The following is a 54,311-nucleotide window of genomic DNA, read 5'->3' as shown; positions in this document are numbered from 1 at the left end:
ACAGCACCTGGCCGCTTTCATCAAAGATCAGCAGGCCCGCCCATTGGCTGTCGAGGTTGTTCAGGCCGGTGTTGAAGGTCAGTTGAAAATGCTCGCCGCGAAACAGGTTGAGGATCAGCCGGTTTTCCACGGTCTGGCTCATCATCTTGACCATGCCCAGGGTGTGGGAGGGCGGCAGGTAGCTGTCGCTGGACACATCCAGCACCGCAATGATTTCGCGCTGGGCATCGAAGATCGGCGCCGCCGAGCCGGTCATGAAACGGTTGGCTTTAAGGAAGTGTTCGTCGTGCTCGATATGCACCGCCTGGGCACACGCCAGCGCAGTGCCGATGGCATTGGTGCCGCTGGAGCGCTCCCGCCAACTGGCGCCGGCATTGAACCCCCGCGCCAGTTTCGGCTCGATAAACCGCTGGGTGCCCCACGACGTCAGGACCTGGCCCTCGTTGTCGGCCAGCATGATCAGGCAGTTGGAATTGCTCAGGATGTTTTCGTAGTAGGGCAGCACTTCCTGATGGGTGGTTTGCACCAGGGAATGCTGGCTTTCCAGCAATTGGCTGATGCCTTCGGCAGGCAGTTGGTCGAAGCTCGGTGTGCTCTGGTGGTCCAGGCCAAATGCGCGGCAACGGCGCCAGGAATCCTGGATAAGGGTGTCGTGAGCCAGGGGTTCGGCCATGAGGGCGACCTTCTTTTTATTGTTATGGAGTCTTGCAAACGCTACCTGGAGGAACAGGTTCAAAAATTTAGATCTGTGTCGCCGATCAATTGTTGTTCAGAACTGTTCATTGTCAACCTCGCGCCTGTTCAGTTGTTCAGCCTCGGTTGTTCAGTTGTGTTCACGCCTGAACAGCGTATTGCGCCCATTTCCTTGCAGATCAACCACCTGCCGCTTCTGGCACGAAACTCGCTCTGCATCGTTGCCAGATTCATTCCAATAATAAAAAGGGCGTGTCATGTCATTGACCCTGGAACATGTCTCCCGCGTCGTCGAAGGCCAAACCTGGATCGACGACGCCAACCTGCGTTTTGAAGCCGGTTCCTTCAACGTATTGCTCGGCCGTACCCTGTCCGGCAAGACCAGCCTGATGCGCCTGATGGCTGGCCTGGACAAGCCCGACAGCGGGCGCATCCTGATGAATGGCGTGGATGTCACGCAAAAGCCGGTGCGCCTGCGCAACGTGTCGATGGTCTACCAGCAGTTCATCAATTACCCGACCATGACCGTGTTCGAAAACATCGCCTCGCCGTTGCGCCAGGCCGGTGTGTCCAACGAGCTGATCCAGAGCAAAGTGCTGGAAACCGCGAAGATGCTGCGCATCGAGAAATTCCTCCAGCGCCACCCACTCGAACTGTCCGGTGGCCAGCAGCAGCGCACGGCCATGGCCCGCGCGTTGGTGAAAGATGCCGAGTTGATCCTGTTCGATGAGCCGCTGGTGAACCTGGACTACAAGCTGCGTGAAGAACTGCGTCAGGAAATGCGCGAACTGTTCAAGGCCCGCCACACCATCGCGATCTATGCCACCACCGAGCCCAACGAGGCGCTGGCCCTGGGCGGCACCACCACCATCCTCCACGAAGGCCGGGTGATCCAAAGCGGCAAGGCCGCCGAGGTGTATCACCAGCCGCAGACCGTGCTGGCGGCCGAGCTGTTTTCCGAACCGCCGATCAACCTGATGCCCGGGCGTATCAGCGGCAATGAAGTGAGCTTCGCCGATGTCGTGCACTTCCCGCTGAACGTCGACCTGCGCCCCATCGGCGAAGGCGAGTTCCGCTTTGGCGTGCGCCCCAGCCATATCAGCCTTGTGCCGAGCAACGACGATGACCTGGAGCTGGCGGTGACCGTGGAGGTCGCGGAGATCAGCGGCTCGGAAACCTTCCTGCATGTGCGCAGCGAACACTTCCTGCTGGTGCTGCACCTGCCGGGGGTGCATGAGTACGACGTCGACGCACCGATCCGCGTGTATATCCCCACCCATAAACTGTTTGTGTTCGATGGTCAGGGCCGTTTGGTCCAGGCACCCGGGCGCCGTGTCGCGAGGGTTGCCTGATGGCCGAGATTCATTTGCAGAACCTCGCCCACAGCTACAGCCCTACACCCAGCGGTCCTGAGGACTACGCCATTCGGGAAATGAACCACGTGTGGGAGCAGGGCGGTGCCTACGCCTTGCTTGGCCCGTCTGGCTGCGGCAAGTCGACCCTGCTCAATATCATCTCGGGCCTGCTCAGCCCCTCGGAAGGCCAGGTGCTGTTCGACCACACAGTAGTCAACGAACTTACCCCGGAAAAACGCAACATCGCCCAGGTGTTCCAGTTCCCGGTGGTGTACGACACCATGACCGTGTTCGACAACCTCGCCTTTCCGCTGCGTAACCAAGGCATGGCCGAAGCGAAAGTTCACAGCAAGGTGCAGGAAATTGCTGAAGTCCTCGACCTGCAAAACCTGCTGAGCAAAAAGGCGCGCAACCTCACCGCCGATGAAAAACAAAAAGTCTCCATGGGCCGTGGCCTGGTGCGCGACGACGTGTCGGCGATCCTGTTCGATGAACCGCTGACGGTGATCGACCCGCACCTCAAATGGAAGCTGCGGCGCAAGCTCAAGCAGATCCACGAGCAGTTCAATATCACCATGGTCTACGTGACCCACGACCAGCTCGAAGCCTCGACCTTTGCCGACAAGATCGCGGTGATGTACGGCGGGCAGATCGTGCAGTTCGGCACGCCGCGCGAGTTGTTCGAGCGGCCAAGCCACACTTTTGTCGGCTATTTCATCGGCAGCCCTGGGATGAATCTGATCGAAGTGCAGGCCGAAGCCGGTGGGGTGCGTTTTGCCGGTACGCTGCTGCCTTTATCCGCGGCATTGCAGCAACGTATCCGTGAGACCGACTGCAAAAAATTGCAGGTCGGCATCCGCCCGGAATTTATTCACGTGTGGGACGAGTACAACCCCGACGCCCTGCAGGCCGACGTCATCCATGTGGAAGACCTGGGCACCTACAAAATCATCACCCTCAACCTCGACGGCGCGCCGTTGAAAGTGCGGCTGGCCGAAGACAAACCGGTGCCGGAAGGCAAAGCCTCGATCAGCTTCCCCACGCAGTGGTTGATGGTGTATGCCGACGATTACCTGCTGGAGGTGCTGCCATGAACAAGGTGCAGAACAACAAGGCCTGGTGGCTGGTGTTGCCGGTGTTCCTGCTGGTGGCGTTCAGTGCGGTGATCCCGATGATGACGGTGGTCAACTACTCGGTGCAGGACATTTTTGACCAGTCCAGCCGCTACTTTGTCGGTGCCGACTGGTACAAACAGGTGCTGCTCGACCCGCGCCTGCACGACTCGTTGCTGCGCCAGTTCATCTATTCGGCCTGCGTGCTGCTGATCGAAATTCCGCTGGGTATCGCCATCGCCCTGACCATGCCCACCAAGGGCCGCTGGTCATCGCTGGTGCTGATCATTCTGGCAATTCCGCTGCTGATTCCGTGGAACGTGGTGGGCACCATCTGGCAGATCTTCGGCCGCGCGGATATCGGTTTGCTCGGTTCAACCCTCAACGCCATGGGCATCAGCTACAACTATGCCGCCAACACCATGGACGCCTGGGTCACTGTGCTGGTGATGGATGTGTGGCACTGGACTTCTCTGGTGGCGCTGCTGTGTTACTCGGGGCTACGGGCGATTCCGGATGTGTACTACCAGGCCGCGCGGATTGATCGTGCATCCGCCTGGGCGGTGTTCCGACATATTCAGTTGCCCAAGATGAAAAGCGTGCTGCTGATCGCGGTGATGTTGCGCTTCATGGACAGCTTCATGATCTATACCGAGCCTTTTGTGCTCACCGGCGGCGGGCCGGGTAATGCCACCACGTTCTTAAGTCAGACCCTCACCCAGATGGCCGTAGGCCAATTCGACCTGGGCCCGGCGGCGGCGTTTTCCCTGGTGTACTTCCTGATCATCCTGTTGGTGTCCTGGCTGTTCTACACCGCCATGACCCATTCCGACGCCAACCGCTGAGGCCGCCAACATGAGCAAGCGCAAGGTCATACCGTTGCTGATCTACATCCTGTTCCTGCTGGTGCCGATCTACTGGCTGCTGAACATGTCTTTCAAGAGCAACACCGAAATCCTCGGCGGGCTGACGCTGTTTCCGCAGGACTTCACCCTGGCCAACTACAAGGTGATCTTCACTGACCCGAGCTGGTACACCGGCTACCTCAACTCACTGTATTACGTGAGCTTGAACACGGTGATTTCTCTGAGTGTGGCGCTGCCGGCGGCCTATGCGTTTTCGCGCTATCGCTTTCTGGGCGACAAACACTTGTTTTTCTGGCTGTTGACCAACCGCATGGCGCCTCCGGCGGTGTTCTTGCTGCCGTTTTTCCAGCTGTATTCGTCTATCGGCCTGTTCGATACGCATATCGCGGTGGCGTTGGCGCATTGCTTGTTCAACGTGCCGTTGGCGGTGTGGATTCTTGAAGGCTTTATGTCCGGCGTGCCTAAGGAAATCGACGAAACCGCCTACATCGACGGCTACAGCTTTCCCAAGTTTTTCGTGAAGATTTTTATCCCGCTGATCGGTTCCGGCATTGGCGTCACCGCGTTTTTCTGCTTCATGTTTTCCTGGGTCGAACTGCTGCTGGCGCGCACCCTGACCTCGGTTAACGCCAAGCCTATCGCCGCGGTGATGACCCGTACGGTGTCGGCATCGGGTATCGATTGGGGCGTGCTGGCGGCGGCGGGGGTGTTGACCATCCTGCCCGGCATGCTGGTGATCTGGTTTGTTCGCAACCACGTGGCCAAGGGCTTTGCCCTGGGCCGGGTCTAAAGGAGTCGATGATGGAATGGATGGCCTGGACCACCCCCACCGCGTTGTTCTTTGCGGCGATTGGCCTGTTGCTGGTGGGCATGACCACCTGGGAACTGCGCTCGCCGAGTATCCCGCGGCGCGGTTTGTTGCCGATCAGCACCACCCGTGGTGATCGCTTGTTTATCGGTCTTCTCGGCAGCGCCTACCTGCATCTGCTGGTGATCGGCGTAACCGGCTGGAGCATCTGGGTGGCGACCGCGCTGTCCCTGGTGTGGCTGTTGTGTGTGATGCGTTGGGGCTAGTGCTCCGTGAATAAACTACCAGGAGGTCTCTATGTTGAATAAAAACAATAAGCTGCGACATAGCATTTCATTGGCCGCCGTACTGGCCCTCAGCGGTTTGAGCGCTACGGCCTGGGCCGATGCGTATGAAGATGCCGCGAAAAAATGGATCGGCAGCGAATTCAAACCGTCCACGCTGACGGCCGATCAGCAGCTCGAAGAGTTGAAGTGGTTTATCAAGGCGTCGGAACCGTTCCGTGGGATGAAGATCAACGTGGTGTCGGAAACCCTCACCACCCACGAGTACGAATCCAAGGTGCTGGCCAAGGCCTTCAGCGAAATCACCGGCATCAAGCTGACCCACGACCTGCTGCAGGAAGGCGACGTGGTGGAGAAGCTGCAAACCCAGATGCAGTCCGACAAGAATATCTATGACGGCTGGGTCAACGATTCCGACTTGATCGGTACGCACTTTCGCTATGGCAAAACTGAATCCATCACCGACCTGATGGCCAATGAAGGCAAGGACTTCACCTCACCGACCCTGGATATCAAGGACTTTATTGGCCTCTCCTTCACCACGGCGCCGGACGGCAAGATCTATCAATTGCCCGACCAGCAATTTGCCAACCTCTATTGGTTCCGCGCTGACTGGTTCGAGCGCCCGGAGCTGAAAGCCAAGTTCAAGGAAAAATACGGTTACGACCTCGGCGTGCCGGTGAACTGGTCGGCCTATGAAGACATCGCCAAATTTTTCAGCGAGGACGTCAAGGAAATCGACGGCAAGCGTATCTATGGGCACATGGACTACGGCAAGAAAGACCCGTCCCTGGGCTGGCGCTTCACCGATGCCTGGTTCTCCATGGCCGGTGGCGGCGACAAAGGCCTGCCCAACGGTTTGCCGGTGGACGAGTGGGGCATTCGCGTGGAGGACTGCCACCCGGTGGGCTCCAGCGTAACGCGCGGCGGCGACACCAACGGCCCGGCGGCGGTGTTCGCCACGCAAAAATACGTGGACTGGATGAAAGCCTACGCACCACCGGAAGCGGCGGGCATGACCTTCTCCGAATCCGGCCCGGTGCCGTCCCAAGGCAACATCGCCCAACAAATTTTCTGGTACACCGCCTTCACCGCCGACATGACCAAGCCGGGTTTGCCGGTGGTGAACGCCGACGGTACGCCGAAATGGCGCATGGCCCCCTCGCCAGTCGGGCCTTATTGGGAAAAGGGCATGAAGAAGGGCTATCAGGACGTGGGCTCCTGGACCTTCCTCAAGTCGACACCTGAGAAGCAAAAACTCGCGGCCTGGCTCTACGCGCAGTTCGTCACCTCAAAAACCGTCTCGCTGAAGAAAACCATCGTCGGCCTGACGCCGATTCGTGAGTCCGACATCAACTCTCAGGCGATGACCGACCTGGCGCCGAAACTCGGTGGTTTGGTGGAGTTCTACCGCAGCCCGGCCCGGGTGGAGTGGACCCCGACCGGCACCAACGTGCCGGACTACCCACGCCTGGCGCAACTGTGGTGGAGCAACATCGCGGCCGCCGCCAGCGGCGAGAAAACCCCGCAACAGGCGCTGGACAACCTGGCCAAGGAGCAGGACGCGATCATGACGCGCCTGGAACGCTCCAAGGTGCAGCCGGTGTGTGGCCCGAAAATGAACCCCGAGCGTGATGCCCAATACTGGTTCGACCAGCCGGGCGCGCCGAAGCCGAAACTGGCCAACGAGAAACCGAAAGGGGAAACCGTGAGTTACAACGACTTGCTCAAACAGTGGGAGGCGGCGCGTCAGTAACTGATAGGCGACAACGCTGTACCTGTGGCGAGGGCGCTTGTTCCCGTTGGACTGCGCAGCAGACCCGTTTGTTGGGCCGCTGCGCTGCCCAACGCGGGGCAAGCCCCAATTCCGTTCAGTTAAGCGCAGATCCCACATTTGATCTTCGCTGCTTTTAGCATTGCGTTCGCTTAACTGAACGGCATTAGGGCGAGCCCGCTCGCCACAACGAGTGCCCGCTTTACCAGGGGCGCGGAAACGTTAAGTTACGCGCTCGCCTGCGGTTGGATGCGTAACTCCCCGTCCACATCCTTGACCAGTTCACTGGCCAGAAACAGCGGCGCCAGGCGCTTGTGCAACTGCGGCTCGACGAATTCCTTGACCGTGTCCAGCACCAATACGCCACTGAGCGGCAGCTCGGTCTTGGTGTACGACAACCAGGCTTTTTTCAGTGCCATCAACACATCGCTGCCCGCCGTTGAGGCGAAGCGGCGGTGGGTGGGTTTGCCGTCAAAGTGGAAGGTGTGCTGGAACGCATAGCCGGTCTCATCGCCGTTGGCCGCAGCGCAACGCACACAAGTGCAGGGGCCGTCGCCGAAGGCGCTGCGCAGGTAGGTGTTGAAGTCCACCACGGGCTTGAGTGACAGGCGCTTATCCACCTCGAACAGGTCCCCGGTCATTTTATCGTCAGTGTTCAACGTCCATTTCCTCGCAGGTTCGGCAGTCTTTCAAAGCGCGGCACAATACCAGCCGAGCAGCATCCATGGGGATTTTTTGCGCGAACGGTGCTCGCTTCAGTGTTGACGTCCATTCGCCAATGGCCTTGTTAGAGTTTCCCCAATCAACCCCACAGGAAACCGACATGAGCACTCAGACTTCTATCTATAACCACGGCGTTGCATGGGAAGAGGGCCACAGCGTCAGCCAGGGCTATAGCGTCAACGGCACGATTTTCATCGCCGGGCAGTTTTCCCACACGCTGGAAGGCGAATTCGTCGATGGCGACGCCGCTGCGCAAACCCGCAAGACCTTGGAGAACCTCGATCACGTGTTGGCCGGGTTCGGTGTCGGTCGTTCGAACATCGCCGCCGTGGATATTTTCCTGGTGCACGCCAAGCGCGATTTCGAGGCGGTGGTGGCCGTGTGGAAGGACTACATCGGCACGCATCGCCCGGCGGCAACGCTGGTGGGGGTGAACTACCTGGCGTCGGATGCGCAGATCGTCGAGATCAAGGCGGTGGCCCACGCCGATTGATCAGCCCGGCAGCTGTTCGGCAAGCAGGTCGATAAAGCGCCGAACCCGAGGCTCCAGGTAACGCTTGCTCGGGTACATGGCCATGATTTCGACGTCGCCGGCGTCGAGGTCGGGCAGCACCGGCAGTAGACGGCCGTTGGCCAGGTCGTCGGCGATCAGGAAGTCCGGCAGCAGGGCAATGCCCATGCCTGCCACGGCGGCGTCGCGCAATGCTTCGCCGCTGTCCAGGCGCAGGCGGCTGCGGCCGGGGGCCTTGAGCCATTCGCCGTGTTCGTCGCGAAAGCGCCAGCTTTGTTTGCGTGTGCGGCTGCTGAAATATAAACAGTCGTGGTGGGCGAGGGCGTCCGTGTCGCGGGGTGTGCCGTGTTCGGCGAGGTAGGTGGGCGATGCGCAAAGCAACGCTCGATAGCGTGCGACTACGCGAGATATCAACTGGCGGTCGGCATGTTCGCCACCAATGCGGATCGCCAGGTCGAAGCCGTCTTCGACGATATCGGCCATGCGGTCGGTGAAGCTGGCTTCTACTTGCACCTCGGGCCAGGCTTTCAAGTAGGTAGTGAGCAGCGGCAGGATGACGCGCCGCCCAAAGGCGTCGGGCAGTGTCAGTCGCAATAACCCGCGTGGCGTGCCACTGGGCTGGCCGATGCTGTTTTGCGCGGTGTCGACAGCGGCAAGAATCTGTAAACCCTGGTCGTAAAGCGCGCGGCCCTCATCGGTCAGGCTCAATGTGCGGGTGGTGCGGTTCAACAGACGCACCCCCAGGCTGTCTTCCAGGCGCATCACCGCCTTGCCGGCCGCCGAGCGCGTGAGCCCCATGGCCTGGCCGCCTGCGACAAAGCTGGCGCCATCGACCACGGCCATGAAGATCAGCATTTCATTGAGGTTGGTGCGCAGCATGGGGCGACTCACGGCGGCGAAAGCAGTGGCGCAATATAGCAGCTCGATGCTGTGGATTTATTGCATAAGAATAGATCCCGATATTCTTTTCCAGTCTTAAAAATCGCCGCTAGGCTTCATCACCTTCTCGAAAACGCGGCAAATTCCCCATGACCTTCAAGCGTTCCTCCTTGACCCTGCTGGCCGCGTCCCTGGCGGCCGCGAGTACCTTGCTCAGCCCTGGCGCCCAGGCCGAGGGCAAAATCAGCATCGCCCAACAATTCGGTATCGGTTACCTGATCCTTGATGTGGTGCGCGACCAGCACCTGATCGAAAAACACGGCAAGGCGCAGGGCCTGGATATCCAGGTGGAGTGGAACAGCATTTCCGGCGCCACCGCGATGAATGAATCGCTGCTGGCCGGCGCTCTGGACGTGGTGTCGGCCGGTGTACCGCCGATGCTCACCTTGTGGGACCGCACCAAGGGCAAGCAGAACGTCAAGGCCATCGCCTCCCTGGGCTCGATGCCCAATTACCTGTTGACCAACAACCCGAACGTGAAGAGCCTCCAGGACTTCACCGAGAAAGACCGCATTGCCGTACCTGCGGCGGGCGTGGGCTTCCAGTCACGCACGTTGCAGATTGAAACCGCCAAGCAGTTTGGCGATGCCAACTACAAGAAGTTTGACGACATCTCCATCAGCCTGGCTCACCCGGACGCCACGGCCGCGTTGATTGCCGGCGGTTCGGAGATCAATTCGCATTTTTCCAGCCCGCCGTTCCAGTACCAGGAATTGTTGAACCCCAACGTGCACAAGGTGCTCAGTTCCTACGACATTCTGGGCGGGCAGGCGTCGTTCAACGTGCTTTACACCACCGAGAAATTCCACGACGAAAACCCCAAGACTTACAAGGCGTTCTACGATGCCCTGGCCGAGGCCGAGCAGATCATCAAGGCCGACAAGCCTGCCGCCGCCAAAACGTATATCCGTGTAGAAGAATCCAAGTTGCCGTTGGACCTGGTGGAGAAAATCGTCCAGGACCCGGAAATCGACTTCACCATCGTGCCGCAGCGTACCTCTATCTATGCCGAGAAATTGCAGGCGCTGGGCGTATTGAAGAACAAGGCGGCGAGCTGGAAGGATTACTTCTTTGAAGAGGCCCATGGCGGGAATGGCAGCTAAGTCACCTGCTTGACTTGAAATACGCACAACTTGTGGGAGCTGGCTTTCCTGCGATAGCGGTGGGTCAGCCCAAAATATGTCAGCTGACACTCCGTCATCGCAGGCAAGCCAGCTCCCACATTTGGTTTTCGTCGTCTAAGAATCAGCGAAAGAATTCACCCGGTGTCGCATCAAACTGCTGGCGAAACGCATTGATAAACGCCGACGTCGACTCATACCCACACGCCAACGCCACATCCGTGACCCGCTCGCCTTGTTCCAGGGCGGGCAGGGCGCTCAGCAGGCGCAAGCGCTGGCGCCAGGCGCGAAAGGTCAACCCGGTGTCACTCAGGAACAACCGGCTGAGGGTCTTTTCGCTGACCCCCAGCTTCTGGCTCCACGCCCCCAGCGTCGTTTGCTGCTCCGGGTGCAGGTTCAGGCTGCGATAAATCTGCCGCAGCCGCGAGTCATGGGGCAACGGCAGCATCAAGTCCACCTGCGGCGCGGCGGCAAGTTGGTCCAACACCACTTGAGCCAGGCGCCCGTCCGGCCCATTCTCGGCATATTCCACCGGCAGTTCGCTGAAGCTGCGAATCAACTCGCGCAACAAACTGCTCACCTCCAGCACCTGGCAACGCTCAGCCGCCCAAGTGGTGACGCTGCAATCGAGGTACAGGCTGCGCATTTCCGTGTGCGGCGAACTGAACACCCGGTGCGGCATGCCTGCCGGAATCCACACCGCGCGCTGGGGCGGTGCGACGAAACGGCCGACGCTGGTCTGGATCTCCAGCACCCCGGAAATCGCGTAGGACAATTGCACCCACGGGTGACTGTGCCGGCGCGTCAGGGCCCGGTTGGGCAGTGATTCAGTGCGCCCATACACCGGCCGTGGCAGGCTGGAAAGCCCGGGCACACTGCGTCGAACCGTTTTGTCATGTCCTTTAGGCGGCATTTACTGGCTCATTGGCGTTAGTCGGTAACAAGCCGTTACGTTAGAGTCGCGACGATGCTCTTGGCAACCCCTGGAAGAATTGCTTATGACCCGCCCACGTTTTCTACCTGACAACTTCACCCTGACCCTGATCGGCACGGTGATCCTCGCGTCACTGCTGCCCGCCAGTGGCCAAACCGCCGTGGCCTTCGGCTGGGTGACCAACCTGGCCATCGCGCTGCTGTTTTTCCTGCACGGCGCCAAGCTGTCGCGCCAGGCCATCGTCGCCGGTGCTGGCCACTGGCGCCTGCACCTGCTGGTGTTCAGCCTGACCTTCGTGCTGTTCCCGTTGCTGGGCCTGGCGCTCAAGCCGGTACTGTCGCCGCTGATCGGCAAAGACCTGTACATGGGCATGCTTTACCTGTGTGCGCTGCCGGCCACCGTTCAATCGGCGATTGCCTTCACCTCCTTGGCGCGCGGCAATATCCCGGCGGCGATTTGCAGTGCGGCAGCCTCCAGCCTGTTCGGCATTTTTCTTACGCCGTTGTTGGTGACGCTGTTGCTCAATGTGCACGGTGACGCGGGCTCCACCGTCGACGCGATCCTGAAAATCAGCGTGCAGCTGTTGCTGCCCTTCGTCGCCGGGCAAATCGCCCGGCGCTGGATTGGCGAGTGGGTCGGCCGCAATAAATCCTGGCTGAAATTCGTCGACCAAGGCTCGATCCTGCTGGTGGTGTACGGAGCGTTCAGCGAAGCGGTCAACGAAGGCATTTGGCACCAGATCCCACTGTGGGAACTCGGCGGCCTGGTGGTGGCGTGCTGTGTGTTGCTGGCGTTGGTGCTGGTCGCGTCCACCGTGCTGGGCAAGGCCTTCGGCTTTAACCAGGAAGACCGCATCACCATCCTGTTCTGCGGCTCGAAGAAAAGCCTGGCGACGGGTGTGCCGATGGCCCAGGTGCTGTTTGCCGGGGCAACCATGGGCGTGTTGATTCTGCCGCTGATGTTGTTTCACCAGATCCAGTTGATGGTGTGTGCGGCGCTGGCCCAGCGCTATGCCCGGCGGCCGGAAAGCATTCCTGAGCTGATGGGGCAGGTGGATCCGTGATCTAGATCACACCCTTGACCGAATCACCTCAAGTTAAAGGCCGGCCAGACGACTTACTTATTGAGAGCCCAATAAGGAGAGTCGGCATGAACGTTAAAGGTATTTCGGTGTTTACCGGCCTGTTTTGCCTATGGGCGGGTGCCTGTGGTGCCGCGCAGACAGTGGGGCAAGGCACCATTCAGTTCAGAGGCGCCATCGTCGAGCCGGGGTGTGCGACAAATGCGCGCAGCGGTGCAGTGATGGAACTGACCGGCTGTGCCCAGTCCAATCGCGGCAGCCACCTCGATGTGCGCAATGTGACGCCGGTGGCCAGCGTCAATACGGCCCATGTGAAGCTGGTGTCGGACAGCGGCAACGGGCGTTATTACGACCAGCGCTATCAACTGGTGGACGACGCCGGCAAACCGATTCAGTCGGGCAACTACGTGATTACCATGACGTCGCCATAAGCTCCACGGCGACGATCCGCGCCAACAAAGGGCCGAGAAACCTATAGAATGCTCGGCGGCGGCGCTTGTTCTGCGTGGCCGTTTGATCACCGCCAGAGTACCTCGCCCGTCAATGAGCCTTTCAGCCGCAACGCCCCAAGCCAATTGGCAACCGGTCATCGCCCTCGCGTTGGCCGCCTTTGTGTTCAATACCACCGAATTCGTGCCCGTTGGCTTGCTCAGCGCCATCGGCGCCAGCTTCGACATGCCCATCGCCAGCGTCGGCCTGATGCTCACCATCTATGCCTGGATCGTGTCGCTGACCTCGCTGCCGGTGATGCTGCTGACGCGCAACGTTGAGCGGCGCAAGCTGCTGATCGTGCTGTTCGGCCTGTTTATCGCCAGCCACATTCTCTCCAGTGTCGCCACCAGTTTTGGCTTACTGATGGTCAGCCGCATCGGCATTGCCTTGTCCCATGCGTTGTTCTGGTCGATCACCGCGTCGCTGGCGGTGCGGCTGGCGCCACAAGGCAAACAGGTGCAAGCCCTTGGCCTGCTGGCCACCGGCACGTCGTTGGCGATGGTCCTGGGCATTCCGCTGGGTCGCCTGCTTGGTGAAGCCATGGGTTGGCGCACCACGTTCCTGGTGATTGCCGCGTTCGCCGCCGCCCTGGTGTTCTGGCTGGCGCGCACCTTGCCGCCGCTGCCAAGCCAGAACTCCGGCTCGCTGCGCAGCCTGCCGTTGTTGTTCAAACGCCCTGCACTGGTGGCGCTCTATGTGCTTACCGCCATGACTGTCACCGCGCAATTCACCGCCTACAGCTACATCGAACCCTTCGTCGAAGGCGTCGCCGGCATGAGCGGCAACGCGGTGACCCTGATCCTGCTGGTATTCGGCGGTGCAGGCATCATCGGCTCGCTGTTGTTCAGCCTGGTGCACCGCTTCAACCCGCACCTGTTCGTGGTCAGCGCAGTGTTCCTGCTCGCCGCGTGCCTGGCGCTGATGCTGCCATTGAGCGGCGCCGAGTCGTACCTCGTCGGCCTGAGCATAGTCTGGGGCATGGCGATCATGGGTTTCGGCCTGGCCATGCAGTCCAAGGTGCTGGTGCTGGCACCGGACGCCACCGACGTGGCCATGGCCATGTTTTCCGGCATCTACAACATCGGCATCGGCGGCGGCGCGCTGATGGGCAGTTGGGTTGGCAGCCACTTCGGCTTCGCCTGGATCGGCGCGGCAGGCGGGTTGTTGGCGGCACTGGCGTTAATTGGGTATTGCCTGGCGATTCATCGGTTCGGGCAGGGTGTGGTGCGTCACTGAGGAGCAAACGTCTGATGATCAAAACCCTTGCTGTTGCAGTTCTTACGGGTGTTTGCGGGCTGCTGCTCAGCCCCGTAGCGTCGGCCGCCAGTTTCGACTGTGCCAAGGCCAGGGCGCCAGACGAAATCGCTGTCTGCAAGCACGTCGGCCTGAATGACCAGGACGTGACAATGGCGTTGCTCTACGACTTGAACAAACACTTCATGGCCATGGGCGCGCGGGGCTCGTTAATGGACGGGCAAGGCGCGTGGCTCAAGCAGCGTCGTGCGTGCGGCGCGCAGGTGAGTTGCTTGAGTGATGCCTATACGCAGCGGATCGGGATGTTGCGCCGGTTTATTGATGAGCAGGTGATGACGAAAGGGCCGTTCTAAGACCCTTTTCGTCATTCTACTTCCGGCTTTTGATAAACAGCCTGTGATCCATAGGCAGGATTATCACAAGGCAGCCAGCACGGCCTCGAGTTTTTCCTGATCCCGCGCAAACTGCCGAATCCCTTCCGCCAGCTTCTCAGTCGCCATCGCATCTTCATTCGACGCCCAGCGGAACTGCGCTTCGGTCAACTGCTGACGCGCTTCGCCCTCGGCGCCCGGCACCAATTTGCGCGCCAGCGGGTCGGTATCCTCAGCAAGTTTTTGCAGCAAGTCCGGGCTGATGGTCAGACGATCGCAACCGGCCAGCTGTTCGATCTGGCTGAGGGTGCGGAAGCTGGCGCCCATGACCACCGTGTTGATCTGGTTGGCCTTGTAGTAGTTATAAATGCGCGTCACGGACTGCACGCCCGGGTCTTCGGCGCCGGTGTAGTCCAGGCCGGTATTTTTGCGGTACCAGTCGTAGATGCGGCCCACGAAGGGCGAGATCAGAAACACGCCCGCATCGGCGCAGGCCACGGCCTGGGCGAACGAGAACAGCAGCGTGAGGTTGGTCTGGATGCCGGCTTTTTCCAGGCGTTCGGCGGTGCGGATGCCTTCCCAGGTGGAGGCCAGTTTGATCAGCACGCGGTCGCGGCCGATGCCGGCCTGGTCGTACAGCGCGATCAATTGGTTGGCCTTGGCCCATAGCGCGTCTTCGTCAAAGGACAAACGCGCGTCGACTTCGGTGGAGATGCGTCCCGGGATCACTTTGAGAATGCCCGCGCCCACCGACACCGCAAAGTGGTCACACGCCAGGCCTACATCCCCTTTGGACAGGTTCACCGCGTTACGCAGCAGCTCGGCGTATTCCGGGATGGCGGCGGCCTTGAGCAGCAGCGACGGGTTGGTGGTGGCATCGACCGGACGCAGGCGGCTGATGGCTTCCAGGTCGCCGGTGTCACAGACCACGGTGGTGAATTGCTTGAGTTGTTCGAGTTTGGACGTCATGGGCGTCGGTCTCCAGAGGCGGCAGGGGACACCCGTTGTACCATTTCCCGAGCCGCTTGTTTACCCGCTCGCCCATCCGTCAGGCCTCAGAAAAGCCGGAGTTCTGCGGCCAACGGTGCTGGAACAGCTGCACGTCTACCTGGTGGAACAAGCCGTTGCGAGTAAACGGCGCTGTCGCGAGCCACTTCTGCACGTGGGCTTGATCATCAAAGTCCACCACCATCAGCGAACTCACCGGTTCGCCCTCGGCGCCCAGTAACGGCCCGGCAAACGCATTGGCCAAATGAAACCTTTCCCCTTCTTTGGCCGTTCACGCCCACAGGCTGCCTACCCATTCAATAGACTTGCTTAGCCGGCACGCATGTCGGTACGAGGCGAGGTTTCGGTATCAATGTAACGCCTCGCGTCGGCTAACGTCGGTTTGGTCATGCTCCTGCTCCCATCCGGCTTGAGAACGCTGTAGGCGTTGGCCTGACCGACCAGGTTGTTATAGCTGTCGTAATGACCGCCCGTTGGCCCCATTTCAATTCGATAACCCTTGTACTCTTCGACGAATCCCATGGTCACGCTCCTTGCAGGGTGGGTTGACCACGTCAGACTAAAAAGCATCGCAGGGAGCGTCTACTGTGATAATTGACAGGTTCTCAGAACAAACGGCGATAGGTTTTATATCAAGGCGCGCTCGAAGCATGAAGCGTGACGACAGGCCTCACGGCGTCCACGTCTGCACCGCCTGCGCATCCACCGCCTGGGGTAACAGCCCCGCCTTGAAGAACGCATCGGCAATCTTCTGTTGTTCACCCAGCGAGTCCAGAGTTACTGGCTGCACCTCATAGCTGCGGTGCGCATTGGCGGCTTCGACCGTGGCCACATCCAGATTGCCCCACAGCGGGCCCAGCACTTTCGCCGCGTCCTGCGGGTTGGTTTTTACCCATTTACCCGCGTTTTCCAACTGCTCATACACCAACTTCAACACCTCGGGATGCGCCTTGGCGTAAGGCGTGCCGGTCAGGTAATAGCGCTTGTAACTGGCCAGCCCGGCGCCATCGGCCAGGGTGCGCGTCGGTAGCTGGCGTTGCACGCTGGTGAGGAAGGGTTCCCAGGTGACCCAGGCGTCGACCTTGTTGTTCTCGAACGCTGCGCGACCATCGGCCGGTGACAGATAGGCCGGCTCGATATCCGAGAAGGCCAGGCCCGCCTTGGCCAGCGCGGCGATCAATAAGTAGTGGGTGCCGGCCGCTTTGGTTACCGCGATTTTCTTGCCTTTCAGATCCGCCAACTGCTGGATCGGCGAGTCCTTGCGCACCACGATGGCCTGGGCTGACGGTGAGGGCGCTTCCTGGGCGAAGTAGGTGAGCTTGGCCTGGGCCGCCTGCGCGAAGATCGGCACGGTGTCAGCCACGTCAGCGCTGATATCGACGTTGCCCACATTCAGTGCTTCGAGCAACGGCAGGCCGCTGGGAAACTCGTGCCAGCTCACGTCGATATTGTCGGCCTTGAGGGCTTTTTCCAGGGTGCCTTGGGTTTTCAGCAGGGTGATCAGGGTCGAAGACTTCTGGTAACCGATGCGCACGGTTTCCTGAGCCTCGGCGCTCACGGCGACGGAAAAGGCCAGCAGCCCGATAACAATGGCGAGGGGACGACGGATAGACATGGCGCGCTCGATTTTCAGCGAAATATCTTCAAGCTTAAAGTTCTAAAAAGCATTCGATAAATACTCTTTCGATCTGAGCTTAGGGGGCTTTTTCAAGGTTTCGATGAATCGGGCATAACCATAGAATTATATCGTTCTTTCATAATAGGTGATTATTAATATAAGTTTTAGGCCTGAATATTTTACGTCTCGCTGCTAAGGCTCCCCATGACAAAACGCCGCCAAATCCACTTATCGGCCTTCCTGTTGAGCGGTCCCGTGGTGCACAGCCACGCCGTGTGGCGCCACCCCGAAACCGTCGGCAATTACCTCGACCCGCAATACTATTCACGCATCGCCAAAGTGGTAGAAGAAGGCCTGTTCGACTTCCTGTTTTTCGCTGATCGCCTGGCCGTGGGCGACCAGATGGGCGGCTCGCGCGAATTCGCCTTGCGCTACGGCGCCCAGGACGCTACGCGCCTCGACCCATTGCCGATCCTCTCCTACCTGGTAGGCCAGACCACCAAACTGGGCCTGGGCGCGACCCGCTCCACGACCTATTACGAACCCGCGCATATCGCCCGCGAATTCGCCACGCTCGACCACCTGTCCAAGGGTCGCGCGGCGTGGAATATCGTGACCTCGATGAACGACAGTGAAGGGCGCCTGTTCGGCAAGGACAAGCACCTGGAACACGACCTGCGCTATGACCGCGCCGATGAATTTGTCGAGGTCGCGCTGAAACTCTGGAACAGCTGGGGCAAGGGCGCGCTCAAGCTGGACCGCGAAAGTGGCGTGCTCGCCGACCCTGCGCTGATCCAGTCGGTGCAGCATCAAGGCGACTGGTTCAAGGTGGAAGGCCCGCTGAATATTCCACGCACGCCCCAGGGTCGACCGGTGCTGATCCAGGCGGGTTCTTCCGGGCGCGGTCGGCGGTTTGGCGCGCGCTGGGCCGAGGCAATTTTCACCATTCACCCGCACCTGGCGGCCATGCGCGCCTTCCGCGATGACGTGCGCGCCCACGTGGTGCAACAAGGCCGCGACGCCGACAGTTGCAAAGTGCTGACGGCGGTGATGCCGTTTATTGGCGGCAGCGAAGCCGAAGCCCGGGCCAAACGCGACAAGCACAACGCCCTGGCGCGGCCTGAGTTGGGCCTGGTGACACTGGCTTCGCAGCTGAATGTGGACCTGTCGCCATTCCCGCTGAACGCCACGCTGGCCGAAGTGGCCCGGTCGCCATTGATCCCTGCGGCGGCCGCCGAAAAGCTGCTGATGCAGGGGCCCGAAATCACCCTGGAACAACTCGGCCGCATCTTTGCCAGCAGTGTGCGCGTGCCGCAACTGGTGGGCACCGGGGCGCAGATCGCCGACCAATTGGCCGAGCTGTTCGAGCAGGGAGGCTGCGACGGGTTTGTGATTTCACCGGGTTACTTGCCGGGCTCGTTCAGCGAGTTTGTCGAGAGTGTGATTCCGCATTTGCAGCGCAAGGGGGTGTTCCGCACGGCGTACGAAGGCTCGACGCTGCGCGACCATTTGGGGCTGGCCGATCTCAACAACTGAATTTTTTAAAGGGATATTTCGCATGGCTGCTTTTGATCACTTAACCCGCCGCCGGCTCCTGGGCCTTGCCGGCATCACCCTGGCCAGTCCCTTGCTGCTGTCGCTGCCACGCCTGGGCTTGGCAGCCGACGAACATGCGGGGCACAACACCCCACAGGAGCCCGCCGGTACTGGCGACTTTATCCGTCTTGACGCGCCGCGCTCACTCAAGCTGGCGGTCAACCTCAATGCTGTATGCCTGGCCCCGGTGGTGATTGCCCACGGCCAGGGGTTCTTCAAGAAGCACAACCTCGACGTTGAACTCGTCAACTTCGGCAACTCCACCGAAGTGCTGCTCGAAGCCATCGCCACCGGCAAGGCCGATGCGGGCGTGGGCATGGCACTGCGTTGGCTCAAGGCCCTGGAGCAGGGCTTTGATGTGAAACTCACCGCCGGCACCCACGGCGGTTGCCTGCGGCTGCTCAGTGCGGTGAACGGCGGCGTGACCAAGCTGGAAGACCTCAAGGGCAAGGCCATCGGCGTGACCGACATGGCCAGCCCGGATCGTAATTTCTTCTCGATCCTGCTGAAAAAACACGGTGTCGACCCGGTGCGCGATGTCGAGTGGCGCCTGTACCCGGCTGACCTGTTGGGCACGGCCCTGGAGCGCGGGGAAGTGCAGGCGGTCAGCGGCAGTGACCCATTCATGTACCGCCTGATCAAGTCCGGCGTGGCGCGTGAATTGTCCACCAACCTGGTGGAGGAATACGCCAACCTCAGCTGCTGCGTGGTGGGCGTCACCGGCAAGTTGGTGCGCGAAGACAAGCGCGTGGTCGCGGCGCTGACCCAGGCCATTCTGGAAGCCCATGACTATTCCGTGCAGCACCCGGAAGAAGTCGCCAAGGGCTTCCAGGCCTATGCGCTGAACACCTCCACCGAAGAAGTGCAGGCGATTCTGCATGACCATACCCACGGCCACCATGCGGTTGGCGCGGCGCTGACCCAGGAAATCACCACCTACGTCACCGACCTGAAAACCGTGGAAGTGATCAGCAAAAGCACCGACCCGGTGGCGTTCGCCAAGGAAATCACCGCTGATGTCTTCAGTTGATACGACGACCCTGAACCCGCCTCTGGCATTCAAAGTCTGGTGGCAGGGCGCAGGCGTGGTGGGTGCCTGGGGCGCAGTGGCGCTGCTGATCAGCTACGGGCCCAACGCGACGCGCCATTGGCCGATGACTCAGGGGCTGGCCAACCTGTGCGTCGGTATGGCCGCACTGTTTATTGGGTTGAGCCTGTTGGGGCGGCACTTTTCCAAACTGGGCCGACGGTTGCGCAATGCCGCGCCCTGGCTGATTGCGTTGCCGGTGTTGCTGGGCATCTGGGAACTGCTCACCGCCAAACTGGCATTGCTGCCGGTGCCATTTTTCGCGCCGCCGCAGGCGTTGCTCGCGGTGTATATCGAAGACTACGCACGCCTGGCCGACAGCCTGTTGCATTCGGCGTTGCTGCTGGGCTCGGGCGTAGCGTTGGGGGCGGCTACCGGCTTCGTCGCGGGCGTGGCCATCGGCTGGTCCACACGGATCGGCTACTGGCTGCACCCGGTGTTGCGCATCCTTGGGCCGGTGCCGTCGACGGCTTTGTTGCCGCTGTGTTTTTTCCTGTTCCCCAGCAGTTGGAGCGCCAGCGTATTCCTGATCGCCCTGGCCACCTGGTTTCCGGTCACGGTGCTGACCTGGTCCGGCGTGGCGAGTGTGGATAAAGCCTACTACGACGTGGCGCGTACCCTGGGTGCCAAGCACGCTTTCCTGGTTTTCAAGGTGGCGATTCCCGCCGCGTTGCCCCATGTGTTTGTCGGCCTGTTCATGGGCCTGGGCGCCTCATTCTCGACCTTGGTAGTGGCGGAAATGATGGGGGTGAAATCCGGCATCGGCTGGTACCTGCAATGGGCACAGGGGTGGGCGGCGTACGCGAATATGTACGCGGCATTGTTGATCATGGCGCTGGCGTGTTCGGGGTTGATCACCGGGTTGTTCCTGGTACGCGACCGTTTGCTGGCCTGGCAGAAAGGAGCAATGAAATGGTAGCCCTGGCACACGCGGCATCGGCGTCGACGGGGTTGGCGTTGCGGATAGAAAATCTGAGTCACGGCTTTGCCCTGGACGGGCACCCTCTACCGGTGCTGGAGCGGGTTTCGCTGGACGTAGCACCGGGCGAGTGTGTGGCGCTGCTCGGGCCTTCGGGCTGTGGTAAATCCACCTTGCTGCGCCTGGTGGCCGGTTTGGAACCGGCTGACGCCGGCAGGTTGTTGGCCGATGGCGAACCCATTCTCGGCCCGGACCCGAGCCGCGTGGTGGTCTTCCAGGACCCGACCCTGTACCCGTGGCGCCGCGTGTGGGACAACGTGGCGCTTGGCCTGGAGGCCCAGGGTTTGCTGAAGACGCATGCTTTCAAGGTGGATGAGGCGTTGGAAAAAGTCGGCCTTAGCGCGTTTGCCCGCGCGTACCCTCGGCAGCTTTCTGGTGGCATGGCGCAGCGGGTGGCGTTGGCGCGGGCGTTGGTCAATCAGCCGCGATTGCTGATCCTCGACGAGCCCTTGGGCAAACTCGATTCATTGACTCGCATCACCATGCAAAAGGAACTCATCAACCTGTGGCAGCGCCAAGGCTATACCGCGTTGTTGGTGACCCATGATGTGGAGGAGGCCTTGCTGCTGGCCAACCGCGTGATTGTGTTCAGTGACCGCCCGGCGCAGGTTCAGGCGCAGTTGAGCATTGATCGACCTTACCCTCGACACCGCGATGACCCTTATCTGGTGGGCCTGCGCCGGCAGATACTGGGCTTGCTGGGTTTGGGAGAGAGCTGGTAGTCATGAGCGCGTGTTCTTCAGCCGCGATAACGCAGCGCTTCCACCAGCAACGCAAACGCCGGCGAAGCCTGTCGCCGGCTTGGGTAGTACAGGTGAAAACCGGCAAAGGGGGCGCACCAGTCGTCCAGCACGGCGATCAAGCGGCCATCCGCCAAGTAAGGCGCCACGATGTCCTGAGGAATGTAGCTCAGGCCAAACCCGTCCACGGCGGCCTTGAGCAGTTGGTACACACCATTGAAGGTCACTTGGCCTGACACCCGCACGTTCAGGCTTTCCCCGGCCTTTTTGAATTCCCAGGCGTACAGGCCACCGTTGGTGGGCAGGCGCAGGTTGTTGCACGCGTGGGCCGTGAGGTCGCGTGGCGTCGTCGGAAGGGGATGGTCGGCAAAATAGCGGGGTGAACCGACGACGAGCATGCGCATGTCCGGGCCGATACGAGTGGCGATCATGCCTTCGGCCACGTCCTCCCCCAGGCGCACGCCGGCGTCGAAACCCTGGGCGGCAATATCGACGAAACCGTAGTCGCAGCAGACTTCGATAGCGATGTCAGGGTATTGGGCCAGGAAAGGTTTGAGCACCGGCCAGAGGATGTGCTCCAGCGCATGGTCCATGGCGTTGATGCGGATCGTGCCCGAGGGCGTGTCGCGCAAATTGCTCAGGCCTTCCAGGCCAATCTGGATTTCATCGAAGTGCGGCCCGACGGTGTCGATCAGGTGTTGCCCGGCCTCGGTGGGCGACACGCTGCGTGTGGTGCGTGTGAGCAAGCGCAGCCCCAAACGCGCTTCCAGCGCGCGGATCGTATGGCTCAGTGCCGACTGCGACACGCCAAGTTTCGCTGCCGCCTTGGTAAAGCTGCGCTCGCGCGCAACAGCCAGGAAGGCGAGCAGGTCATTGGCATTTTCTTTGAGCATTGATGAGCAGCTCTCATAAGTATTTTCAGATTCTAGCGGCTAATTATCTCAATAGGGTGCTGTTAGATTGAATCCAGCCCTTCAATCGGAGAACGACCGTTGAAAACATTCGCTGCCGCAGCGCTCTCGCTGTCATTGCTCGCTCAAGAATCCAGCGCACAGGAGACCCCCATGCTCACCATCACCCCCAATGGCTCGCAACCCTCAGCCCAAGGCCCTGCCGACTGGTTCACCGGCACCGTGCGCGTGGATGCGCCCTTCAAAGGCACCGATGCCGCACGCGTCAGTGGCGCCACCGTCACCTTCGAACCGGGCGCACGCACCGCCTGGCATACCCACCCCTTGGGGCAGACATTGATCGTCACCGCCGGCGCCGGGCTGGTGCAGGAATGGGGCCAGCCGGTACGTGCCATCCGCCCCGGCGACACGGTGTGGATTGCCCCCGGCGTCAAGCATTGGCACGGCGCTACGCCGAGCACGGCCATGACCCATATCGCGATTGCCGAGGTGCTGGACGGCAAGGTGGTGGACTGGTTGGAGCCGGTCAGTGAAGGGCAGTACGCGTCAGCGCCGTGACCTCAAACCTGCTCCTCTTCGCGCAACTGCACACTCATATCATCACAACTCTGCGCCCAGTCGCTCAGCCACTGTGGCATAGGCGGTGATGCCTCGGCCAAGCCCAGCTCCCGCAGAAAATCTGCCGGGGGCAGGGTGCCCTTGGCTGATTTAAACAGCCCGCGCATCACCACCACGCCCACCACCCGACCCTTGCTGACAAAACGGTGCTCCATCAGGCTCCATTTGTGGTCCCAGCCGAGCATGCGGGTGTGCACCTCGAACACTTCGAACAGCTTCAACTCGCGGCGAAACTTGCCCCAGGTATCGCCTACGATCGGCAACGCCTTGTTGCGCAGGGCCACGCGAAACGCGCCGGTGCGCAGTACAAAATCCATCCGCGCGACGTCCGCCAGGGAGAAGTACCGGCCATTGGTGACATGCCGGTTGATATCCAGGTCCAGCGGCCACACTCGCATGCGCACCACGGTGGTTGCCAAGCCATGGGCGGGCTTGCGCCAGGGGCGGCGGGACAACATGAACAGCAAGCGAAACCAGAGATTCATAAAAGCGCCAGGCAGTTGATCAGTGGCGGCACTTTACGGGCGCGAGATCGGCTAAGGTAGGTGCGCAAATGACTTATTTCATGCGAAAAACGCACGCGGGCTCTTTTATGCACATTACCTTGCTCCTGGCCGATCAATGCTCCGCCGCCAGTGCGACCCTGGCCCTGGAAATGCTCAGTGCCGCCAACCTGTTTGCCGACCGCCCGCCGTTCGAGATCGTGGTCGCCTCACTCGACGGCCAGGCCGTGGATGCCTGGGGCGGGCAGCGTTTGCAGGTGGCGTGCGCGACTGCGCAGGTGCGCCAGACCGACCTGATCCTTATCCCCGGCTTCCTCTTTACCCTCAAAGATGCTTTGCCGACTTTTTCTGCCTACGGCCCCTGGCTGCGTGAACAGCATGCCCAAGGGGCCGTGTTGGCGTCGATGTGCACGGCGGCTTTCTTGCTCGCGGAGACCGGTCTGCTGCAAGGCCTGCGCGCCACCACCCACTGGGCGTTTGCCGAGTTTTTCCGACGGCGTTACACGGATGTGGTCCTGGATGACGCGCAGATCCTCTGCGAAGAAAATCGCGTGATCACCTGCGGTGGTGCCAGTGCAGCGATGGATTTGATGCTGCACCTGATCCGCCGCTTCGGCTCACCGGAGCTGGCGCAGACTTGTGGCAAATACCTGCTGATCGACAACGTGCGCACCGAGCAGTCGGTGTATGCGGTGTGGTCGTTGCCCAAGAGCCACGGCGACGGCGAGATCCTGCGGGTGCAGCGCTGGCTGGAACAGCACTTTGCCCAGGCGCTGGTGATTGACGACGTGGCCCGGCGTTTTGGCTTTGGCGTGCGCAATTTCAAGCGGCGTTTCAAGGAGGCGACCGGCTATACGCCCATCGCCTATGTGCAAACCCTGCGTCTGGAGCGCGCCAAGCAGATGCTGGAATCGACGCGCATGACCCTCGACAGCATCACCTACGCGGTCGGGTATGAAGACAGTAACTCGTTTCGCCGCCTGTTCCAGCAGCGCGTGGGGATGCTGCCGGCAGCGTATCGCAAGAAATTCCTGGCAGTTTCGGGCTGATTCAGCGACGTAACTGTGCCTGGCTTTCAACGCACTCCACTAGAAACTCCATCACCACTTTCACCGACGGCGAACGACGGATATCGGGGTACACCGTGAGCCAGATATCGCGCACCGGGCCGTCGGTGGCCGTGGGCAGTCGGGTCAGCAGCGGGTCGTGATCGCCCACCAGGTTGGGCAGCACCACGGCGCCGACGTGCGCGCGGGCGGCCATTTGCTGGGTGATCAGGTCGCTGGCGGCAAACACGATCGGGCGTTGGCCGCGCAGTTGGTGCAGCCACGCTTGTTGGGGCAGGTGGTCACGGCTGCTGTCGTAGGCGACGAAGGTCCACTGCGCGGCAGGTAGCTGGTTGAATTCAGGCGCGCTATAGAGCCCAAAACGCACCACGCCGACCTTGCGGCGCACCAGTGCGTCTTCGTCGGGGCGCACCGTGCGCAAGGCAATATCGGCTTCGCCCTTGTCCAGCGCGGCCAGTTGCGTGGAGGGTATCAGCACCAAGTTCAACTGCGGGTACTGGGCGCGCAACCGCGCCACGTGAGGCGCGATGCAATGGTTGGCGATGGACGGCGGGCAACTCACCCGTACGGTGCCGGCCAGTTCGATAGAGGCGACGCGCGACAGGCGCAGCACTTCGGTGGCCATCTCGCCCATGCCTGCCGCCAATTCGGCCAGTGCCAGGCCTTGGGCCGTGAGTGGGCGACTGCGGGGCAGGCGGTCCACCAGTTTCACGCCCAGGGCTTTTTCCAACGCATCGACGCGGCGCCCGACGGTGGCGTGTTCCACCTGCAACTCGCGGGCGGCCGCCGACAGCGACTGGGTGCGGGCCAATACGGTGAAGTAATACAGATCCTGCCAATCGAACATCGGGTTATTTCCGCACAGAGGCTGGGAGAGATTGGGGAATATTCCAGCCGATCATGTCCTTTTACCATGGACGCTTCCCAGTGCAAACGGAGTTGTTCCCCATGAAAGCCATCACCCTGCAAGCCTATGGCGGTCCCGAAGTCGCCCACCTTCGCCACGACGTTGCAAAACCCCAGGTCACAGCCGGGCATGTGCTGGTCAAAGTGGCCTGCGCCGGAATCAATTTCATGGACATTCATACGCGCCAAGGCAAATACGCAAGCTCCGCCACTTACCCGGTGCGCCTGCCGTGCACCTTGGGCATGGAGGGCGCCGGTGTCGTGGTGGAAGTCGGCCCCGGCGTGAGCCATCTGGCCGTGGGCGATCGCGTGGCCTGGTGCATTGCCTGGGGCGCGTATGCCGAGTACGCCAATGTGCCGGCCGACAAAGTCGCGCAGATTCCCGGCGCCATTCCCTTCGATCAGGCCGCTGCGGCGATGTTTCAGGGCTGCACGGCGCACTACCTGATTGACGAGGTGGCGCGTTTGCAAGCAGGCAGTACCTGCCTGATTCACGCGGCGTCCGGCAGCATCGGGCAATTGCTGGTGCAAATGGCGCGTCGGTTGGGGGCGACGGTGTTCACCACCGGCAGCACCGCCGAGAAATGCGCGATTGCCCGGCAGCGCGGCGCCCATCAGGCCTGGACGTATGATGGATTTGCCGACCAGGTCCTGCACGCCACTGGCGGGCGAGGGGTGGACGTGGTCTTCGATTCGCTGGGCAAAAATACCTTGCGTGAAAGTTTTCGGGCCTGTCGCACGCGCGGTTTGATCGTCAACTACGGCAACGTCTCGGGCTCGCTGACCGACCTTGACCCGATTGAGCTGGGGGAGGCGGGCTCGTTGTTTTTGACGCGACCGCGGCTGGCCGACCATATGGCCGATGGGGCGACCGTGCAACGGCGCGCCAATGCGGTATTTGCGGCCATGCTGGAGGGGGCGCTGACAGTGGCGATCGAGGGGCATTACACCCTGGAGACGGTGCAGCAGGTGCATGAACGCATCGAGGCACGGCAACAGATCGGCAAGGCAGTATTGTGGGTGGACCACAACCTGCATTAATCGGGGACGAAAAAAACCGGCTGATCAGGCCGGTTTGGGGTGCCCCGCAAACAGTGCGGGGTTATGCGTTGTTGCCGCGCAGGCGATCCGCACCGCCTTCAGCCAGGCCACGTTCCTGCAGACGGTCCGCGCCGCCTTCGGCCAGGCCACGTTCTTGCAGACGATCCGCGCCACCTTCAGCCAGGCCACGTTCTTGCAGACGATCCGCGCCACCTTCGGCCAGGCCGCGTTCCTGCAGACGATCAGCACCGCCTTCAGCCAGACCACGTTCCTGCAGACGGTCAGCACCGCCTTCAGCCAGACCACGTTCCTGCAAGCGATCAGCACCACCTTCGGCGACACGACGCTCCAGCAGACGATCAGAACCGCCTTCTGCTACGTGGTTACCTTGCAGGCGATCCGCGCCGCCTTCAGCGACAACCGGATGAGCAAAAGCGTTTGCAGCGAGTACCGAGAAAGCGAGGCTAAGCAAGAGTTGGCGTTTCATGGTGGTGTGCTCCGAGTGTTTTAGTGAGTTGCCGTTTGGCATGGGTTTGATGTTACGCGTTGGATTTTTTAAGAGAACTTCATTGCGCTGATGGTGACTATCGACGCCAGCGATGGCCCGTTTTGCGGGCCATCGTGGACACGGTCATGGCATCTGCGGCAGTTCCTGAGGGCGCAGGTCAAACACCAGCACCTCGGCATCGTCGCCCTGGCTCAGGCGGATCTGGCGTTCGTCCCGCACGCGGGCGCCGTCGCCTTCCTGCAGGCGCTGGCCGTTGATTTCTAAGCTGCCCCGGGCCACATGCACGTACACATGGCGATCCGGCGGCAGGTCCAGGGTCGCGGCTTCGTCGCCCTTGAACAGCCCGGCATACACCCGCGCATCCTGGCGAACAGTGAGCGAGCCCTCGGCGCCATCCGGCGAGATGATCAACTGCAAGCGTCCACGTTTCTGCGTCGCGCTGAAGTGTTCCTGTTGATAGCGCGGTTCGGCGCCGGCCACATTCGGCACGATCCAGATTTGCAGAAAGTGCACGCCCAGGCTCTGGCTGTGGTTGAACTCGCTGTGGGCCACGCCGCTGCCGGCGCTCATCAGTTGCACATCGCCAGGGCGAATCACCGAGCCGGTGCCCAGGGTGTCCTTGTGTTCCAGGGCGCCTTCGAGCGACTTCCAGTGTTTCTGGGGCGCGTTTGGCTCCTCGTGTTTTGCCTTCTGACTCTCAACCCCCAAAGGAGCTACCCGATGACTTACAAACGCTTGAACAAAGACGACGCCGTGGTGCTATTGGTGGACCACCAGACCGGCCTGATCTCGCTGGTGCAGGATTTCTCGCCCAACGAATTCAAGAACAACGTGCTGACCCTGGCCGCGCTGGCTGAAGGCTTCGAAGTGTTCGTGGTGACTGACGCCTCCGGTACGTTCAACGAAGCCGTGCAACGCGCGTCGTGGGCACGCATGAGCGCGGCGGGTGCGCACCTGGTGAACTGGTTCTCGGTGGCCTGCGAGTTGCAGATCGACTGGCGCAACGACATGGAAGGCCTGGCCAACCTGCTGTCGCCGCGTATTCCCAACTACCGCAACCTGATGAACAGCTACTCGGCGTTTACCGCCAAGTAACCGGCCCTCAGGCATTCAGGTAAAACCCTGTGGGAGGGGGCTTGCTCCCGAAAGCGGTATTTCAGTCACCTCGTCTGTGGCTGACACACTGCTTTCGGGAGCAAGCCCCCTCCCACATTTGATTGTGTTCCCACATTGGGTTTGTGGTGTGGCTACCGACAGGCTATAAAACCGCAAAATGTCCACCGAGAAGCGACAATGAACCCCTTCGAAGACATGCGCCTGTTTTGCCAGGTCATGGAGTCCGGCAGTTTCACCGCCGCCGCCGAGCAACTGGGCCTGTCCAAGCAGTTTGTCAGCCGCCGTCTGATCCAGCTGGAAGACCGCCTCGGTGTGCGGCTGCTCAACCGTTCCACGCGTCGTCTGGACGTGACGCCGCTGGGCCAGAGTTATTACGAGTCCGCCTTGCGCCTGCTCGGTGAAGTCGAGCAGGTGGAGCAGGGCATCGCCGGCCAGAACAGCGAGCCGCGCGGCACCCTTCGCCTCAGCGCGCCGTTGTCGTTTGCCATGGCTCATCTTGGCTGTCTGTTACCGATGTTCCTGCAACGCCACCCGCACGTGTCGGTGGAAGTCGACCTGAGCGACCGCCCCGTGGACCTGATCGGCGAGGGCTATGACTTGGTGCTGCGAATTGGCACGCTGGAAGACTCCACCTTGATCGCGCGGCGCATCGGCAGTGTCGAACGGGTGTATTGCGCCAGTCCCGAGTACCTGGCCCAGCGCGGCACGCCGCTCAAACCCGAAGACTTGGGCGACCACGACTGCCTGCCTTACGGCCATGGCCGCCAGGTGCAATGGCGATTCCTGACCAAGGGCAAGGTGCAGTCGGTGAATGTCAGCGGGCGGATGCGCGTCAATAACGGCGAGCTGCTGCGCGACACGGCCATTGCCGGGTTGGGCGTCACGTATCTGCCGACGTTTATCGTCGCCGATGCCTTGCAGGATGGGCGTCTGGTCACGGTCTTGGAAGACTTCACCCCCGAAGCGCTGACCTTGTCTGCGGTTTACCCGCAGCACCGGCAAAGCTCAAGGCCGGTGCAGGCACTGGTGGAGTTTCTACGCGAACGCCTGGCTGGCGGCTGCTGAGTCACTGACACAACACATGACCACTGTGGGAGCGGGCTTGCCCGCGAAAGCATCGGCTCAGTCAACATAGGGTTTGGCTGATACGCCGCTTTCGCGAGCAAGCCCGCTCCCACATTTTTGTAGGCGTTCGGCTTAGCGATCGACCCGGTTGGCCAGCGTCGAACCGCCTACATAACGCTCCAGATTGGCCAGGAACGTATCGGCAATTTCCTGCTTGCTGTTAGTCGAAATGGCTGAGGTATGGGGCGACAAGCGCACACGCGGATGGGTATACAGCGGGTGCCCGTCCGGCAACGGTTCCGGTTCGGTCACGTCCAGCGAGGCCAAGCCGATCTGGCCGTTGTCCAACGCTTCCAGCAACGCCGCCTGATCCAGCAGACCACCACGCGCAATGTTGATAAGGTGCAACCCCGGCTTGGCGCTGCCCAGCACATCACGGTTAACGATATGCCGCGTGGCCTCGGTGAGTGGCGCGGCCAGCACCAGGTGGTCTGCGCGGGCGAACAGGTCGTGGATATCTCGTGCGGTTTCGACGCCTTCCACCGCAATGGGCGCCGCGCGTTGGCGCAGTGCGACCACGTTGATCCCAAGGGCCAGGGCCTTGTGCGCGAGGGCTTCGCCGATGGCACCAAAGCCGAGCAGGCCCAGGGTGGTGCCCTTGAGCGGGCGCAGTGCGGTGAAATGCCACTGGGCGTCCTTCACCCAGATGTCCGGCAAATGCTTGGACGCGGCAAAGATCGTCGCCAGGGCGAACTCGGCGAGGTTATCGGCGGCGCAGCCCCGGGAGGTGCTGACCGGCGGGCCGTTGAACAGCCATTGCGGATAAAAGTCGATGCCCGATGACACCAGGTGCACCCACTGCGCGCCATAGGGCCAGCCGGGCGGCGGGGTGTCCGGCGCGGTGTAACCACGCACGTTGATCGGGCGCAGCAGCAGGATATTGGCCTGGGGCGGCAGGTCACTCGGTACGCCGGCGGGCACGCCGATCACTTGGGCCTGCGGGTGGATCGAGGCGAGGCGTTCGCGAATCACATCGTTATAGTCTTCGTCCAGTTGGCTGGCGATAATCACCTGACTCATGAGCGTTCCTTCTTCAGATTGGGGCACGTTGGGCGAAGACAGCTTTGCCGACGCCTTGCAGCACGGCGTCGTTCTGTGGCGTATGCACGCGACTGCACAGCACGTCGCGGTAGTGCCGTTGCAGCGGACTGTGGCGCGACAGGCCAGGGTTGCCCGAGGCTTCGATGGCCAGCTCCACGGCGCGAATCGCATTGCCGGTCACCAGGTATTTAAGCTGCGCGGCATTGGCGGCAGGCGTGTGACCTTCGGCGGCTGCATCGAGCAGGCTGCGGTTGGCAAACAGCAGGGTGTCGATATGGCCGACAGTTTCCTGAAAACGCGGCAAGCTCGACAGCGCGGCGCCGAGATTGGACGGCTTGCGTTGCTCCAGCCAATTCACCAGCCAGTCCCGCGCAGCCTGGGCCACGGCGTCATACACCGACGACAGCAACACCGACATCCACAGGAACGCATCGCCATCGAGTTCCGGCTGCGGCGCGCTCCAGGGGCTCACACTGACGGCGTGGTCCAGCGGCACCAACACGTTATCGAGCACCACTTCATGGCTGCAGGTAGCCCGCATGCCCAGGTGGTCCCAGGTGTCGATGATGCTCACACCCGGGCTGTTTTTGGGCACCAGCCAGGCACCGACCAACGGGTCGGCGTCGTCACTGCGCGCCCACACGCTGAACCAGCTCAGCCCATGGCTGCCGGTGGAGTAGATTTTGCGCCCGCTGATGCGCCAACCCTCGGCGGTGCGCACCGCCGTGGTCGCCGGCAGGCCGCCACGGGCCGGGGTGCCGAGGTCGGGTTCGACGCGCAGGGCGTTGATCAGCGCACCGTTGCGCACCGCGTCTTCGGCGACGTGCACGCGCAGGTGCCGGGGCCAGGTTTTGCTGTCTTGCAGGCGTGTGTGTTGCAGGTACTGCATCACCAGGATCAGTGCGGTAGAGGGTTCGCCCTTGGCAATCGCGCTGATGGCTTTGCGCGCCTGGGGCAGGTTGGCGCCGCCTCCACCCAGGGCTTTGGGCACGGTGAAGGCGACCAATCCATGCTCATGCAAGCGCTTGAAATTGTCATGGGGAAAGGCGCCGCTCTCATCATACAAAAGCGCGTTGCTGGCCAATTCAGCGCTGAGGCGTTCGAGCAGGGCTTCGAAGTTGGCGACTTCCACGGAGCGTAAAGACGGTTGAGTCATGAGTCTGTACTCAGTCAAATGTGGGCGCGGGCTGGCTCGCGATAGCGGTGGTTCAGCCAATGAATGGGCTGCCTGACACAGCGTTATCGGGAGCCAGTCGCATCGTTCAAGCCAGGGCCTTGAGGGGCGCTTCAGCCACGCTGTAACGGTTGGCCGGCACGTGCAGCCCGAGGTTGTCGCGCAAGGTATGGCCGGTGTACTCGGTGCGAAACAGCCCGCGCTGTTGCAGCACCGGCACCACCAACTCGGTGAAGAACTGCAGGCCGTCCGGCAGCACCGAGTTGATGATGAAGCCGTCACTGGCGCCGGCTTCAAACCAGGTCTGGATCGCATCGGCGACTTGCTCCGGGGTGCCGACAAAATCGCGTTTGGGCCGCGAAAAACGCAGGGCCACTTCGCGCAATGTCAGGCCTTCGTCCCTGGCCAATTGCTTGATGCGGTCGGAGCCGCCTTTTTGACTGTTGGCGCCCAGGTCGCCGAGTTCCGGGAACGGTTCATCCAGCGGGTATTGGCTGAAGTCGTGGTCGTTGAAGGGACGGCCCAGCGCCACAATGGCGTCCTCTACGGTCACCAGGTCCACGGCCTGCTGATAGCGGCGTTCCACCTCCGCTGCATCGCGCCCGACAATCGGGCGGATGCCGGGCAAAATCGACAGGCTGTCGGCGTCACGGCCAAAGCCCTTGGCGCGGCGCTTCAAGTCGGCGCTGTAGGCCTTGGCCTCTTCAATGTTCTCGACGTGCACGAAAATCGCATCGGAATTTTCGGCGGCAAAGTTACGCCCATCTTCCGAGGTGCCCGCCTGGAAAATCACCGGCTGGCCCTGGCGCGAGCGGGCGATGTTCAGCGGGCCCTTCACCGAAAAAAACTCACCTTTGTGATTCAGGGCATGCAGCTTGTGCGGGGTGAAAAACTCGCCGCTCTGTTTGTCGTAGGCAAAGGCGTCGTCTTCCCAGGAGTCCCACAGGCCCTGGACCACGTTCAAGTGTTCCTTGGCGATACGGTAGCGCACGGCGTGTGGCGGGTGCTCGGCCTTGCCGAAGTTATCGGCGGTGCCGCTCAGCCAGGAGGTCACCACGTTCCACCCGGCGCGGCCACCGCTGATATGGTCCAGGGAGGCAAACTGGCGCGCCACCTGGTAAGGCTCGGTGTAGCTCACCGTCACCGTCGCCACCAGGCCGATATGAGTGGTCAATGCGGCGAGGGCCGAGAGGATCGTCAGCGGCTCGAAACGGTTGAGGTAGTGCGGGCTGGATTTGGCGTGAATGTGCAGGCTGTCGGCGATAAACACGAAGTCGAATTTGGCGCTTTCGGCCAATTCAGTCTGCTGTTTGTAGAAGCCAAAGTGAGTACTGGCATTGGCTTGCGCCTGCGGATGGCGCCATTCGCCCCAGCCGTGACCGACACCGTGGACCATGGCGCCCAGTTTCAAATGGCGTGGCTTCAATTGACCTGGCTTGCTCATGTGCTGCTCCTTTTAGCGCGATGCTTGGGAATTGGGGACACGCTCGGCGTTAAAGCTCTTGTCGAAGCCCTGCGACACGTCGATGTGCTTGGGCAGCAGGCCTTCTTTTTGATAGGTGTCGGCTGTGGCTTGAAGGCCGCTGATGACGGCGTCGTCGATCAGCACGGGGGACAGATGGGTGTCTTTGGCCACCTCCACGTGCACGGCTAACGGCAGGCCGGTGATCCTGGCCTGGGCGGCGGCGTACTCATCGGGGTGCACGTTGGCCCATGCGTAGGCGCGATCGACGCGGGCGACAAAGTCATCCAGTTGCGTGCGTTTTTCGGCGATGGCCTGGCGGGTGGCGGCGAAGTACAGGTGATTGCTCAGCAACTGGTTGCCACTGATCAACACGCGGGCCTGGCTCTGTGAGGTGACCACGGTGGTGTAGGGGTCCCATGTGGCCCAGGCGTCGACCGTACCGTTATCCAGTACCAGGCGCGATTCGCTGGGCAGCAGGAAAATGAACTGCACATCCTGGGTCGTCAGGCCAGCGCTGGCCAGGGCCTTGATCGCCAGGTAATGGCCGACGGAGCCGCGCCCGGTGACGATTTTTTTACCCTTGAGGTCGGCCACGGTCTTGATCGGTGAATCCTTGGGCACCAACAGCGCAGTGGTGTTGCGCCCTTCGGCGTGGATGATGCTGACCACCTTGAGCGATGCCCCTGCACCCAGGGCGAACACATACGGTGCATCGCCCAACGCACCGATATCGACGGCGCCGGCATTCAAGGCTTCGCCCAACGGCGAGGCGGACGGGAACTCCGACCACTTGATTTCATACGGGACGTTTTTGGTTTCGCCGGAAGCTTCCAGCAGCGCCTTGATCGTGGATTTCTGATTGGCCACTCGCAGGGGTTGCAGGTCAGCGGCGTGGGCGGTGGTGACCAGGCCCAAGGCGAGGGCGGCGCCCAGCAGAAGGCGCTTGAACGGTGTGGTGAACAGCATGGGACAAACTCCAGGCGTTTGTTAAAGGGGTACGGATACCTCCGCCTGGAGAAGGGGTCGGATGTCCTGGGGCGCTGCACCGCTCGCGGTGCAGCTGTAGGGTCAGGTGATGGGTCAGATCACATGGAAACCGTGGGTGGCGTCGCGGGCCAGTTGGTCGACCAGGCCGAACTCCCAATCCAGGTAAGCCTGCATGGCTTCCTTGGGGTTGTCGGTGCCTTCGTAGGGGCGGCGGTAACGGTCGATGCGCGGCGAGGCCAGGTGGGTTTCACCTTCTTGCAGCGGCAGTTGCGCCTTGATCCAGCCGGCCGTGCCGTCTTGCAGCAGGAACACCTGTTTGCCGGTAATGGCTTCGACCTCGGGCACCGCCAGGCGCGCCAGTTGGCTGCTGCCGCAGGTCAGCACGTAACGCTGGGCAGCCGGCACTTTGGCCAGGGCCTCGGGCAATTGCGCGCGCAGCGCCCACCAGGCCCCCGGGATATGGCGTTTCACGTAGTTGGCGCTGGCGGTGAAGTCCAACACGACCGTGTCGCCATGGCCCAGCCAGTCAGCGAGGGTGTGTGGGCTGATGAGTTCGGCTTGGGGCGGCGCGGGAACCGGGGCAACCCAGGCGCCATGTTCGCTGAAATGCGCCGGTTGCAGAGCGTCCAGCACATGCACTTCCCAGCCAAGCTGGGCCAGCCAGGACGCCGACATATTGGCCCGCACGCCATCGTCATCCGCCAGCACCAGTCGCGCACCGCGCACGCTGGCGACGTGGTCGGTTTCCTGGACCAGTTGGCCCCCCGGCGTGGAGCGCGCGCCGGGCAAGTGGCCGGCTTCGAATTCTTCCGGGGTGCGCACATCGAACAGGTAGGTGGTGCGGGTCGGTTCCTGCTGCCAGCGTTGCAGATCTGCCAGCGTGGCGCGGCCGACGCGGGCCTTGTCGGCAACGCGACGCGCGTCCTGGGCGGCGATCCGGCGGTGTTCTTCGGAGGTTGGTGCAAAGCGGCGCGACTGGCCATGGGCGAGTTTCTGCCCGGCCAAGGTCCAGCCGATGGTGCCGTTGCGCAAGGCCGACACCGGGTTGGCAATGCCGGCATTGATCAGTGACTGGGTGCCAATAATGCTGCGGGTACGCCCGGCGCAGTTGACGATGATACGGGTGGCCGGGTCCGGCGCCAGTTCTCGGGCGCGCAACACCAGTTCGGCACCCGGCACGCTGATGCCGGTGGGGATGCTCATGGTCTGGTATTCGTCGAAACGGCGCGCGTCGAGCACCACCACGTCGGCCTGGCTGTCGAGCAAGGCCTGCACCTGTTCAGCGGCCAGGGACGGTGTATGCCGTTCGCTTTCGACCAGTTCGCCAAAGGCCTTGCTTGGCACGTTGACGTCGATAAACAGCTCACCACCGGCTCGGCGCCAACCGTCTAGCCCACCTTCCAACTGGCTGACCTGGGTGTAGCCCAGCGCAACCAGGCGCTCAACGGCACGCTGCGCCAGCCCCTCGCCGTTGTCGTAGACGGTGACCTGCGTATCACGGCGTGGAATGCGCGAATACACCTCCAGTTCCAGCTTGGACAGCGGGATGTTTGCTGCGAACAGCGGGTGAGACTCGGCAAACGGCGCTTCTTCGCGCACGTCGACCAGAGCGACTTCCTCACGGTCCAACAAGGCCTGGCGAATCTGGGCAAAGCTGCGGGTCGATACGGTGGTCATAGGGCAGGACTCTTTTCTTTGGACACATCCCAGATGTTCGGGAGGTAGGCGTTGGAATAACCGGAGATAAACAGTTTCTCGCTGCCGTCGGGCTGGTACACCGCGCGGCGCACCGCACCGATGTTGGCGCCGTACACATGGATGCTGATGGACACCTGGTCGCTGTGTGCATTGCTGACCTGATGAATATCCCCCACCTTGGGCGACACAGCCTCGACCTGGCCCGGCACCAAGTGAACAGGCTTGCCTTCGGCCACCAGGCTGCCGTCAGGCGCGCGTTCGAAACCCTGGGAAAACTCCGCGCCACGCAACATGCCAATCAGCCCCCACACCCGATGGTCATGAATCGGTGTGCTTTGCCCCGGCCCCCACACAAAGCTGACGATGCTGAAACGCTGGCGGGAATCGGCATGCAGCAAAAATTGCTGGTAGCGCTGCGGATCGGGTTGGGCGTATTCGTCGGGCAGCCAGTCATCGTGGCTGACCAGTTGCGCCAGTAACTTGCCGCCACGGTGCAGCAGGTCGCCTTCGCGTGGATTGCCGTCGATCAATTCCGCCAGGGCGCCTATAAAGGCTCTGAGTCTCTCGGGGTGCGGGGCCTGGGTCATGGCAATTCCATCGTGCTGTTGATGGTTTTATATAAGCATAATGTTTATATTTAATATGCTATTTTTTAATGATTAGCTTATAGCTTTAGGTAATTTAGAACCGGTCTGAATAGCGTTAGACGTTATCGATCCCAGCATGGACTATCCAGGCAGCGTTGCGGCAACTATGCTTCGCACACATCTTAATGACTGTTCTCTATGTGCGGCCCAAATGAAAATTGACGATATCGATGCCTTTGTCGAAGTGATTCGTTGCCAGTCCATCTGCCACGCAGCCGAGTCGTTGCAGCTGACCCAGCCGGCCATCACCCGCCGTGTGCAGAACTTCGAGCAGGCGCTGGGTGTGGAGCTGTTCGACCGCAATACCAAGCCTCTGAAGCCTACGCTGATTGGCACCCGGGTCTATGAGCAATGCCGCCTGATCCTGCGTGAGATGGACGCACTGCGTGAACTGGTGGCCACGGACGCGCCGCCCACCGGCGTGCTGCGCCTGGGCGTGCCGCAAACCATCGGCGATGTGGTGCTGCTGGATGCGCTCAAGCAGCTGCGTACCGAATACCCGGACCTGCGCGCCCAAGTCGCCACCGGCTGGGGCAGCCAGTTGGTGGGCAAGATCGAGCGCGGCGAGCTGGATGCGGCGGCGGCCTTATTCCCGGCCGGCAAGATATTCCCGGACAACATTGTTGGCGAGTCCATCGGCAAGATGGAGCTGGTGGTGGTGTGCGCCAAGGCACAGTTACCGAAGAAGCCGTGCAAGTTGGCGGACGTGTACCAGAATGGCTGGATTCTCAACCCGGATGGCTGCGGTTTCCGTGCCGGTTTGCAGCGCACGCTGTCCGATCAAGGTTTGGCATTGCGGGTGAACCTGGAAACCTTTGGCACCGAGCTGCAATTGGGGCTTGTGGCTGACGGCCTGGGATTGGGCCTGGTGCCACGCCCGCTGTTGGAGCGCAGCGCCCATCGCGAGCAACTGGCGGTGATGCCGCTCAAGGACTTCAAACCGGTGCTGGATTTGTGGCTGATCTACCCGCACTTCCTGGGCAACCTGCAAGGCCCGGTGGATGCGTTTGGCCAGTGGGTGGCGGCGTCGTTGCACAAGCTGCGGGACGCGGCCTGAGCATTATGGTTATGAAAAAAAATAATAATTAGCTTAGATTAAAATGTGCTTTTTATTATTTTTTGCCATCCCATAGGCTGACTGGAAGTCCTTAAGGCTATCCAGGAAGTTTTGCCATGAGCAGCGTCACCCCGATCTCCAGCGTTTCCAGCAACGTTCGCCAGCGCGTCACGCCAGAAGAGTGGGAGGTGCGCGTCAAACTGGCCGCGGCCTATCGACTGGCGGCGTTGTACAAGTGGACCGACCACATCTACACGCACTTTTCCGCCCGTGTGCCGGGGCCGCAGGAGCATTTCCTGATCAACGCCTTCGGGCTTTTATTCGATGAAATCAGCGCCTCCAACCTGGTCAAGGTCGACCTCGACGGCACCCTGGTCGATGACCCGACCGGCCTGGGCATCAATTACGCCGGTTATGTGATCCATAGCGCCATTCACGGTGCCCGCCACGACCTGCAAGCGGTGCTGCACACCCACACCCGTGACGGTATTGCGGTGTCGGCGCAAAAAGACGGCCTGTTGCCGATCTCCCAACATTCCATCGCGTTCTCCGGGCGAGTGGCCTATCACGGCTATGAGGGGGTGGCCCTGGACCTGGATGAGCGTGAGCGGCTGGTGGCGGATTTGGGTGACAAGAGTGTGATGATCTTGCGTAACCATGGGCTGTTGACGGCTGGCGTCAGCGTGGAGCATGCGTTCCAGCAGCTGCAAGGGTTGGAGCGCGCGTGCACTATCCAGATTGCGGCGCAGGCGGGCGGCAATGCTGAGTTGATCTTCCCGCCGGCAGAGGTGGTGGCCAAGGTGGAAGAGCAGGCCAAGGTATTCAGCAATGGCGAAGGGCCGGGCGTGGCACGGCATTGGAATGCGTTGATTCGGCAATTGGAACGCACCGATACCGATTACAAAAACTGAATTTGAAATCACTGAATTACTAAAAAATGTGGGAGCGGGCTTGCTCGCGAAGGCGCAGTGTCAGTCAACAGAAATATCGGCTGATCCACCGCTTTCGCGAGCAAGCCCGCTCCCACAGTAGGCCTGTGTTGCCAATCAGGGTTGTGCGCGGCTCAGGCGCGAATCGAATCGGGCATGCGCAGCGCCACCCACCCTGGCAGTGTGTCGTTGACCGAGGCCAGGCAATGGATTGGCGACTTGCGCAGAAGAACTGGCACGCTTGCTTGGGTAAAACGCAGGGCAAATGTGGGAGCGGGCTTGCTCGCGAATGCGCAGTGTCAGTCAACGGAAATATCGACTGATCCACCGCTTTCGCGGGCAAGCCCGCTCCCACAGTAGGTCTGTGTTGCCAATCAGGATTGTGCGCGGCTCAGGCGCGCATCGAATCGGGCATGCGCAGCGCCACCCACCCGGGCAGTGCGTCGTTGACCGAGGCCAGGCAATGGATTGGCGACTTGCGCAGAAGAACTGGCACGCTTGCTTGGGTAAAACGCAGGGCAAATGTGGGAGCGGGCTTGCTCGCGAATGCGCAGTGTCAGTCAACGGAAATATCGACTGATCCACCGCTTTCGCGGGCAAGCCCGCTCCCACAGTAGGTCTGTGTTGCCAATCAGGATTGTGCGCGGCTCAGGCGCGCATCGAATCGGGCATGCGCAGCGCCACCCACCCGGGCAGTGCGTCGTTGACCGAGGCCAGGCAATTGATTGGCGACTTGCGCAGAAGAACTGGCACGCTTGCTTGGGTAAAACGCAGGGCAAATGTGGGAGCTGGCTTGCCTGCGATGGCGGTGGATCAGTCATACACATGCTGACTGGCCTGCCGCACTCGCGAGCAAGCCCGCACACATGACATTTTTGGGTGCCTGGCAAAGAGGCGGCTCAGGCGGCGGGGTGTTCGTTGCCAGAAGTGTTGGCGGATGCACCGCCATCGCGAGCAAGCCCGCTCCCACAGTAGATCTGTGTTGCCAATCAGGGTTGTGCACGGCTCAGGCGCGCATCGAATCGGGCATGCGCAGCGATATGACATCACCGCCTGCCAACTGCGCCATCCACCCGGGCAGTGCGTCGTTGACCAAGGCGAGGCAATGGTTTGGTGACTATTGCGCAGAAGAACTGGCACGCTTGCTTGGGTAAAACGCAGGGCAAAATGTGGGAGCGGGCTTGCTCGCGAATGCGGAGTGTCAGTCAACGGAAATATCCACTGATCCACCGTCATCGCGGGCAAGCCCGCTCCCACACTGGGTTTTTTGGGGGGCTTAAGCGACCTGTTTGGCCTGCTCGCGCTCTGCGACCCACTGGCGGGTCAGCGGGATCAGCTGTTTGCCATAGTCGATCGCATCATTGAGCGGGTCGAATCCACGGATCAGGAAGGTGGTGATGCCCAAGTCGTAGTAATCCAACAACGCTTCAGCGACTTGTTCGGCGGTGCCTACCAGCGAAGTGGAATTGCCCTGCGCGCCGAGCAACCCGGCAATCCCGGTCCACAAACGCTTATCCAGCCGCGAGCCCTGCGCCGCTGCTGCCAGCAACCGACGCGAGCCTTCATTCGGCGGTTCACGGCGCACAAAACCATTCTTTTCGGCCAGTGCGGTCGCCTGTTGCAAGATCGTCTCGGCCCGCGCCCATGCCAGCTCCTCGGTTTCGGCGAGGATCGGTCGCAACGACAAGCTGAAGCGAATTGTACGCCCGTGCCTGGCCGCTTCCGCACGCACCTGGGTCACGGTTTCGCGTACCTGCTCGTAGGTTTCACCCCACAGCGCATACACGTCGGCATGCTTGCCCGCGACCTCAATGGCGGCCTTGGAGGAACCACCGAAATACACAGGAATATGCGGCTGCTGCGGCGATTTCACCGTCGAGTGCGCGCCCTCTACCTGATAGTAGGTGCCGTCGAAATCGAAGGGCTGTTCGCTGGTCCATTCCTGGCGCACCACACTGAGGTATTCGTCGGTGCGCGCGTAGCGTTCGTCCTTGCCGATATGGCTGCCATCGGCGCGCAGTTCACGGTCGTCGCCACCGGTAATGATGTGCACGGCGGTTCGCCCACCATTGAATACGTCCAGCGTGGCGAATTGGCGTGCAGCCAGCGTGGGCTGGGTAAAGCCTGGGCGATGGGCGATCAGGAATTGCAGTTTTTGGGTCACGCTGGCGGCATGTGCGGCGATCAGCGTGCTGTCCGGGCTGTTGGAGTGGAAGGCCACCAGGGCGCGGTCGAACCCTGCGGCTTCGTGGGCGCGGGCCACGCTTTCGACGTAGTCCGGTTGCAGGGTAGGGCCGCTGCGCGGGTGGATCTCGGAGGCGTGGTGACCACCGATATAGCCGATGAATTCAATGCTCATGGTCTGTCCTTGCTAATGACGGGATTGACACCTCCTCCGGGCGTGGGGTCGGTCACTCGGGTCAAAAGTAAGGGCAGCGGGCGGGTCTGTAAAATGCCTGTTGGTTCTAACCTAATTATTAAAATACTGAATCATTTTCTATTTTAGTTATCAGCAATGTGCATTAAAGGCCGCACTAAAGACGCAACCGAACCTCCGCACACAATCCGCCGCCTACTCGGTTACTCAAGGTCAGCGAGCCGCCCATCGCCACCGCCAACTGCTGCGCGATCGCCAGCCCCAACCCGGTGCCGCCTGTGCCTCGATTGCGTGAGCTCTCCACCCGGTAAAAGGGCTGCATCACCTGCACCAATTCATCTTCGGCAATGCCAGGCCCACGGTCTGACACGGTGATGGACAACTGCCCGGACGCGGTCGAGCCGACTTCCAGTTCCGCGCTGCCGGCGAATTTCAGGGCATTGTCCAGCAGGTTCACCAGCACGCGGCGCAGTGCATGGGGGCGGGTGTCGAGGACGAGGGCGCTTTTGCCGGTGAGGCTGACAGGCTTGTTCATGTCCTGGTAATCAAACACCAGGCTGTCGAGAAAGGCGTCCAGATCAATGCGGTGACTGGCCTCGGTGGCACCGTGGACGCTGCGGGCGTAGGCCACTCCTTCACGCACCAGGTGCTCCATTTCGCCCAGGTCGCTCCACAGCTTGTCGCGATCGGCGGAGTCTTGCATAAACTCGGCGCGCAGTTTCATGCGGGTAATCGGTGTTTGCAGGTCGTGGGAAATCGCCGCAAGGATCTGCATGCGTTCCTTGAGGTATTCGGCGATGCGCGTTTGCATGGCATTGAACGCTATCGCCGCATGCGCAACCTCGGCTGGGCCTTTCTCGTCCAGAGGCGTGGGGTGTGCGTTGGGGTCAAGGGTTTCGACGGCGCGTGCCAGGCGAGTCAGCGGGCGGATGGCCAGGCGCACGGCAAACCAGGTACAGCCGAGCAACAGCACCAGTTGCAGCACCAGCACCACGGGCAACCAATAGGCGACGGGCAAGGCGGCGGGGCGCACATCGAGGGTAATCGGGTTGCCATCGGCCAGGGTCAGGTGCACCTGGAAGTGTTTCTGCATGCCGGGAATGTCGCGCAAGGTCAACGCGTACTGCTCACCCAGCGCCTGTGAAATCGAGGTGGCGGCCATCGGCACGTCATCGCTGTTCATCGGCTCACCGGCCTCGCCGGCATTGAGCAGGTAGCGGTAGTTCTGCCGGTCGATACGCGGCAACCAACTGGCGCGCTCGTTGGCGGGCAGTCGGTCGAGGATGGCCACCGAGGTGGAGACATCGTTCTCCAGGTTGCCCAGCATGGCCGTGCGCGCGCTGATATAGCGTTCGTAGAACTGCGCGCTGAAGGACAAACCATTGGCACACACCAGGCTGATCAGGAAGATCAGCGACAACTGCGACGCCAGGGTGCGCGGCCAGCCGAACCGCCATTTCATTGCGTGGCCCCGAGGACTTCCACGGCCAGGGAGAACACATACCCTTCGCTGCGTACGGTCTTGATATAGGCCGGTTCGCGGGCATCATCCAGCAGGCGTTGGCGCAGACGGCTGACCAACAGGTCAATGGAGCGGTCGAACAAATCGGCGTCGCGGCCCTGGGTCAGGTTGAGCAATTGGTCGCGGTTGAGCACGCGCTGCGGATGGTCGAGAAACACCCGCAACAGGCGGTATTCCGCGCCGCTCAGGGCCACCAGGGTGTCGTCTTCGTCGAGCAGGTGGCGGGCAGTCGTGTCCAGGCGCCAGCGCCCAAAACGAATCAGTCGCCCGCTCTCACTCACCACCAGGTTCGGCGGCAGCATGCGCGTGCGGCGTAACACTGCGTTGATCCGCGCCAGCAATTCACGGGCGGCGAAGGGTTTGACCAGGTAATCATCGGCGCCCATTTCCAGGCCGATGATGCGATCGGTTTCATCGTTACGCGCGGTGAGCATCAGCACCGGCGTAGCCTTGTGCTTGCCCACCCGCAGCTCGCGGCACAACTGCAAGCCGTCGTCGCCGGGCATCATGATGTCGAGCACGATCAGGTCAACCGGGGTGGTGTCGAGGAAGCTGCGCATCTGGCGGCCGTCAGCAACCACGGTGGTGCGCATGCCGTTTTTCTTCAGGTAATTACCCAAAAGTTCGCGGATCTCCCGGTCGTCATCGACGATCAGGATGTGATCGACATGATCCATGCTGCCTTCCTCGTTAAATGCTCATGAGCCGCAGTCTAGCCATCGGCGCCGGCTTTGCCTTGTGCCCTTTGTATTGCAGTGTATCTGGCTATAACGAGATACACGGCGATGCAAAAAAACCGACAGGCACGCGTGCGGGGATCGTTCACCCCAGCGCCTAAGCTAATTCTAAAAAGGTATTTATTACGCGTTTTTAAGATCGTTTAGCTTGGTCGCTCCAACCCAAGACGTTCATGGAGTGAGCCTTTGATGCTGCAATCAATTACCACGTTGCCGTTGCTGGACCTGTCACAGCTCGACGGCAGCCCGCAGCAGCGCGGCAAGTTCCTTGATGAGCTGCGATCTGCCGCGCGGCATATCGGGTTTTTCTACCTCACGGGGCACGGGATCGACCCGGCGCTGTTGAGCCAGGTGCAGCAGCAGGCACGCGCATTTTTCGCCTTGCCCGACGCCGATAAACGCGCGGTCGGCATGCTCAACTCCCCGCACTTTCGCGGTTACAACCGCGCCGCTTCGGAGATCACCCGGGGCCAGCCCGACCTGCGCGAACAGTTCGACGTCGGCGCCGAGCGCGAGCCCCTGGATGCAGAACAATACCCGGCCGCCTGGGCGCGCCTGCAAGGTCCGAACCAATGGCCGGCCGCTTTGCCCGAGCTCAAGCCTCGGGTGCTGGCCTGGCAGCAAGCGATGACGCAGATGTCGTTGCGCCTGCTGCGCGCCTTCGCCCAGGCGCTGTCGCTGCCCGAGAATGCGTTTGACGCGCTGTACGGCAGCACACCCAACGAACACATCAAGCTGATCCGCTACCCCGGTCGTCATGCACAACAAAGTCGCCAGGGCGTAGGTGCGCACAAGGACTCCGGCTTCCTGAGCTTCTTGCTGCAAGACCAGCAAGCCGGTTTGCAGGTGGAAGTGGAGGAGGGCCGTTGGATCGACGCCGCGCCGCGCCCCGGTACGCTGGTGGTCAATATCGGCGAATTGCTTGAGTTGGCCAGCAACGGCTATCTGCGCGCCACCGTGCACCGGGTGGTCTCGCCGCCGGTGGGCAGCGAGCGCTTGTCCCTGGCGTTTTTCCTCGGCGCACAGCTGGATGCGGTGGTGCCGGTGTACCCATTGGCGCCGGAACTGCTGCGTGATGCACATGGCCCGGCCAGCGACCCGCGTAACCCGCTGCTGCGCGATGTCGGCTGGAATTACCTCAAGGGCCGCCTGCGTTCGCACCCTGATGTCGCCCAACGTTTTTACGCCGACGCCACACTTCCCCAAGCACTGTCCGCCTGATCAGGAGATCACGATATTGAAAACCACCGCACTTACCCTGGCGGCGTTGCTGGCCTCATTCAGTGTGTCGGCCGCCGATGCGTTGCGCGTCGCCGCCGACCCGATTCCCCATGCACAGATCCTCGAATACGTGCAGAAGCTTGACCCGAGCCTGAACCTGAAAATCATCGAGATCCCCAGCGGCGTGAACTCCAACGAGTTGCTGGCCCACGGTGATGTGGACGCCAATTACTTCCAGCACCTGCCGTATCTCAACTCACAGGAGCAGGCCCTCGGGCAGAAGTTCGCAGTGGCGGCCACCGTGCATATCGAACCGTTGGGCATCTATTCCCATCGCCATACCAGCCTCGCCCAGGTGCCGGATAAAGGCACCGTGGCCGTGCCGAACAACGTCACCAACCTCAGCCGCGCGCTCTACCTGCTGCAAGCCAATGGCCTGATAACACTCAAGCCAGGTTTCAATGATGCGTCCAAGGACCAGGCCACGCCCAAGGACATTGCCGAGAACCCCAGGCACCTGAAGATCCTGGAAATCGAATCGCCGCAAATCCCTCGTGCATTGGACGATGTGGACCTGGCGGTGATCAATGGCAACTTCGCGCTGGAGGCCGGGTTGGTGCCGGCCAAAGATGCCTTGGGGTTGGAAAAGGCCGAGGGCAACCCCTACGCGAATATCCTCGTGACCACGCCCAGGTTGGCGGACGACCCGCGTATCAAGCAGCTCGCCAAGGACCTGCGTTCACCGCAAGTTGCCCAGTTCATCAGCGAAAAATATGCCGGTTCGGTGATCCCGGTGGCGGCCGAATGATCGTCGTCGAAGGGGTCAGCAAAACCTACGCCGGTGGCCAGCCGGCGGCGCTGGATAACGTGTCTTTGCAGATTGCCGACGGGTCGATCTTCGGCATCGTCGGCCGCAGCGGGGCGGGCAAAAGCACCTTGCTGCGCTGCCTCAATTTGCTGGAGCGGCCAACCAGCGGGCGCATCCTGCTGGATGGTCAGGACCTGACCCAACTGAGCGACAAGCAATTGCGCGAGCAACGCCAGCGCATCGGCATGATCTTCCAGGGCTTCAACCTGCTGCATTCGCGCAACGTGGCGGATAACGTGGCCGTGCCGCTGGAAATCGCCAAGGTGCCCAAGGCTGAGCGAGCGGCGCGGGTGGCCGAGTTGCTGGCGCTGGTAGGGCTCGGCGACAAGGCCCAGGCATTTCCTTCGCAATTGTCTGGCGGGCAAAAACAACGGGTGGGTATTGCCCGCGCGTTGGCGGCGCGCCCGGCGTATTTGCTGTCGGATGAGGCCACCAGCGCCCTTGACCCGGAAACCACCGCGTCGATCCTTGAGCTGTTGCGCGACATCAACCGACAGCTGGGGGTGACCATCGTGTTGATTACCCACGAACTGGAGGTGGTCAAGGCCATCTGCGACAGCGCGGTGTCCCTGGCGCAGGGCCGCGTGGTAGAGAGCGGCACCTTGCTGCAATTGCAGGCTGACCCGGCATCGCGCTTGGGCCGCTCGCTGGCGCCCAGCCTGCAAGTGGTGCGGGCCGTATGAAAACTGACTGGAACGACGTGCTTCAATTGTTGCTCAATGCAACAGGCGAAACCCTCTACATGGTGCTGCTGGCGGGGTTATTCACACTGTTGATCGGCCTGCCGCTGGGCGTGGTGCTGTTTATCAGCCGACGCGGTGGCCTGTTCCCACTGCCACGGCTCAACCGTGTGTTGGGCGGGGTGATCAACCTGGGGCGTTCATTGCCCTTTGTGGTGATGTTGATTGCGTTGATTCCGCTGACACGCTTGATCGTCGGCACGACGCTGGGCAGCACGGCGGCGGTCGTGCCGATCACCATCGGCGCCTTTCCGTTTTTTGCGCGCATCGTCGAGAACGCCCTGGATGAAGTGGACAAGGGCCGCATCGAGGCCATCGTGGCCATGGGCGGTGATATCCGCCACGTGATTCTAAAAGTCCTGCTGCCCGAAGCCTTGCCGGCGCTGGTGGCCGGGGTGACGTTGACGTTGGTGATGCTGATCGGCTTTTCCTCCATGGCCGGCGTGATCGGCGGCGGTGGCCTCGGCGACTTGGCGATACGGTATGGCTACCAGCGTTTCAACAACCAGATCATGGTGGTGACGGTCATCGTGTTGGTGGTGCTGGTGCAGGGCGTGCAAAGCCTGGGGGATCGCTGTGTGAGGTCGTTGGCGCATCGTCGCTAAACGTGATCGGTTTGCAGCGGGTCAAGGGGCGCGCACGGCCTTGAGCAGCAGCGCCTCGAACACCCGCTGCGCGCGTGGCTCATCACTGTGGGCCACATTGAAGCGCATCGAGTTGAGGTGAGCGGGGTCATAGCCGAACAGCGCACCCGGCGCCAATACCATGCTGCGTTTCAATGCCTCCTGGGCCAGCAACTCGCCGTTTACGCCCGCTGGCAGGCGCGCCCAGATAAACATGCCGCCTTCATAGGCCATCGGCAATTCGCAGCCGCAGCGCTTGAGCCACTGCTCGACGCGCCCACCCGATTCCATCAACCGTTGCACCATGCGCTTGCGGTGTTTGGCGTAGCTGCCTTCGCTGAGCATGCGATAGACGATCTGTTCGAACAGCTCCGAGGTCACGCCGCCGCTCATCAACTTCATGTTGGTCAGGTTGGCGGCCAGTTGCGGCGCGGCCACCACATAGCTGACGCGCGTGTTGGCGCTGAGGATCTTGGAGAACCCCGACAGGTAGGTGACCTGGTTCAGACCCGCCAGGGTGGCCAGTCGGGGCGGCGGGTTGGGGTGCAAGTCGCCGTAGAGGTCATCTTCGACAATATGGCAGTGGTACTGCTGGGTCAGTTGCAGCAGGCGAAACGCCTGGCTGGGGCTGAACGAATGGCCGGTGGGGTTATGCAGCACGCTGGTGGTGAGATACAGGCTGGGGCGGTGCTCGGCCAGCAGCTGTTCGAGGGCGGTGAAGTCAAAGCCGTCGGGGCGGCGCTGGATAGTCACCACTTTGACGCCGTGCAGGGCCAGGTTGGCGTGGAAGTTGAAGTAACACGGCGCGTCCAGCAGCACCGTGTCGCCGGGGCGTGCGAGCAGGCGCATCAGCATGTCCAGGCCCTGCACGGTGTTGGGGGTGGTGATGATTTGCTCGACCGGCACCGACAGGCCTTCGGCGTGCAGTTTCTGTTGCAGGGCCTGGCGCAAGGGCAACAGCCCGGCCGGCGTGCCCAGCCCGGCGATGCGCAACGACGGCGCGCGCACCACGCTGCGCAGGGTTTGGCGGATGGCTTCGCCGTTCAGCCACTCCTCCGGCAAGTGGCCGCCACCGGGGCGCAGTTCGCCGCTGACGGTGACCAGCGGGCGCCGCAACACGCTGAGCAGGTCCTGGGGCAGCAGGTCGACCCAGGTCGCCGAAGTCGGGTGGGCGGTTTCCATCGCCACAAAGTAGCCGCGCCCCTGGCTTGAGGTCAGCAGGTTGCGCCCGCGCAGACGGTCCAGCGCCTCATTGAGGGTGAACTTGCTCACACCCAGGCTCTGGGTCAACTCACTCACCGATGGCAACTTGCTGCCGGGCGCCCATTCACCGCTCTCGATGGCCTGGCTGAACGCCGCGACGATCTGCTGGACCTTGGGTGTGCCTTCCACAAAGGCGATGGCGGATACAAACATAAACCTTCCTTGTCTTTGCCGGTGCTTTTACCGGTGAAGTTAGGCCGGATTAGGCATCACTTTACCTGCCTTGTGCAATGCCGCTCCCCTAGACTGCGCGCCATCTCGCCAGGAGTTGGCGACATTCCCTACAGGCGAGCAATGGATTTCGCATCCTTATGAAGACTTATATGTGCGCACCCTGCGGCTTTATGTACGTAGAAGAATTGGGCATTCCGGAGGACGGAATCCCGGCAGGCACCCCTTGGGAAGAGGTGCCTGAAGACTGGACATGCCCCGATTGCGGCGTGACCAAGGCCGACTTCATGGCCATCGAACTTTAACCCTCCATCAACGAAAGGAATCGCTCCATGGACAACAAACTGATCAACCCCACCGTGCCGTTCTGTACCGGTGTGGCTCACCAGAAATACCTCGGCGCCGAAAAAGGCCTGCAAACCGCTGTCGAAGGCGACTGCACCCACTGGTACATCGACGGCAGCCTGTTTGGTGAAATGGTCGACGACTGGACCGAGGCACGCATCGTCAGCCTGCAGGCGCACATCGAGGCGACCGGTGTTAAGCCAATATTCCACGGCAACTTCAAGGCGCCATTGGGCAGTGACGTCGAGGCGTTCCGTGTGGCGGCCGTGGAGTACGTGAAAAAAGAGATCGACATCGCCAGCCGTTTGGGCGCGCCGTTGATCATTCACGGTGGCTGCATCGTCGAGCCGAAAATGGTGCTGATGGCCAAGAAGGTTGCCCTGGAGCACTACCTCAAGTCGGTACAGGAACTGGCAAGTTACGCCGAGGCCAAGGGCACGGATATCTACCTGGAGAACCTGTCCAACTACGTCAATTACCGGCCGTTCCACTACATCTTTACCCATGAAGCCGAATACGCCTTTGTATTCGAGCGCCTGCAAGCGCACAGCAACGTGTACTTCTTCCTGGATGCCGGCCACGCCAACATCGAAAACGGCCTGCCGGCGGAAGTGGTGCGCAAGTATCACCACCTCATCAAGGGCATTTCCTTCAGCAACAACAACGGCGTGCAAGACCAGCACTTCGGCATTCATGACGGCAACTGTGACTACGCCGACGTGATGCAGGCCATCGTCGAAACCAATTGGAAAGGCCTGGTGGCGTTCGAAACCCGCAACCAGACCGCCAAAGCTGCCCTGGCTGACCTGGCGCTGATGTACCGCGAATCCCTGACGACCGAAATCGCGGTCGCCTGATGGGCCCAGGGGCGGGCGCTTGCGTGGCCCGCCCCGTTGTTTTTTTCAATCCAAGGTCCCGGACCATGACAACTGCGTTAACGCTGTCTTCGTTTCTCTACTTTCTGCTGTTTTGCGCCACCATGACCTTCAGCCCCGGCCCCATGACTTTGCTGCTCTTGAGCCTGGGCTTGAAAGACGGCCTGCGCAGCTCGATCCCGGCGCAGATCGGCGCCACGGTGTCCTATCTGATTTCGATCCTGATCTTTGCCGTAGGCTTTTCGGAGTTGATCAAGGGTAACCTCGCCATTACCCAGACCATCCAGTTTGTCGGCGTGGCCTACATTCTCTACCTGGCCTACAAGCAGTGGACCAGCAGCGGCGTCGCGATCAACAAGGACGGTGCCGTGGAGGGCTCGCGCAGCCTGTTCGGCAAAGGCTTGCTGACCGGGTTTTCCAACCCCAAGACCATCATCATGTTCAGCGCGGTGTTCCCGCAGTTTGCCGGGTCAGGTGAGCACAGCTCATCGGCGGATATCGCGATCCTGGGGTTAACTTTTCTGACGCTGCAATTTGCCAGCGGTTGCCTGTACTGCTATTTCGGCCAGCGCATCAAGCACGTACTGGAAAACCCCAAGCGCCGGGTGTTGTTGCAGCGAGTCACGGCGGTGTTGCTACTGGGTGTGGCGTTGATGCTGGCGCGCGGTTTTTCGCACTGAATGGCCTGATCTACAGCCTTATGAGCGGTAGTGGCGATTTGCCGTTGCCCTGATAGACTCCAGGCATTCATCCAGGATTACACCCGACCATGTCAGCTGCCGGAGGAAAAGGACTTCCGCTCGCTTCACGGTTGTATAAATCACGTGCACTGGGGCTGACGCTCGGCTTCGTGTGCGTGGTGTTTGGTATGTATCCCCTACACCCACCGGCGTGGGTGTGGGTGTGGATGGTGATCAACGCCTTTGTCTGGCCGCACCTCGCCTATCAATGGTCGCGCCGCGTGAGCAATTCACTGCGCAGCGAACGCCGCAACCTGCTGTTCGACTCCTTTTGCGGCGGGTTCTGGGTCGGCGCCATGCACTTCAACCCGCTGCCCAGCGTCACCACCGTGTCGATGATGACCATGAACAACGTCGCCATCGGCGGGTTTCGCTTTATGTTGGCCGGTTGGGTCGCGCAGGGGTTGGGTATTGGCCTGTCGTTGCTGATGTTTGGTCCGGCGTTTATCGCCGTGACGACCGAGATCCAGCTGTATGCGTGCCTGCCGATCCTCATGCTGTATCCCCTGGCGCTGGGTTGGATCTGCTATCGCCAGGCCGTGACCCTGGCCCGACACAAACGCGAGTTGCTGGCGTTGAGCCGCACGGACAGCCTGTCCGGCCTGCTCAACCACGGTGCCTGGAAAGACCAACTGGAAATCGAGTTTCAGCGCTGCCGCCGCGAGCAGGTAGGCGCGGCCATTGCGCTGATCGACATTGACCATTTCAAGACCATCAACGATACCTACGGCCATGTCACTGGCGACATCGTGCTGCGCCAATTGAGTAAAGTCCTGCGCCAGAACCTGCGGACCTCCGACCTGGCCGGGCGTTATGGCGGCGATGAGTTTTGTGTGATTCTGCCGGATATGCCACTCAATCGCGCTACAGAAGTGATGGATGCCTTGCGCGATCGCTTCAGTGCGCTAGCGTATGCGCAGGACCCGACCCTGCGCGCCAGCTTGAGCATCGGCCTGGCACCGTATCAAGCGGCCCACGCCGATTCCACCAGTTGGCTCAACGACGCCGACCAGGCCTTGTATGAAGCCAAGAGCAGCGGGCGTAACCGGGTCAGCTCAGTGCAGGGGAGTTGGTTGCGGTCGGTTTAGTGGGGTAGGGTGTCGCAGCCCCTCCCAACAAAAAACAAGGATCGGTCCATGCTCTTTTCCTTCTCCCGTACCCTCCTGGCCGCGACCCTGGCCTTGTCCTTCGCAATGCCGGCCTACAGCGCCGAACCCCACAAACAGATCCAGGCGGATTCCGAGCAGTACAAGGCCGAGGCCCTGAAACTGTTGGAGCGCCTGGTGAATATTGATTCGGGTTCTGGCTACGAGCCCGGCCTGACCCAAGTGCGCGACATCGCCGTCGATGAATTGAAACAGCTCGGTTTCAGCATCGAACTGGTGCCGGACAAGGCCGCCAACAACAGCCATGTGATCGCCACCCTCAAGGGCACCGGTAAAGCCAGGATCCTGCTGATGGCCCACATGGACACCGTGTTCAAGGAAGGCTCGGCCGCCGAACGCCCGTTCCACATCAAGGACGGTCGCGCTTATGGCCCCGGCGTGATGGACGACAAGGGCGGCATCGTCGCCGGCATCTACGCGCTGAAAGTCCTGAAAAACCAGGGCTTCAAGGACTACGCACAAATCACCTTCCTACTCGACGCCAGCGAAGAAACCGGCTCCGAGGCCGCCTCCGAGCTGATCCGCAACACCGCCAAAGGCCACGACGTTACCCTGAACCTCGAACCCGGCCGCCCAGCCGACGGCCTGGTGGTATGGCGCAAAGGCAGCGCCACCGCCGTGGTCGAAGTCAAAGGCAAAGCCGCCCACGCCGGCGTCGCCCCGGAACTGGGCCGCAACGCCGCCATGGAAGCGGCGCACCAGATTTTGCAACTGGGCAAACTGGGCGATGAAGAAAAGAAAACCACCATCAACTTCACGGTCATCAAGGCCGGTGACCGCACCAACGTCATCCCCGACCAAGCCACCGCCAAGGCGGATGTACGCGCAGCGTTGCCGGAGGAGTTTGATCGAATCGAGAAAGACCTGGCGCGCGTTTCAGCGAATAAGTTGATCCCCGAAACCGAAGTGAAGACCAGCTTGCTGCGAGGCCTGCCACCCATGCCGCAAACGCCGGAATCGGACAAGTTGGTCGCCATTGCCCAGGGGATTTATGGGGAGCTGGGGCGTAAGTTGACGGTTGAAGGCAGCGGCGGGGCGGCGGATGCGAGTTTGTCGGCTGGGGTGGGGACGCCGACGTTGGATGGGTTTGGGATCGTGGGCGGGAATATTCATACGCCGGAGGAATATGCCGAGGTGGAGAGTGTGGCGCCGCGGATTTATCTGTTGAGCCGGATGATTATGGAGCTTTCCAAGCGCTGATTTGATTGCAGGGCTCACTCATTCCGGTGAGCCCGATTCTCTGGCCAGCTGGCTTATTGTGACCGCTGCGCAACCCAACGCGAGCAAGCTCGCTCGCCACAGGGTTGGGGTTGTCAGTGAGGCAAGTGGTGTTCTTACCATGTGGATGGGTCTTCGAGACTGGCTCTTTGGAGGTCGTCTTTCCAAACCTCGTTGGCTAATCGGTAGATGTCGGCAAAAAAGCTTTGAGGGTCAACTATTTCTGTTTCGTCCCATGCCATCGTTGAATATTTATCTGGGTCATCCTCAAAAAAACAATGAAAATCAAAGTTTTCTGTATTTAATGCGGCGTCCAGGTTTTCCATTAATTTGTATCGGTGGCGATAGGAAAGCTTGTTGTATGGATCCAGGCAATATTTGAGAATTAGATTTTCTCTATCTTTTTTGTCGTTGGGGTCATAGGCGTGAAGCTCTGCTCCCTTGGTTTCCTCTCTGTCGTAAATGTCAAAAACTCCTACGAAATAATACAAGCTCGCATCAAAAGGTATGTGCTCGGAAAATGGGTGAAATAGCATTTTTATTCCTTGATCGGAAACAGAGTAAAAGGCGTGCCGTCTTCACGGAATTTCATCTCGGCACCATTCATCGAAGGATTGAACGTTGGATTGTTCGCATCCTTCTTGTTTGGCCTGTAGCCGCGCCCTGCGCCTGGCAGCTCTAAACGTACGATGTCGTTCTTATTGTCATCCACACCTGTGTAGCGGGGAAGTCCTCTTTCAACTCTTGAGGTTGCCTTCGTCCATGCCTGTAGTTGTAATTTCCAACTGTTAAATTGCGAGCTAGGAACCCCCTTTTTTTTAAGCGGAAATTTACCTGTTATTGGGTCCTTCCCATCTATTGAGCGCCGACTCACTTTGGAGTCATCAACCTCTGGCCCGTGCTTACCAACCATGTGCGTGTCGTACTGTGCTTCGTACTCCAAAATTCGACGCTTCGCATTAGCCTCTGTTAAAACCTCTATGCGTTCACGTCGCTGTTCCCGCGAGGTTTGAGGTGCAGTTGGTTGTCGCTCATTTACTTGTGCCTTTCCGATTGGATTTTCGAGGCCGGTTACTGGCTTACATCCATCGCCGCCTGGGCAGGTGTTTAAGCCCAGAGGATCTACCCACCCCGTAGGGTTGGGCACGTATTGGTATCCGTTGATCCCACCCGCCAGCTTCACCGGGTCAGGCGTCAGGTAACGACCAATATCCGGATTGTAGTAGCGATGGCGGTTGTAGTGCAGCCCGCTTTCCGGGTCGAAGTATTGGCCTTGGAAGCGTAGCGGGTTGTCGATTTTGCTGATATCGAGTCGGGCAACCTCGCCGTAGGCGCGGTAGTGCGCCGACCAGACGATTTTGCCGTCGGGGGCGGTGAGTTCCTGTGGGGTGCCGAGGTGGTCGAGTTGGTAGTGGAAGGGCTGGGTGTCTTTTGGACCAAAGCCTTCCAGCAGTGCCAAAGGCCTAAAACTGTCCGGTTCGTAGATGTAACTGCGATGGCGATCCGCGTGATGCTCGGCAACCAGCTTGTCGCCTTGCCAAAAAAACTCTGTGGTGATGTCGTCGACGGTTTTGCTGATCCGCCGCCCAAACGGGTCATAGCGATAGCTGGCTGTTTTCCCGTTCGGCTGGGTAATGCCGATCAGCCGATGCTGGCAGTCGTATCGATATTCGGTGACAAGTTGGTGACCCTTACCGCGTCTTTGGCGGATCAGGTTGCCAAAGGCGTCATAGTCGTAATGATGATCGCCCTGGATCATCAGGCGGTTGCCGGCAACGATGTCCGGGCCGGGTCGATCCTGCATCAGCAGGTTGCCTGCCGGGTCGTGGCCGAAGCGTTCTTGCACGTCTTGAGAGTGATCGGCGCGGGTCAGGCGGGCGAGGGGGTCGTAGTGGTAGTCGTGTTGGCCTTTACGGGTGTCGAGCAGGCGGATTAGGTTGCCGGTTTTGTCGTAGTCGTAGTGGCGCTGGTAGAGGGTGTGTTGCTGTTGGCTGACAGCATGGGTGTGCAGCCGGTTTTGCTCGTCGTAGTGGTAATGGCTGAGGAGCTGGCCTTGTTGGCGCTGGCGCTCGCGACCGGTTTTGAACAGGTGAGAAGTGAGCGTTTCACCATTCAGTTCAACGGTGGAAAGGTGGCCGCCTTTGTCGTGGTTGAAGGTCAGGCGGTTGTTATCCGGCAGGCGCAGGTTTTGCAGCTGGCCGCAGGCGTCGTAACCGTAGCGCAAGGTGCCCCAGCCTTGGTGTTCGGCGGTGAGGCGGTTTTGGCTGTCGTATTCGTAGGCTAGCGCCCAGTGGCCGTCGTCGACG

Annotated in this window: 56 protein-coding genes and 1 pseudogene (1 of these 57 only partly in view); 32 read left to right on the top strand and 25 right to left on the bottom strand. The window is 61.0% G+C overall.

Going from position 1 to position 54,311, the window contains the following annotated elements; translation table 11 throughout:
• A protein-coding gene (locus ACDZ94_RS27245; protein ID WP_432751920.1) for a sigma-54-dependent Fis family transcriptional regulator crosses the window boundary here: on the bottom strand, nucleotides 1-673 show its 5' end (the start). 1,160 nt of this gene lie to the left of the window's left edge; 673 of the gene's 1,833 nt are visible here — the first part of the coding sequence; the start codon lies at nucleotides 671-673; its stop codon lies beyond the left edge, outside the window.
• Nucleotides 674-950: 277 nt separating this feature from the next.
• On the opposite strand from ACDZ94_RS27245, the gene ACDZ94_RS27240 reads away from it, so the two are divergent.
• From ACDZ94_RS27240 to ACDZ94_RS27215, 6 genes are read left to right on the top strand one after another with little or no spacing between them, the layout of a single operon-like run.
• Nucleotides 951-2,045 carry an ABC transporter ATP-binding protein gene (locus ACDZ94_RS27240; protein ID WP_064451844.1) on the top strand — a complete coding sequence of 365 codons (1,095 nt, stop codon included), beginning with the start codon at nucleotides 951-953 and terminating at the stop codon, nucleotides 2,043-2,045.
• Nucleotides 2,045-3,142: an ABC transporter ATP-binding protein gene (locus ACDZ94_RS27235; RefSeq protein ID WP_064451845.1), complete on the top strand. Its 1,098-nt coding sequence runs from the start codon at nucleotides 2,045-2,047 to the stop codon at nucleotides 3,140-3,142. Before ACDZ94_RS27240 ends, ACDZ94_RS27235 begins: the two co-directional genes overlap by 1 nt.
• Nucleotides 3,139-4,005: a carbohydrate ABC transporter permease gene (locus ACDZ94_RS27230; RefSeq protein WP_005789024.1), complete on the top strand. Its 867-nt coding sequence runs from the start codon at nucleotides 3,139-3,141 to the stop codon at nucleotides 4,003-4,005. Before ACDZ94_RS27235 ends, ACDZ94_RS27230 begins: the two co-directional genes overlap by 4 nt.
• Nucleotides 4,006-4,015: 10 nt before the next feature.
• Nucleotides 4,016-4,816: a carbohydrate ABC transporter permease gene (locus tag ACDZ94_RS27225; RefSeq protein ID WP_003174634.1), complete on the top strand. Its 801-nt coding sequence runs from the start codon at nucleotides 4,016-4,018 to the stop codon at nucleotides 4,814-4,816.
• A gap of 11 nt (nucleotides 4,817-4,827) precedes the next feature.
• Nucleotides 4,828-5,100, top strand: coding sequence for a DUF2160 domain-containing protein (locus ACDZ94_RS27220; RefSeq protein WP_064451847.1), 273 nt, complete (start codon nucleotides 4,828-4,830; stop codon nucleotides 5,098-5,100).
• A gap of 31 nt (nucleotides 5,101-5,131) precedes the next feature.
• Nucleotides 5,132-6,874, top strand: coding sequence for an ABC transporter substrate-binding protein (locus ACDZ94_RS27215; RefSeq protein WP_064451848.1), 1,743 nt, complete (start codon nucleotides 5,132-5,134; stop codon nucleotides 6,872-6,874).
• 245 nt (nucleotides 6,875-7,119) lie between these two features.
• On the opposite strand, the gene ACDZ94_RS27210 is transcribed toward ACDZ94_RS27215, so the two are convergent.
• The gene (locus tag ACDZ94_RS27210; RefSeq protein WP_064451849.1) at nucleotides 7,120-7,551 is read right to left on the bottom strand and encodes a hypothetical protein; all 432 of its coding nucleotides are present in this window, start codon (nucleotides 7,549-7,551) and stop codon (nucleotides 7,120-7,122) included.
• Nucleotides 7,552-7,715: 164 nt separating this feature from the next.
• On the opposite strand from ACDZ94_RS27210, the gene ACDZ94_RS27205 reads away from it, so the two are divergent.
• On the top strand, nucleotides 7,716-8,108 hold the full coding sequence (locus ACDZ94_RS27205) for a RidA family protein (RefSeq protein WP_064451850.1): 393 nt from the start codon (nucleotides 7,716-7,718) through the stop codon (nucleotides 8,106-8,108).
• On the opposite strand, the gene ACDZ94_RS27200 is transcribed toward ACDZ94_RS27205, so the two are convergent.
• Nucleotides 8,109-9,005 carry a LysR family transcriptional regulator gene (locus tag ACDZ94_RS27200; protein WP_432751919.1) on the bottom strand — a complete coding sequence of 299 codons (897 nt, stop codon included), beginning with the start codon at nucleotides 9,003-9,005 and terminating at the stop codon, nucleotides 8,109-8,111.
• Between the two features lie 149 nt (nucleotides 9,006-9,154).
• Between ACDZ94_RS27200 and ACDZ94_RS27195 the strand changes: the two genes are divergently transcribed.
• On the top strand, nucleotides 9,155-10,168 hold the full coding sequence (locus tag ACDZ94_RS27195) for an ABC transporter substrate-binding protein (protein ID WP_221294433.1): 1,014 nt from the start codon (nucleotides 9,155-9,157) through the stop codon (nucleotides 10,166-10,168).
• A 142-nt stretch (nucleotides 10,169-10,310) separates the two neighbouring features.
• On the opposite strand, the gene ACDZ94_RS27190 is transcribed toward ACDZ94_RS27195, so the two are convergent.
• Complete coding sequence (locus tag ACDZ94_RS27190) at nucleotides 10,311-11,099, bottom strand: AraC family transcriptional regulator (protein ID WP_221294434.1); 789 nt, start codon at nucleotides 11,097-11,099, stop codon at nucleotides 10,311-10,313.
• Between the two features lie 85 nt (nucleotides 11,100-11,184).
• Here ACDZ94_RS27190 and ACDZ94_RS27185 point away from each other — a divergent pair, with 85 nt between their 5' ends.
• From ACDZ94_RS27185 to ACDZ94_RS27170, 4 genes are all read left to right on the top strand, one after another.
• Nucleotides 11,185-12,183 carry a bile acid:sodium symporter family protein gene (locus tag ACDZ94_RS27185; protein ID WP_064451854.1) on the top strand — a complete coding sequence of 333 codons (999 nt, stop codon included), beginning with the start codon at nucleotides 11,185-11,187 and terminating at the stop codon, nucleotides 12,181-12,183.
• Between the two features lie 86 nt (nucleotides 12,184-12,269).
• Nucleotides 12,270-12,632 (top strand): hypothetical protein, encoded by a 363-nt coding sequence (locus ACDZ94_RS27180; RefSeq protein WP_064451855.1) that lies wholly within the window; start codon nucleotides 12,270-12,272, stop codon nucleotides 12,630-12,632.
• A gap of 112 nt (nucleotides 12,633-12,744) precedes the next feature.
• On the top strand, nucleotides 12,745-13,929 hold the full coding sequence (locus tag ACDZ94_RS27175) for a sugar transporter (protein WP_064451856.1): 1,185 nt from the start codon (nucleotides 12,745-12,747) through the stop codon (nucleotides 13,927-13,929).
• Between the two features lie 14 nt (nucleotides 13,930-13,943).
• Nucleotides 13,944-14,300: a lysozyme inhibitor LprI family protein gene (locus ACDZ94_RS27170; protein WP_064451857.1), complete on the top strand. Its 357-nt coding sequence runs from the start codon at nucleotides 13,944-13,946 to the stop codon at nucleotides 14,298-14,300.
• A gap of 63 nt (nucleotides 14,301-14,363) precedes the next feature.
• On the opposite strand, the gene tal is transcribed toward ACDZ94_RS27170, so the two are convergent.
• From tal to ACDZ94_RS27150, 4 genes are all read right to left on the bottom strand, one after another.
• The gene (gene tal, locus ACDZ94_RS27165) at nucleotides 14,364-15,287 is read right to left on the bottom strand and encodes a transaldolase (protein ID WP_221294436.1); all 924 of its coding nucleotides are present in this window, start codon (nucleotides 15,285-15,287) and stop codon (nucleotides 14,364-14,366) included.
• 79 nt (nucleotides 15,288-15,366) lie between these two features.
• Nucleotides 15,367-15,570: a YciI family protein gene (locus ACDZ94_RS27160; RefSeq protein ID WP_432751918.1), complete on the bottom strand. Its 204-nt coding sequence runs from the start codon at nucleotides 15,568-15,570 to the stop codon at nucleotides 15,367-15,369.
• A gap of 65 nt (nucleotides 15,571-15,635) precedes the next feature.
• Complete coding sequence (locus ACDZ94_RS27155) at nucleotides 15,636-15,848, bottom strand: hypothetical protein (RefSeq protein ID WP_432751917.1); 213 nt, start codon at nucleotides 15,846-15,848, stop codon at nucleotides 15,636-15,638.
• A 148-nt stretch (nucleotides 15,849-15,996) separates the two neighbouring features.
• A complete protein-coding gene (locus ACDZ94_RS27150) occupies nucleotides 15,997-16,941 on the bottom strand; it encodes an aliphatic sulfonate ABC transporter substrate-binding protein (protein ID WP_432751916.1) in 945 nt (314 codons plus the stop codon).
• 207 nt (nucleotides 16,942-17,148) lie between these two features.
• Between ACDZ94_RS27150 and ACDZ94_RS27145 the strand changes: the two genes are divergently transcribed.
• The 4 genes from ACDZ94_RS27145 to ACDZ94_RS27130 are packed head-to-tail and all read left to right on the top strand — an operon-like array spanning nucleotide 17,149 to nucleotide 21,328.
• Nucleotides 17,149-18,480, top strand: a complete 1,332-nt coding sequence (locus ACDZ94_RS27145; protein ID WP_432751915.1) for an LLM class flavin-dependent oxidoreductase — start codon at nucleotides 17,149-17,151, stop codon at nucleotides 18,478-18,480.
• Between the two features lie 22 nt (nucleotides 18,481-18,502).
• Nucleotides 18,503-19,570, top strand: a complete 1,068-nt coding sequence (locus ACDZ94_RS27140) for an ABC transporter substrate-binding protein (RefSeq protein ID WP_432751914.1) — start codon at nucleotides 18,503-18,505, stop codon at nucleotides 19,568-19,570.
• Nucleotides 19,557-20,546 (top strand): ABC transporter permease, encoded by a 990-nt coding sequence (locus ACDZ94_RS27135; protein WP_432751913.1) that lies wholly within the window; start codon nucleotides 19,557-19,559, stop codon nucleotides 20,544-20,546. Before ACDZ94_RS27140 ends, ACDZ94_RS27135 begins: the two co-directional genes overlap by 14 nt.
• On the top strand, nucleotides 20,540-21,328 hold the full coding sequence (locus ACDZ94_RS27130; protein ID WP_432751912.1) for an ABC transporter ATP-binding protein: 789 nt from the start codon (nucleotides 20,540-20,542) through the stop codon (nucleotides 21,326-21,328). Before ACDZ94_RS27135 ends, ACDZ94_RS27130 begins: the two co-directional genes overlap by 7 nt.
• A 17-nt stretch (nucleotides 21,329-21,345) precedes the next feature.
• Here the strand turns inward: ACDZ94_RS27130 and ACDZ94_RS27125 are convergent, their stop codons facing one another.
• Nucleotides 21,346-22,239, bottom strand: coding sequence for a LysR family transcriptional regulator (locus ACDZ94_RS27125; RefSeq protein ID WP_432751911.1), 894 nt, complete (start codon nucleotides 22,237-22,239; stop codon nucleotides 21,346-21,348).
• 171 nt (nucleotides 22,240-22,410) lie between these two features.
• On the opposite strand from ACDZ94_RS27125, the gene ACDZ94_RS27120 reads away from it, so the two are divergent.
• Nucleotides 22,411-22,815, top strand: coding sequence for a (R)-mandelonitrile lyase (locus ACDZ94_RS27120; protein WP_432751910.1), 405 nt, complete (start codon nucleotides 22,411-22,413; stop codon nucleotides 22,813-22,815).
• A gap of 2 nt (nucleotides 22,816-22,817) precedes the next feature.
• Here the strand turns inward: ACDZ94_RS27120 and ACDZ94_RS27115 are convergent, their stop codons facing one another.
• Nucleotides 22,818-23,360: an acyl-CoA thioesterase gene (locus tag ACDZ94_RS27115; RefSeq protein ID WP_064451866.1), complete on the bottom strand. Its 543-nt coding sequence runs from the start codon at nucleotides 23,358-23,360 to the stop codon at nucleotides 22,818-22,820.
• 107 nt (nucleotides 23,361-23,467) lie between these two features.
• Between ACDZ94_RS27115 and ACDZ94_RS27110 the strand changes: the two genes are divergently transcribed.
• A complete protein-coding gene (locus ACDZ94_RS27110; RefSeq protein ID WP_432751909.1) occupies nucleotides 23,468-24,427 on the top strand; it encodes a GlxA family transcriptional regulator in 960 nt (319 codons plus the stop codon).
• A gap of 1 nt (nucleotide 24,428) precedes the next feature.
• Here ACDZ94_RS27110 and ACDZ94_RS27105 read toward each other — a convergent pair whose 3' ends face one another.
• Nucleotides 24,429-25,292, bottom strand: coding sequence for a LysR family transcriptional regulator (locus ACDZ94_RS27105; protein ID WP_432751908.1), 864 nt, complete (start codon nucleotides 25,290-25,292; stop codon nucleotides 24,429-24,431).
• A 101-nt stretch (nucleotides 25,293-25,393) separates the two neighbouring features.
• Between ACDZ94_RS27105 and ACDZ94_RS27100 the strand changes: the two genes are divergently transcribed.
• On the top strand, nucleotides 25,394-26,392 hold the full coding sequence (locus tag ACDZ94_RS27100) for a quinone oxidoreductase family protein (RefSeq protein ID WP_064451868.1): 999 nt from the start codon (nucleotides 25,394-25,396) through the stop codon (nucleotides 26,390-26,392).
• Nucleotides 26,393-26,453: 61 nt separating this feature from the next.
• On the opposite strand, the gene ACDZ94_RS27095 is transcribed toward ACDZ94_RS27100, so the two are convergent.
• Nucleotides 26,454-26,879: a hypothetical protein gene (locus tag ACDZ94_RS27095; RefSeq protein WP_221294444.1), complete on the bottom strand. Its 426-nt coding sequence runs from the start codon at nucleotides 26,877-26,879 to the stop codon at nucleotides 26,454-26,456.
• Between the two features lie 144 nt (nucleotides 26,880-27,023).
• Nucleotides 27,024-27,542 (bottom strand): annotated as a pseudogene (locus ACDZ94_RS27090) (pirin family protein); the annotation flags it as partial.
• Nucleotides 27,543-27,620: 78 nt separating this feature from the next.
• Between ACDZ94_RS27090 and ACDZ94_RS27085 the strand changes: the two are divergent.
• On the top strand, nucleotides 27,621-27,995 hold the full coding sequence (locus tag ACDZ94_RS27085) for an isochorismatase family protein (RefSeq protein ID WP_221294445.1): 375 nt from the start codon (nucleotides 27,621-27,623) through the stop codon (nucleotides 27,993-27,995).
• 198 nt (nucleotides 27,996-28,193) lie between these two features.
• Nucleotides 28,194-29,081 (top strand): LysR family transcriptional regulator, encoded by an 888-nt coding sequence (locus ACDZ94_RS27080; protein WP_128590379.1) that lies wholly within the window; start codon nucleotides 28,194-28,196, stop codon nucleotides 29,079-29,081.
• Nucleotides 29,082-29,213: 132 nt separating this feature from the next.
• On the opposite strand, the gene ACDZ94_RS27075 is transcribed toward ACDZ94_RS27080, so the two are convergent.
• From ACDZ94_RS27075 to ACDZ94_RS27050, 6 genes are all read right to left on the bottom strand, one after another.
• Entirely contained in the window at nucleotides 29,214-30,161 is a 948-nt protein-coding gene (locus ACDZ94_RS27075) for a D-isomer specific 2-hydroxyacid dehydrogenase family protein (RefSeq protein ID WP_432751907.1), read from the bottom strand.
• A 13-nt stretch (nucleotides 30,162-30,174) separates the two neighbouring features.
• Nucleotides 30,175-31,338, bottom strand: coding sequence for an acyl-CoA dehydrogenase family protein (locus ACDZ94_RS27070; protein ID WP_432751906.1), 1,164 nt, complete (start codon nucleotides 31,336-31,338; stop codon nucleotides 30,175-30,177).
• 106 nt (nucleotides 31,339-31,444) lie between these two features.
• Nucleotides 31,445-32,800 (bottom strand): LLM class flavin-dependent oxidoreductase, encoded by a 1,356-nt coding sequence (locus ACDZ94_RS27065; protein WP_432751905.1) that lies wholly within the window; start codon nucleotides 32,798-32,800, stop codon nucleotides 31,445-31,447.
• Nucleotides 32,801-32,812: 12 nt separating this feature from the next.
• Complete coding sequence (locus tag ACDZ94_RS27060; protein ID WP_432751904.1) at nucleotides 32,813-33,787, bottom strand: ABC transporter substrate-binding protein; 975 nt, start codon at nucleotides 33,785-33,787, stop codon at nucleotides 32,813-32,815.
• Between the two features lie 114 nt (nucleotides 33,788-33,901).
• The gene (locus ACDZ94_RS27055) at nucleotides 33,902-35,485 is read right to left on the bottom strand and encodes a rhodanese homology domain-containing protein (RefSeq protein WP_128590373.1); all 1,584 of its coding nucleotides are present in this window, start codon (nucleotides 35,483-35,485) and stop codon (nucleotides 33,902-33,904) included.
• Nucleotides 35,482-36,093: a cysteine dioxygenase gene (locus tag ACDZ94_RS27050; RefSeq protein ID WP_064451877.1), complete on the bottom strand. Its 612-nt coding sequence runs from the start codon at nucleotides 36,091-36,093 to the stop codon at nucleotides 35,482-35,484. Before ACDZ94_RS27050 ends, ACDZ94_RS27055 begins: the two co-directional genes overlap by 4 nt.
• A 211-nt stretch (nucleotides 36,094-36,304) precedes the next feature.
• Between ACDZ94_RS27050 and ACDZ94_RS27045 the strand changes: the two genes are divergently transcribed.
• Complete coding sequence (locus tag ACDZ94_RS27045; RefSeq protein WP_432751903.1) at nucleotides 36,305-37,210, top strand: LysR family transcriptional regulator; 906 nt, start codon at nucleotides 36,305-36,307, stop codon at nucleotides 37,208-37,210.
• Nucleotides 37,211-37,326: 116 nt separating this feature from the next.
• Nucleotides 37,327-38,121: a class II aldolase/adducin family protein gene (locus ACDZ94_RS27040; protein ID WP_221294451.1), complete on the top strand. Its 795-nt coding sequence runs from the start codon at nucleotides 37,327-37,329 to the stop codon at nucleotides 38,119-38,121.
• A 1,294-nt stretch (nucleotides 38,122-39,415) separates the two neighbouring features.
• On the opposite strand, the gene ACDZ94_RS27035 is transcribed toward ACDZ94_RS27040, so the two are convergent.
• From ACDZ94_RS27035 to ACDZ94_RS27025, 3 genes are all read right to left on the bottom strand, one after another.
• Entirely contained in the window at nucleotides 39,416-40,498 is a 1,083-nt protein-coding gene (locus ACDZ94_RS27035; RefSeq protein ID WP_064451880.1) for an LLM class flavin-dependent oxidoreductase, read from the bottom strand.
• Between the two features lie 175 nt (nucleotides 40,499-40,673).
• Nucleotides 40,674-41,978 (bottom strand): ATP-binding protein, encoded by a 1,305-nt coding sequence (locus ACDZ94_RS27030; protein WP_262667569.1) that lies wholly within the window; start codon nucleotides 41,976-41,978, stop codon nucleotides 40,674-40,676.
• Nucleotides 41,975-42,715: a response regulator gene (locus ACDZ94_RS27025; protein ID WP_407017179.1), complete on the bottom strand. Its 741-nt coding sequence runs from the start codon at nucleotides 42,713-42,715 to the stop codon at nucleotides 41,975-41,977. The genes ACDZ94_RS27030 and ACDZ94_RS27025 overlap by 4 nt, the downstream gene beginning before the upstream one ends.
• 249 nt (nucleotides 42,716-42,964) lie before the next feature.
• Here ACDZ94_RS27025 and ACDZ94_RS27020 point away from each other — a divergent pair, with 249 nt between their 5' ends.
• The 4 genes from ACDZ94_RS27020 to ACDZ94_RS27005 are packed head-to-tail and all read left to right on the top strand — an operon-like array spanning nucleotide 42,965 to nucleotide 46,209.
• Complete coding sequence (locus ACDZ94_RS27020) at nucleotides 42,965-43,996, top strand: isopenicillin N synthase family dioxygenase (RefSeq protein ID WP_064451883.1); 1,032 nt, start codon at nucleotides 42,965-42,967, stop codon at nucleotides 43,994-43,996.
• 13 nt (nucleotides 43,997-44,009) lie between these two features.
• A complete protein-coding gene (locus ACDZ94_RS27015; protein ID WP_064454910.1) occupies nucleotides 44,010-44,804 on the top strand; it encodes a MetQ/NlpA family ABC transporter substrate-binding protein in 795 nt (264 codons plus the stop codon).
• Complete coding sequence (locus tag ACDZ94_RS27010) at nucleotides 44,801-45,547, top strand: methionine ABC transporter ATP-binding protein (RefSeq protein ID WP_082895865.1); 747 nt, start codon at nucleotides 44,801-44,803, stop codon at nucleotides 45,545-45,547. Before ACDZ94_RS27015 ends, ACDZ94_RS27010 begins: the two co-directional genes overlap by 4 nt.
• Nucleotides 45,544-46,209, top strand: a complete 666-nt coding sequence (locus ACDZ94_RS27005) for a methionine ABC transporter permease (protein ID WP_262667571.1) — start codon at nucleotides 45,544-45,546, stop codon at nucleotides 46,207-46,209. Before ACDZ94_RS27010 ends, ACDZ94_RS27005 begins: the two co-directional genes overlap by 4 nt.
• 21 nt (nucleotides 46,210-46,230) lie before the next feature.
• Here the strand turns inward: ACDZ94_RS27005 and ACDZ94_RS27000 are convergent, their stop codons facing one another.
• On the bottom strand, nucleotides 46,231-47,643 hold the full coding sequence (locus ACDZ94_RS27000) for a PLP-dependent aminotransferase family protein (protein WP_432751902.1): 1,413 nt from the start codon (nucleotides 47,641-47,643) through the stop codon (nucleotides 46,231-46,233).
• Between the two features lie 158 nt (nucleotides 47,644-47,801).
• Here ACDZ94_RS27000 and ACDZ94_RS26995 point away from each other — a divergent pair, with 158 nt between their 5' ends.
• From ACDZ94_RS26995 to ACDZ94_RS26975, 5 genes are all read left to right on the top strand, one after another.
• Nucleotides 47,802-47,966, top strand: a complete 165-nt coding sequence (locus ACDZ94_RS26995) for a rubredoxin (RefSeq protein ID WP_016968943.1) — start codon at nucleotides 47,802-47,804, stop codon at nucleotides 47,964-47,966.
• Between the two features lie 27 nt (nucleotides 47,967-47,993).
• Entirely contained in the window at nucleotides 47,994-48,863 is an 870-nt protein-coding gene (locus ACDZ94_RS26990) for a sugar phosphate isomerase/epimerase family protein (protein WP_432751901.1), read from the top strand.
• A 65-nt stretch (nucleotides 48,864-48,928) separates the two neighbouring features.
• Nucleotides 48,929-49,561: a LysE family translocator gene (locus ACDZ94_RS26985; RefSeq protein ID WP_064451887.1), complete on the top strand. Its 633-nt coding sequence runs from the start codon at nucleotides 48,929-48,931 to the stop codon at nucleotides 49,559-49,561.
• An 89-nt stretch (nucleotides 49,562-49,650) separates the two neighbouring features.
• Entirely contained in the window at nucleotides 49,651-50,709 is a 1,059-nt protein-coding gene (locus ACDZ94_RS26980; RefSeq protein WP_064451888.1) for a diguanylate cyclase, read from the top strand.
• Between the two features lie 48 nt (nucleotides 50,710-50,757).
• Entirely contained in the window at nucleotides 50,758-51,987 is a 1,230-nt protein-coding gene (locus ACDZ94_RS26975) for a M20/M25/M40 family metallo-hydrolase (RefSeq protein WP_407017178.1), read from the top strand.
• 134 nt (nucleotides 51,988-52,121) lie between these two features.
• On the opposite strand, the gene ACDZ94_RS26970 is transcribed toward ACDZ94_RS26975, so the two are convergent.
• Together ACDZ94_RS26970 and ACDZ94_RS26965 are read right to left on the bottom strand one after the other, a co-directional pair.
• Nucleotides 52,122-52,541 (bottom strand): hypothetical protein, encoded by a 420-nt coding sequence (locus ACDZ94_RS26970; protein WP_064451890.1) that lies wholly within the window; start codon nucleotides 52,539-52,541, stop codon nucleotides 52,122-52,124.
• 2 nt (nucleotides 52,542-52,543) lie between these two features.
• Nucleotides 52,544-54,311 (bottom strand): RHS repeat domain-containing protein (locus ACDZ94_RS26965; RefSeq protein WP_432751900.1); only part of this gene is annotated, 1,768 nt, incomplete at its 5' end.

The organism is Pseudomonas sp. UBT (genome assembly GCF_050915955.1).
Lineage (GTDB): Bacteria > Pseudomonadota > Gammaproteobacteria > Pseudomonadales > Pseudomonadaceae > Aquipseudomonas > Aquipseudomonas antarctica_A.
This window is presented reverse-complemented; position numbering and strand designations above follow the sequence as displayed.

What these genes read in the sequence shown, in the direction of transcription:
- ACDZ94_RS27240 (WP_064451844.1), top strand. Translation starts at nt 951, where the DNA reads ATGTCATTGACCCTGGAACATGTCTCCCGCGTCGTCGAAGGCCAAACC.
- ACDZ94_RS27235 (WP_064451845.1), top strand. Translation starts at nt 2,045, where the DNA reads ATGGCCGAGATTCATTTGCAGAACCTCGCCCACAGCTACAGCCCTACA.
- ACDZ94_RS27230 (WP_005789024.1), top strand. Translation starts at nt 3,139, where the DNA reads ATGAACAAGGTGCAGAACAACAAGGCCTGGTGGCTGGTGTTGCCGGTG.
- ACDZ94_RS27225 (WP_003174634.1), top strand. Translation starts at nt 4,016, where the DNA reads ATGAGCAAGCGCAAGGTCATACCGTTGCTGATCTACATCCTGTTCCTG.
- ACDZ94_RS27220 (WP_064451847.1), top strand. Translation starts at nt 4,828, where the DNA reads ATGGAATGGATGGCCTGGACCACCCCCACCGCGTTGTTCTTTGCGGCG.
- ACDZ94_RS27215 (WP_064451848.1), top strand. Translation starts at nt 5,132, where the DNA reads ATGTTGAATAAAAACAATAAGCTGCGACATAGCATTTCATTGGCCGCC.
- ACDZ94_RS27205 (WP_064451850.1), top strand. Translation starts at nt 7,716, where the DNA reads ATGAGCACTCAGACTTCTATCTATAACCACGGCGTTGCATGGGAAGAG.
- ACDZ94_RS27200 (WP_432751919.1), bottom strand. Translation starts at nt 9,005, where the DNA reads ATGCTGCGCACCAACCTCAATGAAATGCTGATCTTCATGGCCGTGGTC.
- ACDZ94_RS27195 (WP_221294433.1), top strand. Translation starts at nt 9,155, where the DNA reads ATGACCTTCAAGCGTTCCTCCTTGACCCTGCTGGCCGCGTCCCTGGCG.
- ACDZ94_RS27190 (WP_221294434.1), bottom strand. Translation starts at nt 11,099, where the DNA reads ATGCCGCCTAAAGGACATGACAAAACGGTTCGACGCAGTGTGCCCGGG.
- ACDZ94_RS27185 (WP_064451854.1), top strand. Translation starts at nt 11,185, where the DNA reads ATGACCCGCCCACGTTTTCTACCTGACAACTTCACCCTGACCCTGATC.
- ACDZ94_RS27180 (WP_064451855.1), top strand. Translation starts at nt 12,270, where the DNA reads ATGAACGTTAAAGGTATTTCGGTGTTTACCGGCCTGTTTTGCCTATGG.
- ACDZ94_RS27175 (WP_064451856.1), top strand. Translation starts at nt 12,745, where the DNA reads ATGAGCCTTTCAGCCGCAACGCCCCAAGCCAATTGGCAACCGGTCATC.
- ACDZ94_RS27170 (WP_064451857.1), top strand. Translation starts at nt 13,944, where the DNA reads ATGATCAAAACCCTTGCTGTTGCAGTTCTTACGGGTGTTTGCGGGCTG.
- tal (WP_221294436.1), bottom strand. Translation starts at nt 15,287, where the DNA reads ATGACGTCCAAACTCGAACAACTCAAGCAATTCACCACCGTGGTCTGT.
- ACDZ94_RS27155 (WP_432751917.1), bottom strand. Translation starts at nt 15,848, where the DNA reads ATGGGATTCGTCGAAGAGTACAAGGGTTATCGAATTGAAATGGGGCCA.
- ACDZ94_RS27150 (WP_432751916.1), bottom strand. Translation starts at nt 16,941, where the DNA reads ATGTCTATCCGTCGTCCCCTCGCCATTGTTATCGGGCTGCTGGCCTTT.
- ACDZ94_RS27145 (WP_432751915.1), top strand. Translation starts at nt 17,149, where the DNA reads ATGACAAAACGCCGCCAAATCCACTTATCGGCCTTCCTGTTGAGCGGT.
- ACDZ94_RS27140 (WP_432751914.1), top strand. Translation starts at nt 18,503, where the DNA reads ATGGCTGCTTTTGATCACTTAACCCGCCGCCGGCTCCTGGGCCTTGCC.
- ACDZ94_RS27135 (WP_432751913.1), top strand. Translation starts at nt 19,557, where the DNA reads ATGTCTTCAGTTGATACGACGACCCTGAACCCGCCTCTGGCATTCAAA.
- ACDZ94_RS27130 (WP_432751912.1), top strand. Translation starts at nt 20,540, where the DNA reads ATGGTAGCCCTGGCACACGCGGCATCGGCGTCGACGGGGTTGGCGTTG.
- ACDZ94_RS27125 (WP_432751911.1), bottom strand. Translation starts at nt 22,239, where the DNA reads ATGCTCAAAGAAAATGCCAATGACCTGCTCGCCTTCCTGGCTGTTGCG.
- ACDZ94_RS27120 (WP_432751910.1), top strand. Translation starts at nt 22,411, where the DNA reads ATGCTCACCATCACCCCCAATGGCTCGCAACCCTCAGCCCAAGGCCCT.
- ACDZ94_RS27115 (WP_064451866.1), bottom strand. Translation starts at nt 23,360, where the DNA reads ATGAATCTCTGGTTTCGCTTGCTGTTCATGTTGTCCCGCCGCCCCTGG.
- ACDZ94_RS27110 (WP_432751909.1), top strand. Translation starts at nt 23,468, where the DNA reads ATGCACATTACCTTGCTCCTGGCCGATCAATGCTCCGCCGCCAGTGCG.
- ACDZ94_RS27105 (WP_432751908.1), bottom strand. Translation starts at nt 25,292, where the DNA reads ATGTTCGATTGGCAGGATCTGTATTACTTCACCGTATTGGCCCGCACC.
- ACDZ94_RS27100 (WP_064451868.1), top strand. Translation starts at nt 25,394, where the DNA reads ATGAAAGCCATCACCCTGCAAGCCTATGGCGGTCCCGAAGTCGCCCAC.
- ACDZ94_RS27095 (WP_221294444.1), bottom strand. Translation starts at nt 26,879, where the DNA reads ATGAAACGCCAACTCTTGCTTAGCCTCGCTTTCTCGGTACTCGCTGCA.
- ACDZ94_RS27085 (WP_221294445.1), top strand. Translation starts at nt 27,621, where the DNA reads ATGACTTACAAACGCTTGAACAAAGACGACGCCGTGGTGCTATTGGTG.
- ACDZ94_RS27080 (WP_128590379.1), top strand. Translation starts at nt 28,194, where the DNA reads ATGAACCCCTTCGAAGACATGCGCCTGTTTTGCCAGGTCATGGAGTCC.
- ACDZ94_RS27075 (WP_432751907.1), bottom strand. Translation starts at nt 30,161, where the DNA reads ATGAGTCAGGTGATTATCGCCAGCCAACTGGACGAAGACTATAACGAT.
- ACDZ94_RS27070 (WP_432751906.1), bottom strand. Translation starts at nt 31,338, where the DNA reads ATGACTCAACCGTCTTTACGCTCCGTGGAAGTCGCCAACTTCGAAGCC.
- ACDZ94_RS27065 (WP_432751905.1), bottom strand. Translation starts at nt 32,800, where the DNA reads ATGAGCAAGCCAGGTCAATTGAAGCCACGCCATTTGAAACTGGGCGCC.
- ACDZ94_RS27060 (WP_432751904.1), bottom strand. Translation starts at nt 33,787, where the DNA reads ATGCTGTTCACCACACCGTTCAAGCGCCTTCTGCTGGGCGCCGCCCTC.
- ACDZ94_RS27055 (WP_128590373.1), bottom strand. Translation starts at nt 35,485, where the DNA reads ATGACCACCGTATCGACCCGCAGCTTTGCCCAGATTCGCCAGGCCTTG.
- ACDZ94_RS27050 (WP_064451877.1), bottom strand. Translation starts at nt 36,093, where the DNA reads ATGACCCAGGCCCCGCACCCCGAGAGACTCAGAGCCTTTATAGGCGCC.
- ACDZ94_RS27045 (WP_432751903.1), top strand. Translation starts at nt 36,305, where the DNA reads ATGAAAATTGACGATATCGATGCCTTTGTCGAAGTGATTCGTTGCCAG.
- ACDZ94_RS27040 (WP_221294451.1), top strand. Translation starts at nt 37,327, where the DNA reads ATGAGCAGCGTCACCCCGATCTCCAGCGTTTCCAGCAACGTTCGCCAG.
- ACDZ94_RS27035 (WP_064451880.1), bottom strand. Translation starts at nt 40,498, where the DNA reads ATGAGCATTGAATTCATCGGCTATATCGGTGGTCACCACGCCTCCGAG.
- ACDZ94_RS27030 (WP_262667569.1), bottom strand. Translation starts at nt 41,978, where the DNA reads ATGAAATGGCGGTTCGGCTGGCCGCGCACCCTGGCGTCGCAGTTGTCG.
- ACDZ94_RS27025 (WP_407017179.1), bottom strand. Translation starts at nt 42,715, where the DNA reads ATGGATCATGTCGATCACATCCTGATCGTCGATGACGACCGGGAGATC.
- ACDZ94_RS27020 (WP_064451883.1), top strand. Translation starts at nt 42,965, where the DNA reads ATGCTGCAATCAATTACCACGTTGCCGTTGCTGGACCTGTCACAGCTC.
- ACDZ94_RS27010 (WP_082895865.1), top strand. Translation starts at nt 44,801, where the DNA reads ATGATCGTCGTCGAAGGGGTCAGCAAAACCTACGCCGGTGGCCAGCCG.
- ACDZ94_RS27005 (WP_262667571.1), top strand. Translation starts at nt 45,544, where the DNA reads ATGAAAACTGACTGGAACGACGTGCTTCAATTGTTGCTCAATGCAACA.
- ACDZ94_RS27000 (WP_432751902.1), bottom strand. Translation starts at nt 47,643, where the DNA reads ATGTTTGTATCCGCCATCGCCTTTGTGGAAGGCACACCCAAGGTCCAG.
- ACDZ94_RS26995 (WP_016968943.1), top strand. Translation starts at nt 47,802, where the DNA reads ATGAAGACTTATATGTGCGCACCCTGCGGCTTTATGTACGTAGAAGAA.
- ACDZ94_RS26990 (WP_432751901.1), top strand. Translation starts at nt 47,994, where the DNA reads ATGGACAACAAACTGATCAACCCCACCGTGCCGTTCTGTACCGGTGTG.
- ACDZ94_RS26985 (WP_064451887.1), top strand. Translation starts at nt 48,929, where the DNA reads ATGACAACTGCGTTAACGCTGTCTTCGTTTCTCTACTTTCTGCTGTTT.
- ACDZ94_RS26980 (WP_064451888.1), top strand. Translation starts at nt 49,651, where the DNA reads ATGTCAGCTGCCGGAGGAAAAGGACTTCCGCTCGCTTCACGGTTGTAT.
- ACDZ94_RS26975 (WP_407017178.1), top strand. Translation starts at nt 50,758, where the DNA reads ATGCTCTTTTCCTTCTCCCGTACCCTCCTGGCCGCGACCCTGGCCTTG.
- ACDZ94_RS26970 (WP_064451890.1), bottom strand. Translation starts at nt 52,541, where the DNA reads ATGCTATTTCACCCATTTTCCGAGCACATACCTTTTGATGCGAGCTTG.